The organism is Devosia salina (assembly GCF_019504385.1).
Lineage (GTDB): Bacteria > Pseudomonadota > Alphaproteobacteria > Rhizobiales > Devosiaceae > Devosia > Devosia salina.
Genome location: NZ_CP080590.1, coordinates 347672 through 404425, shown reverse-complemented (window position 1 = coordinate 404425; position 56754 = coordinate 347672). Strand labels below are relative to the sequence as shown.

Genomic DNA, 56754 nt, shown 5'->3' with positions numbered 1-56754 from the left:
AGGCCCATGCGCAGGCGGTCCTCGGGCACATGTGCCAGCCCCGCCAGACGGGCGCGGCCCGCACCGTCATCGCCTTCGAGCGAGAGGGGATTGCCATTGACCCGGATGGTGCCCGATTTCTGGTCGCGCATGCCGGCGATGGATTCGAGCAGTTCGGACTGGCCATTGCCGGCCACGCCGGCAATGCCGACGATCTCCCCGGCCCGGACCTGGAAGCTGACGGACTTGACCCGGGGCACGCCGAAATCGTCGGTGACCACCAGGTTTTCGACTTCGAGCAGCACATCGCCCGGCTTGGCCGGGCCCTTTTCGACCCGCAGCAGCACGCGACGGCCGACCATGAGTTCGGCCAGTTCTTCGGGATTGGTATCGGCGGTCTTGAGTGTCCTGACCATCTCGCCCTGGCGCATGACCGAGACTTCATCGGTGATGGCCATGATCTCGCGCAGCTTGTGGGTGATCAGGATGATGGTCTTGCCCTCGGCGCGCAGCTTGCCAAGGATGCGGAAGAGGTGGTCGGCCTCGGCCGGCGTCAGCACGCCGGTGGGCTCGTCGAGAATGAGGGTTTCGGCGCCGCGATAGAGCGCCTTCAAAATTTCCACGCGCTGCTGCTGGCCCACCGAGAGATTGCCGACAATGGCATCGGGATTGATATCGAGCCCGTAGTCGCGCGCGAGCTGCTTGAGGTGGTCGCGCGCCCGGTTCAGGGTCGGCGTCAGCAGCGCCGAGTCCTCGGCACCCAGGACCACGTTTTCAAGCACGGTGAAATTGTCCACCAGCATGAAGTGCTGGTGCACCATGCCGATGCCCAGCGCCAGCGCATGGCGGCTGTCGGTAATGTTCTGCGGCACGCCATCGACACGGATGGTGCCGCTGTCGGCCGTGTAGAAGCCGTAGAGGATCGACATCAGCGTCGACTTGCCGGCGCCGTTTTCGCCCACAATGCCATGCACCGTGCCGCGCTTGACGGCCAGGTGGATGTCCTTGTTGGCGTGAACCGGACCGAAATGTTTGTTGATGCCGACAAGCTCGATGGCGAGCGCAGAGGCAGCGGCCCCGGAGGACCGCTGCTCGTTTGTCGGGTTAAGACCTGTCATTGCAGCTCAACCCCTTGTTGCCGGCCCTAGAGGGCGTCGCAGGTCTTGTCGGTGCGATAATCGTGCACGGTGACGGCACCCGAGATGATGTCGGCCTTGGCCTTTTCGACGGCGGCCTTCATGTCGTCGGTGACGAGCGAAGCATTGTTCTCATCGAAGGCAGCGCCAACGCCATCTTCGGCCAGGCCGAGCACGATCACGCCGGGCTCCCAGGTGCCATCGGCAACGCCCTTCATGGCGTTGTAGGTGGCGACGTCAACGCGCTTGAGCATCGAGGTCAGGACCGAACCGGGGTGCAGGTGGTTCTGGTTGCTGTCCACGCCAATGCCGTACTTGCCGGCGTCGGCAGCAGCCTGAAGCACGCCAGCACCGGCGCCACCGGCGACCTGGAAGATGACGTCCACGCCCTGATCGAGCTGGGACTTGGCGACTTCGGTGGCCTTGACCGGGTCGTTGAAGGCATCAAAGCCGGTACCGACATAGGTTTCGAGCACTTCGATATCGGGGTTCACCGACTTGGCGCCCTGGGCATAGCCGCAGGCAAAGGCTTCGAGCAGGTCGAAGTTGAACGCCGGGACGACGCCGATCTTGCCGCTTTCCGACTTCATGGCGGCCAGGATACCGACCAGGTACGAGCCTTCGTGTTCCTTGAAGACCACGGACTGGACGTTGGGCAGGTCCACAACGGTGTCGATGATGGTGAACTTGGTATCGGGGAATTCAGGGGCGACGGCGCGCAGCGCGGTTTCCCAGGAGAAGCCCGGCAGCACGATCGGGTTGTTGCCGCGCGAGGCGAACTGGCGGATGGCCTGCTCGCGCATGGCATCGCCGGAAATTTCCAGATCCTGGTAGGCGCCGCCCTCGGCCTTGAACTTTTCGGCGCCGGTATAGGCTGCCTCGTTGAACGACTTGTCGAACTTGCCGCCGCCGTCATAGACCAGAGCGCCGTCGGCAAAGGCAGCGCCAGCCATGAGCGCGCTCAGTGCGACGCCGCCCGCGATGGCCTTGGTAAGGAAAGAAATTTTCATTGATTCAGTCTCCCTGTCTCGCACCAGCACCGGGACCAGAGCCCGAAGGTCAATCTGCGTGCGCTAGCAGGGGATAAAATCGTGCAATGGCGTCTCCCGCAAGAGGGCAGGCGCGAAATTTTTCCGGTTGGTCAAAATTTGCCTGTGGAGCGACCGGGACTTCGCCCTGCGCGGGCGTCGCCCCCGACCAGCCTAGACGCGGGCAAGGAGCGCGCGGAACATCTCGCCCAGGTCGATATCGGCATACATGGTGGCCAGAACCGCCAGGGCGGCAATGATGTAGAGGGCGATGCTGTCGCGGGACTGGGTGGACATGATGGGATTTGAAGCAAATTGCGTTGAACTGCTTCCTCTTTAGCGGATCAGCCGCGGCGGAATCATGGCCGAGTTGGGGCCGTTTCTGGCGTGGTTAAGCAATGCTGAATGCGGCGGGCTCAGGCGGGGCCAAGGGCTTCAATCTCGACGCCCATGGCGCTGGCGAAGCGCTCGAAGAAACCGTCGATGATCTTCTGTGCCGAATTGCCAACAATGGCCTTGCCCAGCTTCATGATCTGCCCCGAGGCACCGCCCTGGGCCGAAAAGGCCAGCAGGGTGTCCCCGTCCCGGTCGGCGAGGGTGATGTCGGCCTGTCCCTCGGCCAGTCCCATCAGCCCGCCCTTGCCCTTGCCGGAGAGGGTATAGCTTTGCGCCGGCACGACATTGGACAGCGCCAGCTCGCCTTTGAAGACCGGCTTGACCACGCCCAGATTGACGGTGATCGCCAGATCCAGCGTGGCCGGACCAGACCAGGCGATATGGCTGCAGCCGGGGATGGTGGCCTTGAGCATGTCGGGGTCGTTGAGCGCGGCCCAGACGTCGGCGCGGCTGGCGCGAATACGATAGCGTCCACCAAAATCCATCAGGCGCGGCACCCGAAAACAAACACAACAGACAAACGGGGGGCGGAGCATGCAGACATGGCGCGGGTCCAACTCTTTACGTGCGGCTTTTTCGCACCAATATGGACTAAATAGTTGTCCGGGCCTGCAGTTGCAATTGTCAGGCCGGGCGGCAGACGCAATCTAGGGCTGACCGGCTGTGATGCCGGATCGGCCCAGCCCAGAGGGAGCCCAGGATGACCGACCAAGCGACACAAAGTGCAACCGCGCCCGCCGTTTCGGCGCTTGCCGAAAAGCCGTTGCAGTACCTGGACAAGGCGGTCAACGCCATCCGCGACCTGGGCATCTGGCCCGAAAACCAGGGCGAGCCCCCCATTACCGGGCTCTTGCAGCAGATTACCGAGCTGGACGAGACCCGCGTCATCCTGATCGGCCGCACGCTGAGCCAGGCCAGCGCCTTCAACGAAGTGGTGCGCGAGCAGGTCGCCGCCATGAAGATCGGCGAGCGCTACGAGGACATCACCAAGGGCTTCGATTCCATCCGCGACGATGCCAAGGGCATGGTCGACCAGCTCGCGGACAACAGAATAGACCTCATGGAGCGCGTCTCGAATGTGTGGATGAAGGTCAGCCGCGGCGACATTGCCACGCGCTTCAACAAGATCCGCGACACCTATCTGGAGGTCACGTCGGACACCAAGGACCAGATCGACCGCGAGCACACCATTCTCGAGGCCTATCGCGATTTCCGCGGGGCGCTGAAACAATCCGAAGTGATGGCGCTCGAAGTGCTGCAGACGGCCGAGCAGCGCCTGGCCGAGAAGAAGAACATCCTGCAGAAGGCCGCCGACGAGCTGGCCGCCTATGCCGGGGACGTGCCCGCCGACCGGGCGCGGCTCGAAATGGCGCGTGACGAACGCCTTCGGGAAATGCAGAACGAGGAAAAGCGCTACCAGATCGCCAAGGACCTCTCGGACAATCTGACCATCTCCTACAATACCTCGGAAGTGGTGATGGCGCGGCTGATGCAGACCACCAATGCCAAGGAGCGGGTCTATCAGCAGTCGATCTCGTTCTTCTCGACCAATGAAACCGTGCTGACCGCGCTTTCGGCCTCGTTTACCGGCATGTTCGGCCTGCATGAATCGACCGAGACGCTGAACGCGATGAAGGAAGGCATGTCCAAAAGCCTCGAGACGCTTTCCGAGATCGGCGACAAGGTGCAGGAAGAGGCCATCAAGGCCGGCTATGGCCCGACGGTGCGCGCCGATGCGGTCAAGAAGCTGGTCGACAGCGTGGTCAACTTCCAGGAGAAGAGCCGCACCATCATCAACGAGATGCGCGTGGCTTCCACCAAGAATTCCGCCGAAATCCGCGATGCCGTGGAAGACGGCAAGCGGCGGCTGGCGACATTGGCAGCTGAGGGCAATGCCCTGCTGCTCGAAACCCGGAACTGAGGCCAACGGGATATTGGTGAAAGCACGGCATGAGTGACGCGTCGGCGAAGGCCGCTGCCCCTCTCGATGAAGTCATGCTGGCGATGGACGTGGTGGACACGCTCCGTCACCGGCAGGACCTGGTTACACGCGAGCTCGACGGCGCGGCGCGCGAGGCGCAGCTGATCGAAAGGCTGCGCTCGGTCTATCACCAGCAGGGTATTGAAGTACCCGACCATATCCTGAAGGAAGGCGTGTCGGCCCTGGCCGAGAGCCGCTTCACCTATGTGCCGCCGGGCCCCAGCCTGGGCCGGACGCTGGCGCGCCTCTATGTGGGCCGTCGGCAATGGGGGCGTCCGGTGCTGCTGGCGCTGGTGGCGCTGGCGGCCCTGGGCATCGGTTATTTCGGCGTCTGGCAGCCCTATCAGCGCGGCCAGGCCGAGCAGGCCCGGATCGAATTGAGCGAGGGCCTGCCGGCGCAGATGGATGCGCTCTACCAGACCATCTATGACGAGACAAAGGTGCAGCAGGCGGTGACCGACGCCGAGGCGCTGGTCAGCCGTGGCAAGGCCTTTGCCGCCGAGGGCAATCGCGCGGGGGCCGAGGACGCCGTGGCGCGCCTGACGGCGCTGCGCGACCAGTTGCGCCAGCAATATGCGCTGCGGGTGGTCAATCGCGAGGGCGTGCAATCGGGCTTCTGGACCTTCCCCGAGGTCAATACCGATGCCACGAACTATTATGTCGTGGTCGAGGCGATCGACCCCGATGGGGAGGCGCTGTCGCTGCCCATTCTCAACGAGGAGAATGGCGAGACCGAAACGGTGTCGATGTGGGGCGTGCGCGTGCCCGAGAGCGTCTACAATGCCGTGGCCGCCGACAAGCAGGACGATGGCATCATCCAGGCCAATCTGGTGGGCCGCAAGTCCGACGGTTTCCTTGATGTTCAATACGCCGTGCCGGTTCTGGGCGGCGCGGTGACGCGGTGGTAGGCCCATGAGCATTCGCGGCCCACAGGCCCTTGCCAGTCTTGAAGAAGCCATGCGCGACATCCGGCGCGAAGAGGACGAATTGTCCAAGCGCGTGGCCCGCACGGCCGAGCGGCTGAGCAAGACGCGGGAGCAGGAAGCCGAGCTCTTCCGGCAATTGGCGCGGCTGCGGCTCGACCCGGCCGTGCAGGCCGAGCTGGACGGACAGATTTCGGGCGCCGAGACGCGGGCGCGCGACATGCTCAAGGCCCATGCCAAGGATGTCAGCAAGGCCGAAAAGGCGATCAGCGCCCTTGATGCCAGCCGCGCGGCGCTGGCCGAGCGGCGGGCCGCTGCGCTTAAGGTGCTGGAAGAGCAGCAGGACAGGCTGACGGCGCTGACCGCCGAACAGGCAGCCAAGCTGGCGACCGATCCCGCCTTTGCCGCCCAGAAGGCCGAGACCGAGGAACTGGACCGCATTGCCGAACAGTCGATGCGCAAGACCGAGCAGGCCGAGGCCGACCGCGAGGACAAGGGCCGCCCCTATCGCGACGATCCGCTGTTCATGTATCTGTGGGACGCCGGTTATGGCACCGCCAGCTACAAGGCGGGCAATCTGACGCGCTATCTCGACGGGCTGGTGGCCGACCTGGTCGGCTTCGCTAAGGCGCGGCCCAATTATGCCATGCTCAACGAGATTCCCCTGCGGCTGCGCGAGCATGCCGAGCGGCAGGAGGCCAATGTGGCGGCTGCCGAAGCCCGGCTGGCCCAGATGGAAATCGCAGCGGTCGACGCGGCCGGGGGCAAGCCCATTCGCGAGGCCATTGCCAGGGCGCAGGCCGAAATCGAAAAGCTCGATGCCGAAATCACCACGATCGAGGATCAGCGCGACGCGGCGGCCGGCCAGTTGCAGGCGCTGGCCGAGGGACGCGACCCGGCCTTCGAGGGTGCGGCCAACGACCTGGCTGCGGCGCTGGGGCGCGAGGACATCCAGACCCTGCTCAGCGAAGCCCGCAAGACCCGCACCGCCCAGGACGACACGATCGTGGCGCAGATCGACGATGCGCGGGCGCGCATGCGCGAGGAAGAGGAAGAGAGCCGCGAGCAGAAGGAACGGCTGAAAACGCTGGCGGCCCGGCGGCGCGAGCTGGAAGACATCCAGTGGGAGTTCAAGAAACAGCGCTTCGACGATCCGGGCTCGAGCTTCCGCGAGGACAGGCTGGTGGGCGATTTGCTCAACGATTTCCTGCGCGGCGGCATTTCGGCGGCCAGCTATTGGGACCAGTGGCGCAAAAGCCAGAACTGGGCGCCGGGCAGCGAATGGGGCGCCGGCTACAAGCCCACGCGCCGCTCGGGCGGCAGCAATCCGTGGCCGCCCAGCGGCGGCGGCTTCCAGTGGCCCGAAGGCAGCTTTGGCGGCTCGGGGAGCAACAAGAGCAAGTCGAAAGGCGGCTTTGGCGGCGGGTTCGGCGGCGGCTGGGGCGGTGGCGGCTCGTCTGGCGGCGGGTTCTCGCGGCCCCGGACGGGATCATCGGGCACGCGCAAGACCGGCGGCTTCAAGACCGGTGGCGGGTTCTGAGGAGCCGGGCTGGCGTGGGTAGTGGAACGGCCGCTGCTGGCCAGCAATAGTACCACGCCTCTGTTGCTTGCCTGGCATCCGTGAACCAAGCAAATTTCTTGTTTACCCGCAGACGGGGGCGTATGCTTTCTTGGTATCCACAGGTCGGGCTGGAGGATTCAAGCATGTTGTTTCGACGCATATTGCAGTTGCTACAACGCCATCCTCCGGATGCAGGACGTCGCGATGACGGGATGGCCGACGCCGATTTGAACCGCGCATTCTCCTCGACACAAAACTGCGATGTGAAAGTGTCTGCGGCTCGTTCAGCCGATATTGATATGGTGCCGCCAAACCAACGGTGAGCGACAGCGGCACGTCCATGCGCAGAAGCTGTGTTTGGCAGCGGGCGGAGTGAGATATGTCTTCGACCAACCGACAGATGCGGCTGAGTGAACGACACGTTGCTTTGGTGCACCGGACCATTTCAGATCCGGGACCGCAATTGCTCGATGGCTTTCGACCGGCGACGGAGAGCGACTTTGCCGAGACCGTCGCGCACATCATGCGCGAGCGACCGGCAGGGCCGCTGTGGCTGTTTGGTTGCGGATCGCTGATCTGGATGCCGGAGACAGCATTCGAGGAGAAAGCAAAGGCTGTGGCGCATGGGTGGCGCAGGCGCTTCTGCCTCGGCTGGGACTATCGCTTCCGCGGCAATCGCGAACAGCCCGGCCTGATGATGGTGCTCGATCGCGGTGGGCAGTGCAGTGGCGTTGTCTATCGGCTCCCCGAGGTGGGGCTGGAGGCCGAATTGGACAAGCTCGTCAGGCGTGAGATGAGCATGGTTCCCACGGCCTTTCCAAGGCGCTGGATCAATGTGGTGACCGCGCAAGGACCGCTTGTGGCCCTGACTTTCGCGATGGACCGAACAAGTCGTCGGTATATCACCGGGCTGAGCGAAGACGAACTTGCCGATGTGCTGGCTACTGCCTGTGGATTTCGCGGCTCCATGGCCGAGTATCTGTTGCAGACAGTGTCCAAGCTCGAGGAGCTCGGCTTTCACGACAAAAGCCTGTGGCGGTTGCAGGAAAGGGTCGCTGCGAAGATTGAAGCCGCCCATGCCGGTGCATGGTCAGGAACACCCGAGCCGTGATGGCGGCTGCGTTCGTGTCAGCGCAGGCGCCCCGGTCGGACCGGTCGTGGCCCTCGGGACACGCCCGCGGACGGCTCCTGGTTTGCTCGTGCGGAATACGCTCAGTTCGCCGTCGGCGTTGCCATCAGTTCCCAGACATTGCCTTCGCTGTCCTCGAAATAGGCCGAATAGCCCCATTCGGACTGGGTGCCGGGGGTGATGATGGCGCCGCCGGCGACCAGCACGCGCTCGAGGATTTCATCGACCGCTTCGGGGCTTTCGGCGCGGTGGCTAAGCACGAAGCCGGGCGTGCCTTCGAGGCTTTCGGGCTTGCCGGCGGTCTGGGCGATCTGGTCGCGCGGGAACAGCACGAAGGAAAATTTCTCGTCAAAGAAGAAGGCGACGTGGTCCTCTCCGGCACCGATCTGGTCGTCGGCAATGTCGAACAGGGCCCGGTAGAAGGCGAAGGCGCGTTCCAGGTCGTCGACACCGATGGTGATGATGGAAATTTCGGGCTTCATGGCTCAGACCTTGTCGCCGCCGGTGGAGAACAGCGCCTCGAACTGCCCGTCCTCGATGCGGGCCGCGGCGATGACCGCCTGGGTGCGGCTATCGACATCGAGCTTTTGCAGGATGGCCGAGACATGGGCCTTCACCGTCGCCTCGGAGATGGACAGCTCATAGGCGATCTGCTTGTTCATCAGCCCGTCGCTGAGCATCATGAGCACCCGCACCTGTTGCGGGGTGAGGGTGGACAGCCGCTTCATGAGCGCGGTGTGATCGTCCTCGCCGCCCAGAGTCGTCCCGACGGGCACGAAGACTTCGCCGGAGAGCACGGTTTCTATGGCGCGGCGGATTTCGGTAGGTCCCACCGATTTGTGCAGGTAACCGGCAGCGCCCAGCTCGAAGGCGCGGCGGACGACGGTGGCGTCCTCGACGGCGGAGATGATCATCACCGGAATGTCGGGATATTGCGCGCGCAGCAGCAGGAGCCCGGAAAAACCACGCACGCCGGGCATGTTGAGATCGAGCAGGACGAGGTCGCAATCGCGGTCGGTTTCCAGCGCGGCGCTGAGGCTGTTGAGATCGCCCGCCTCTTCCACGCTCACCGTGGCGTCGCCGCCCGCAAGGGTCTGCCTGAGCGCAGCCCGGAACAGCGGATGATCGTCAACGATGATGATGCGGCGGCGCGTCATGGCTCTGAACCTGATTCCCTGGGTCGTAACAGGACCTGAATCGCACGGATTCCCGGCACTTGCCCTTGCATATTGCGACAATGCTTAACGGGTTCTTTACCATGTTTTCTCAAGAGTGAGCGTCATACCTTCGTGTTGAATCGCGAGGGGTCCGTCTGTTTTGACGAAGGACCTGTCATGCCCCGCGCCTACACCCACTCGGACTACACAGATCTGGCCCATGAGGGCGGTGCGGGCGAGTGGCAGGCCCTGCGCGGTGAACTGGTCGCCCTTCTCGACAAGGTTGAGAGCCATTACGGCCAGGCCGAGGCCGAACCTGCGGCGCCTGCCATGACGGGCCTGGCGCAGCGCGTCCGGCATCTGCGCGATCAGGTCGGCGTGCCCGAAACCAGTTCGCGCCGCCGCGAGGCGCTGCGGACGGTCAAGCGCGCCGTGGACCGGTTCACCGAACGCGACAGCCATCCGGCTGACGCCGACGAGACGGATGACCTGACGGCGGCCATTGCCGAAATCCGCAGCCGCCAGGGCGCCGCCCCGACACCGACGCCGATGCGCCGGCAGAACGATCTTCCCGAAATCCGCGAACTCGGTGCGCTTGTGGGGGGCATGAGCCAGCGGCTCGAGCGCCTCGAGGGCGAGTTGAAGACGCAAAGGTCGAGTGCCGGCCATGTGCGCGAAGTGGCCAGCCAGGTCGAGCAGTTGACACAGGTGGTGGAGCTGCTGGCCGGGGCCATTGGCGAGACCGGCCAGGTCAAGCGGCTTGAGGCCCAGATCGCCGCGCTCGGCGCCATGATCGAGGAGACGCCGCGGCACGACCTGTCGCTGCTCAATGCGCGGCTCGACGACGTTTCGACCACGGTTGGCAAGCTGGCCGAACTGCAGGCCCAGCAGATGGAGCGCGAAATTGTCCGCGACCAGCGCCGCAATGCCGAAAGCAAGGCCGATCCGGCGGCAGTGCTGGCCCCGGCAATGCAGTCGATCGAAGACAGCGTGCGCAATGTCTATGACCGGATCGACGCCATCGAGCGGTCGGTGGCGCTGTCGTCCGGCGACTTCGAGCGCCTGACCAGCGAGATGGCCGCCTTCACCCAGGCCATGCAGGACAAGGCCGGTTCGCCCGATGCCCTGGCCGGGCGCATCGAACAGGTGCTGGCGCGGCTGGACGAGGCCGGTGGCGGCAATGAAGAGGTGGCGGCGCTCAAGGCCGAGATGGCGGGCCTGCGCAATGCCGTGCTGCAGGGCATGGAGCCGCGCTTTTCGCGCATCGAGGGGCAGATCGAAGCGCTGAGCGAGCGCATCGTGCCGGTCGACACCTCCGCCGTCGAAAGCCAGCTCAAGACGCTGATGGCGCGGATGGACGATGCCGGCGCCCAGCTCGACGGACTTGCCCGGCTCTACAATTCCGAAGAGCGGCCGGACCTGGAATCGCTGGCCACCATGGTGGCCGAGCGCACCAGCGAGGCGGTCAGCCGCAAGGCGCCTGCCCCCGTCGCCATGTTCGGCCCGGATAGCCTCAAGAGCATCGAGGACCGACTGACCGGGCTCATCCGGTCCGCCGGCAAGACACCCGATTATGAACAATTGGCCGACCTGGTGGCCGCCCGCACCTCCGAGGCGATCAAGGTGCCCGCGGCAGGCGGGTTGAGCGAACAGAACATCGAAGCGCTGGAAAAGCGCATGACCGCCCTGCTCAACACGGCCGGCAAGGACACGGCGGAGCGGCTGACCCGGCTCGAAGCCGTGCTGGCCGGCAAGGCTGAGCCGAGCCCCGCAAAGGCGACTACCGCCAAGGCTGCCCCGCGCGCCGAAGCCATGCCCCCGGCCGAGCCGCCGGCAGAGGACCAGTTCGCCCAGGTTCTGGGCGCGCGCGAACCGGAGCGGGGCAAGCTCGATGCCATCCTTGCCAATCTGACCACGGACCGGCGGGACGCCATGCCTGCCAATCCGGCAGACGAGGCGCCGCTGATCGACCCCGGCTTCCGCGACACTGCCCCGGTCAAGTCCGCCCTGGCGGCCAAGACCAGCGCACCCGAGGCAATCAGAAAGCCGGCCGGGACGCCGCCCGCGCCCGAAGCGCCGCATTTTGACCCCGACACGGCCGAACGCCCGCCGCGTCCACGGTCCAGCTTTGCCGAGCTGGACGAGGACCCCTTTGCCCGCATCGCCCGTCCGGCCGCCGACAAACCGGCGGAAGCGCCGGCGCCGGCCTCGAGCACGAGCACGAGCACTTTCGTGGCTGCCGCCCGCCGCGCCCAGCGCGCCAAGCAGGACGAAGCGCAGAGCGCCGAAAGCAATTCGCTGATCGCTCGCGCCCTGGCCCGGGTGCGCTCGCGCAAGGAGGCTGCGCCCGAAGCGGTGGATACCAAGCCGGCGCCGGCCGAACGGGAGCCGCGGCGCCCGCGCAAGGCAGAAAAGACCGAGAAACCCGAGGCACCAGCCCGCGCAGCCGCCAGCGTTGCGCCTGTCGCTCCGCCCCTGCCGGAAGCCAAGGCCGAGGGTCCGAGCTTTCTGACGCGCAACCGGCGGCCGCTGCTGCTGGCAGCGACACTGGTCGCGGTCTCGATGCTGGCGCTCAACCTCGTGATGCAGCGCATGAATGCGCCGGCGCCGGCGGCCGTGAGCGCCACCCCGGCCGCTACGGATAATCCCGCGCCCTCGGACGACCAGTCGTCGGTGGTTCCGCCCCGGGTCATCGACATGGTCGATGTGACCGCGACCGGCTCGATCAATCCGGGCGAGCCGATGAGCTTTGGGCGCGCGACCGGCCTGGCTCCGTCGACGCCCATGCCGCCGACGCTGAAGGCCGAGAGCGGACGCATCGCGCTGGCTGTGCCCGAGGCCGAAGAGGCTCCGGTCGTAACCGGATCGATCGCGTCGCCCGCGCCCGCTGTCGCTGCCATTCCCGAAAGCTTTGACCTGCCGCCAGAGGCGGTTGGCCCGCTCGAGCTGCGCGAAGCGGCCGCCAAGGGCAATGCCCAGGCGCAATTCGAGGTGGCGGCCATCTTCGGGGAAGGCCGCGTCGTGACCAAGGACCTCGAGGAATCGGCGCGCTGGTATGAGCGGTCGGCGGCCCAGGGTTTCGTGCCCGCACAATATCGGCTGGGCAATCTCTACGAGGTCGGCTCCGGGGTCGAAAAGGACCTCGAACAGGCGCGGCTGTGGTACCAGCGCAGCGCCGAGGGCGGCAATCGCATGGCCATGCACAATCTGGCGGCCCTCTATGCCGGTGGCGAAATGGGCGAACAGCAGTTCGAACTGGCCGCCGAATGGTTCGCCAAGGCGGCCGAGCGCGGCATGACCGACAGCCAGTTCAATCTGGGCATGCTGCATGCGCGTGGCCTGGGCGTCGAACAGGATTTCGAGCAGTCGTTCAAGTGGTTCTCGCTGGCGGCGCGCAATGGCGACCAGGATGCGGCCAAGGCCCGTGACGACATTGCCAAGTCGCTCTCGGCCGAGGCTGTGGGCCGGATCAATGACGAGCTGGCAGGATGGACGCCGCAGGCGATCGACCTTGCTGCCAATTTCGCGCCCATCGGCACCTGGTCGAAGGATTTCGATCCCGGAACGGCCATCGCCAATACCGAGGTGATCGCCAAGGTGCAGCAGGCGCTGGCGCGGCTCGGCTTTGATGTGGGCACGCCCGATGGCGTGGCCGGCCCCAAGACCCGCGACGCCATCAAGGCCTTCGAGAGGGCCACCGGCATGAGCGAGATCGGGGCGATCAATCCGCGGTTGCTGGCGGTGCTGGGAAGTCAGCCGGTCTAGGGGCATCAAGCCATTTGACAGCGTCATGGCCCGGTCGTAAGCCCGGGCCATATTTTTTTCACCCGCCAGGGCGGGCCTTACCTCTTGTTGACGGACCATCCCTTAGGATGGGCCGCGAAACATCGTTACGGGACCTGAGGATCTTGCAGATCTATCTGCCGATCGCCGAGCTTTCCGTGAACCTCTTCTTTCTCGTGGGGATCGGAGGGGCGGTCGGATTTTTGTCGGGCCTGTTCGGCGTCGGCGGCGGCTTCCTGTTGACGCCGCTGCTGATCTTTTCGGGTGTGCCGACCGCCGTCGCGGTGGCCTCGGTCACCGGCCAGGTGGTGGCGGCCTCGACCTCGGGTGCGCTCAGCCATTATCGACGCGGCGGCGTCGATCTCCACCTGGCGATGTATCTGATCCTTTCGGGCATATTGGGCGCCTTTGGCGGCGTTGCGGCCTTCGACCTCCTCCGCGATGCGGGCCAGCTGGACCTCATCATCGCACTGGGCTTCCTGGTGCTGCTCGGCTTTGTCGGCGTGCTGATGCTGCAGGAGTCCGTGCGGGCGCTGCTCAAGCGCCGGCAGGGCATCGTGGTGCGCGAGCGCCTGCCCAACCAGCATAGCTGGATCCACGGCCTGCCGCTGCGCGTGCGCTTCAAGAAGAGCCGGCTCTATATCAGCGTGCTGCCGGTGCTGATCATCGGTCTGTTCATCGGTTTCGTTGGCTCGCTGCTGGGCATTGGCGGCGGCTTCATCATGGTGCCGGCGCTGGTCTATCTGCTGCGCGTGCCTGGCAATGTGGTCATCGGCACCTCGCTGGCGCAGGTGGTGGCGATGATGGCCGCCACCACCATCCTGCATGCGGTGCAGAGCCAGAGCGTCGACATTCTCCTGGCCTTCTGCCTGATGGTGGGCGGCACGGCGGGCGCCCAGTTCGGCGCGGCGGCCGGCAAGCATCTGCGCGGCGAACAGCTCCGGGGCCTGCTGGCCCTGCTGGTGCTGGCCGTGGCCATCCGGTTCGGCCTGTCGCTGGTGCTGACGCCGGACGACGTGTTCTCCATGGCGGCGGGGAGCGTAACGCGATGATGCGGCTTATCCTCGCCCTTTTCGCCCTCGTCTGCGCCGTGCTGCCCGCGGCGGCCGAGCGGCTGGTGTCGAGCGTCTCGACCGAAACGGTGGAGATCACCTCGAGCTTTGATGGCGAGCGGTTGACCTTTTTCGGCTCCATCGCACCTGATGCCGGCGCCGAGCAGCGCTATGTCGAAGGCCCCTTCCATGTGGTGGTGGTGGTGCTGGGCCCCACGCAGGACCGCGTCGCGCGCAAGAAGACCAATAATTTCGGTATCTGGCTCAATACCGAGCAGGTCGCATTCAAGGGCTTCCCGACCTATTTCCACGTGCTATCGAGCGCCCGGCTGCGTGACATCACCGATGTGAACACGCTGACGACCAATTATATCCTGCCCGAGTCTCATGCCATTTCACCCAATCCGGCGGGGTGGTGGCAGACCCTGACCTTCGGGCGCGAGCTCATCCGGCTGATGTCGGAACAGGCCCTGTTCGGCGTGCAGGAGGGGGGCGTGCGCTTTCTCTCGGACACCTTCTACCAGGCACAACTGACGCTGCCGAGCAATGCGCCGCCCGGCCCCTATATCGCCCAGACCTATGTGTTCAAGAATGGCGAGATCATTGCCCGCAAGTCCGACGGCTTTGCGGTGCGCAAGATCGGCTTCGAGCGCTTCCTGGCGCTGTCCTCCACCCAGTCGCCGTTTCTCTATGGCCTCGCCTGCGTGGTGCTGGCGCTGTTCACCGGCTGGCTGGGCGGGGTGCTGTTCCGGCGCTAGCCGCCCACCAGCCGCTTGACCGGCACCGGATAGGTGCGGTCGCGGCCCAGCATCACCACTTCCAGCGCCGGCCAGTGGAACAGGCCGAAAAAGGCGGGCGAAAGAATGTTGAGCGCGCCGGTCGAGCTGCCATAGGCGGGCAGGATCATCAGCCGGCCATCATGCACGAAACACGGCTTTCGCGTCGTGCGGCCATCCATGGCAAGGCGCGCCGCGGGATGCAGATGCCCGGCCACAAGGCCCGTCTGGCCCTTTTTCGGCTCGTGCGTCAGGACCAGGCCGTCCAGCTCCAGTTCGGGCAGGCAGGTGCCGCCAATGGCATGAGGCGCCGGATCGTGATTGCCGGAGAGCCAGAGGCAGTCCACGGCCTCGGTAATGGCGTCGAGCCGCATCCGGTCCGCGGGGGTGAGCCAGGTCGCGGCCTCGGGCCGGTGGAAACTGTCGCCTAGCGCAATGAGCCGCCGCGCGCCGGTGCGCCTGAGGTCGGTTTCGAGCCGGGTCAGCGTCATGGCGGTGTCATAGGGCGGCAGCATCTGGCCGCGGCGGGCAAAGCTCGCCATCTTCTCGAAATGCAGGTCGGCGACCAGCAGGGTTTGCCGGGCCCGCCAATAGAGGGCGCCGGTGGACAGAGGCTCGAAATTGTGGCCGGCGAAGCGCAGCACAGCGGTCTCCGTGATCTCCGCCCTTAATGTATTGTCTCTCAACGCCCGGCCGTCGCTTCCCTGAGCAATTCATCCGCTGCGTCAGCCATAGCTGATTCCCGGGCTTCCCCGAAAATGGGTTCCTTGCCGATATCGAGCATGACCGGCACGGCGAGCGGCGAAATCTGGCTGAGGGGTTTGTGGACAATATGGTGGCGAATGCGCGCCAGCATCTGCCCGAGCCGCTCGATATCGAGCAGGCCACGGGCGGCGTCGCGGCGGGTGGCTTCGATCAGGATGTGGTCGGGTTCGTGCTGGTAGAGCACGTCATAGATGATGTCCGAACTCATGGTGATCTGCCGGCCGGTCTTTTCCTTGCCCGGATGGCGGCGCTCGATCAGCCCGGCAATGATGGCGCAGTTGCGGAAGGTGCGCTTCATCAGCGCGCTCTCATCGAGCCAGGCTTCGAGGTCATCGCCCAGCATGTCCTCGGCAAACAGTTCATCGAGGCTGAGGCGCCCGGTGCGGATCAAGGCCGAGAGATCGCCCAGGCCCCAAATGGCCAAGGCATATTCGCTGGCGACGAAGCCCAGCGGGCGGGCGCGCATGCGTTCGAGCCTGCGGGTCAGCAGCATGCCCAGTGTCTGGTGCGCCAGCCGCCCCTCGAACGGGTAGCAGACAAGGAAGTTATTGGTGCCGCGCGGAAAGGTCTCCACAAGCAGGCTGTCGCGGCGCGGGAGCACCGAGAGGTCGCGCTGCAGGCGCAGCCAGTCTGCCACCTGGTCGGGCAGTTTCCGCCACTCCTCGGGACTGTCCATGATGCGGCGCACGCGCTCGGCGAGATAGGTCGAGAGCGGAAACTTGCCGCCCATATAGGAGGGGATCTTGGGGTCCTTGGAAAAGGCGCGGGACACGAAGGCCTCATTGTCCTTCATGCCCTCGAAGGCGACGATCTCGCCGCCGAACATGAAGGTATCGCCCAGCGACAGCGTGCCGAAGAAATATTCCTCCATCTCGCCCAGCACGCGCCCGCCCATGCCGATGGGGCCGGTGGTCCGGCCCTGCTTGAGGCCCCGCGCCCGCACCAGCCGTACGCGGACCATGGGCTCCTCGATGATGGTGCCGATATTGAGCCGGTATTGCTGGGCCACGGCTGGGTTGGCGATGCGCCATTTGCCGTCCGGTGTCTGCTTCAATCGGGCATAGCGCTCATAGGCGCGCAGCGCGTAGCCGCCGGTGGCGACGAAATCGAGCACCTTGTCGAATTTTTCGCGACTGAGCTCGCGATAGGGCCAGGCGCAAAGGATTTCGGCATGGAGCGCTTCGGCGTCGAAGGGTTCGGCACAGGCCATGCCGAGCACGTGCTGGGCCAGCACGTCATAGCCGCCCGGCAACGGGTCCTCGCTGTCCTGGTGGCCCTCGGCGACGGCTTCGACCGCCGCCTCGCATTCGAGCACTTCGAAGCGGTTGGAGGGGACCAGCAGCGCCTCGGAGGGATCGTCGAGCCGGTGATTGGCGCGGCCGATGCGCTGCAGCATGCGCGACGAGCCCTTGGGGGCGCCCACCTGCACGACGAGGTCGACATCGCCCCAGTCGATGCCGAGATCGAGCGTGGAGGTGCAGACCACCGCCTTCAGCTTGCCCGAGGCCATTGCCGCCTCGACCTTGCGCCGCTGCTCGACCGAGAGCGAGCCGTGATGCAGGGCAATGGGCAGCATCTCCTCGTTGATGTCCCAAAGCCCCTGGAACAGCATTTCCGCCTGCGAGCGGGTGTTGACAAAGAGCAGCGTGGTCTTGTGGCGCTGGATGGTCTCGTAAAGCTCGCGATGCGCATAGACCGCCGAATGGCCGGCCCAGGGCAGGCGCTCCTCGGTTTCAAGAATGGTCAGCTCCGGCCGCGCGCCGCCGGTCATGGTCAGCAGATCCGTGCGCCCTCCGGGATGGGGCTGGGCGATCCAGTCGCGCAACAGGTCGGGGCGGGCCACGGTGGCCGACAGCGCGGTGAGGCGCATGTCCGGCGCCAACCTTGCCAGTCGCGCCAGGCCCAGTGCCAGCAGGTCGCCGCGCTTGGAGGTGACCAGGGCATGCAGCTCGTCGAGCACGACGCGCCTGAGGGTCCCGAACATCAGTTCGGCCTGCGGATGGCTGATCAACAGCGCCAATTGCTCGGGCGTGGTCAGCAATGCATGGGGCGGCTTCACCCGCTGGCGCGCGCGTTTGGAGGCCGGCGTGTCGCCGGTGCGCGCCTCGACGCGGATGGGCAGGCCCATTTCGGCTATCGGGGTGGAGAGATTGCGCTCCACATCCACCGCCAAAGCTTTGAGTGGGGAGATATAGAGTGTGTGCAGGCCCTCGAAACCGCCCGCTGCCAGATCGGTCAGCGTCGGCAGGAACCCGGCCAGCGTCTTGCCGGCACCGGTCGGGGCAATCAGCAATTGGCTGGCACCGGCCTGATAGCTCGCCAGCACGTCGAGCTGATGCTGGCGGGGCGCCCAGCCGCGCGAGGCAAACCAGTCCGAGATGATGGGAGGAAGTCGCGGGGCCAAGGATCACCTGCTGCAAATCGCGACCAAGCCTATATGATCGCCCCCGACCATACCAAGGCAGGAGCCGGCTATGCCCCAAGTCATTCACCTGAACCCGGAAAACGTGATGGCGCGGCTCGTGCCGCATATCCTGGAAATGGAAAGCGCCGCCCATGGCCAGCGCATCGCCATCGGTATCGCGGGGGGACCTGGCACCGGCAAGTCGACGCTCGCCGCCGAGCTGGTCGCCATGCTCAATGCGGTCAAGCCCGGCAGCGCGGCGCTGGTGCCGATGGATGGCTTCCACATGAAGCATGCCAAGATCGAAGCCATGGGCGCGACCGATCGCAAGGGGGCGCCGCACACTTTCGAGGGCGCCGAATTCGTCGGCTTCCTCCACCACCTCAAGCATGCCAGCGAAGCGGTCAGCGGGCCCGGCTATAGCCGCAAGATCGAGGACACGGTGGACGACGCCTTCACCGTGCAGCCCGATGTGAAGGTGCTGGTGGTGGAAGGCAATTACCTGTTGCTCACCGAGGGGCCCTGGGCCGGCGTGCGCCCGCTGCTCGATTATGCCGCCTTCATCCATGTGCCGCGCGAATTGGTGCGCAAGCGGCTGATGAAACGGCATGGCGAAGAGGGTCTGTTCTCCGAGGAGCGCAACCGCGCCCATATCGAGCGCAATGACCTGCCCAATTACGATCTTGTCGAGCAGTCCCGCGAGCGGGCGGACGTGATCTTCGAGCTCGATGTGACGCGGTAGTTCCCAGTGACAGGCCATCGGGTCGCCTGATAGGTCTCTTGCCCCCTGACTTGAGTCCCTTCCCATGACCGCCCGTCCCCAGCATCCCTTCGACGTCCGCAGCAAGGATGTCTGGTCCATCGCCCTGCCCGCCTCCATCGCCTTCATCACCGAGCCCATGGTGGGGCTGGTCGATATCACCGTGGTGGGGCGTCTGGGTGATGCGGCCCTGCTGGGCGGGCTGGTGCTGGGCGCGCTTGTCTTCGACGTGCTGTTCTCGCTCGCCTATTTCCTGCGCATCGGCACGGCGGGGCTGGTGGCGCAGGCCGTCGGCGCCCGCGATCCGCGCCACGGGCTGCTGCATGTGGCCCGCGCCCTGATCCTGGGTCTCGGCATTGGCGGGCTGATGATCGCACTGGCCCTGCCGATCCTTTGGGCCGCTGAAGCGCTGCTGGCGCCGCAGCCGGGCGTTGCCGCGGCCCTGGCGGACTACTATTTCGTCCGCATCTGGTCGGCGCCCTTTTCACTGATCAACTACGCGCTTCTGGGCTGGTTCTATGGCCGGGCGGCGGCGCGCACCGGCATGCTGCTGCAACTGGTGCTGCATGGCATCAACATCGTGTGCAGCATCGGCCTGGTCTATGGGCTGGGCTGGGGCGTCGCCGGCGCGGCGGCCGGGACGCTATTGGGACAGATCGTGGCAGCGATATTGGGCCTTGTCATCCTCGTCCGGCATTATGGCGGCATAGCAAACCTGGTTTCCCGCATCGCACCGGGCGAACTGGGCGACGCCCACGCCATCCAGCGCATGTTCGGCCTCAGCCGCGACCTGATGATCCGCTCCATGGCATTGATGGGCGCCTATGCCTGGTTCGCCGCGCAGGGATCGCGCATGGGCGAAATATCGCTGGCCGCCAATGCAGTGCTGCTCAACCTGTTGATGGTGGTGGGGTTCTTCCTCGATGGCATTGCCCAGGCCGCCGAGCAATTGACCGGCAAGGCGGTGGGCGCCAATTGGCGGCCGGCCTATGAGCAGGCCTATCGTCTCTCGATGATCTGGGGACTGGTGATCGCTTTGGGGCTGGGCGCCTTCTGGTATGGCGCCGGGCCGTGGGTCATCGGCCTGATGACCACCAATGAGGCGGTACGGGCGGAGGCGCTGGCCTATCTGCCGATTGCCGCGCTTTGCGCGCTGACCTTCATGCCCGCCTTTGTCTATGACGGCATCCTGATCGGCACGACGCAGAACGTGGTGATGCGCAATGGCATGGTGGTGTCGCTGGTGGTGTTCCTGGCCGCGGCGGCGGTGCTGCAGCCGGCCTGGGGCAATTGGGGCCTCTGGGCCGCGCTCCATTGCTGGTTCCTGGCGCGCGGCGGCATTTATTGGTGGGCACTGGAGCGCAGGAAGGCCGGGTTATTCGGCCTTGCCTGAGGCCCAGTCGTCGGTCCTGGTACCGACCAGCTCGGAAATGTTCCGGCTACCCGCCGCGCGCACCCCGGCGACCAGGCCACGCTTGATGCGGTCGAGTAGGTCGAGGCCGCCAAAGACCAGCGCCGAATAGAGCTGGATGGCATTGGCACCCGCCTCGATCTTGGCCAGAGCCGATTGCGGCGAATGGATGCCCCCGACCCCGACCAGTGGCAGCGCTCCGACGCGCTGGCGCATCTGGGCGAGGCGCCGGGTGGAGAGGTTGAAGAGGGGCTTGCCGGAAAGCCCGCCGGTCTCATCGGCATTCTCGAGGCCTACCACCGGATCGCGCGAAATAGTGGTGTTGGAGACGATCAACCCGTCGAGATCGGTATCGAGGATGACCCGGGCGATGGCGTCCATGCCGGCTTCGTCGAGATCGGGAGCGATCTTCAAAAGCACCGGCACCCGGGTCCTGGCCTTGGCGCGGGCCGCCAGAACCTCGCCCAGCAGCCGCCGCAGCGCCTCGTCGGCCTGCAGGTTCCTCAGCGCCGGCGTATTGGGCGAGGAGATGTTGACGGTGAGGTAATCGGCCAGGTCGGCGAAGCGCTGGACGCCCATCACATAATCGGCGACGAAGTCGGCGCTGTCCTTGTTGGCGCCGATATTGACGCCCAGCGCCGCGGGCACGCGCAGGCCCTTGAGGCGCTCGAAGGCGGCCTCGTGCCCCTCATTGTTGAAGCCCATGCGGTTGATGACGCCTTCGGCCTCGGGCACGCGAAACAGGCGCGGCTTGGGATTGCCCGCTTGCGGGCGCGGCGTGACCGTCCCGATCTCGACCATGCCGAAGCCCATCAGCGCCAGCGGGCGCGGCACTTCGGCATTCTTGTCAAAACCTGCCGCCATGCCGACCGGGTTCTTGAGGTCGAGACCGCAGAGGCTGGTCGCCAGTTCGGGCGGATCGGGATGCTCCTGCTGCGGGGCGAGACCAAGGCGCAGCGCCGTGATGGTGGCGCCATGGGCGGTTTCGGGGTCCATGCGGAGGAGGGCGTCGCGCGTCAGGCCGGCGAGGCCGGCATTGCGCAGCAGTGGCGAAAGCGCGGAAAAGATCATCGCACGGCCTCCGGCAGCGCGCATTGGCCCTCGGCATCGACACTGATCGGCTCCTCCCAGGCGATGGCTGTCAGTGGCAGCGGACCGCCATAGAGATGGGGGAAGGGTTGCCCGCCGCGGGACAGTTCCCAGACCAGGCCCTCGCCCAGATCGGCGGTGCGGACCGCCAGCAGCACGAGGTCGGACTGGCCGTGGAAATGCAGGCGCAGGGTCTCGGCCAATTGCGCGGCGGTGGAAAAATGCATGTAGCCGTCCGCCGCGTCGATGGGCATGCCGTCATAGTGGCCGGCCAGCCGGGCCGGGGCGAAGCTGGCGCTGGTGGTAATCTTGTAGATGAGTTCTGGCGTGTCGGACATGAGCGCGGCCCCCGGACATATGGCTGGCAGCCGGGGTAATGCGGAAAGGGCCGCTTTACAAGGCGAATGCGGCAGGATAGGTTAGGATTGTTTTCCGCTATAAGACATCATTCCTTCTCAGGCACAGCCATGCTCTCACATCGGGCCATTTGGGATGGCATAGACGCGCTGGCGCGCCGCCAGGGCGTGTCCGTCTCGGCGCTGGCCAAGCTCGCGGGGCTGGACGCGACGGCCTTCAATGTTTCCAAGCGGGTGAGCAAGGACGGGCGCGAGCGCTGGCCCTCGACCGAGAGCATCTCCAAGATTCTCGAGGCGACGGGCGAAAGCTTTGACAGCTTCCTCTCCGGCACCGGCGCCTTCCTCGCCATGCCGGGCGGCTTTGCCGAACCGTCGCTGCGCAATATTCCCCTATTGGGTCTTGCCCAGGCCGGTCATGGCGGCTTTTTCGACAGCGCCGGGCATCCGGTCGGCCATGGCTGGGACGAGGTGGCGCTGCCCACGCCGGACGATAGCGGCATCTACGCGCTGGAAATCTCGGGCGACAGCATGGAGCCGCTCTATCGCGAGGGCGACCGCATCGTCGTCTCGCCCACCGAGCAGGTGCGCCGCGGCGACCGCGTGGTGGTCAAGACCCAGGATGGCGAGGTCATGGCCAAGATCCTGGCGCGGCAAAGCGCCAGGCAGATCGAGCTGCATTCGATCAACCCGGCCTATGAACCGCGCATCTTCGACATCACCGATATCGAATGGATGGCGCGGATCATCTGGGCCAGCCAGTAGGGCAGGATCAGAACTTCTTGTCGATGCCGGCCTGCTTCATTACGGCATTTGCCGTGTGGCGCGACAGGTAGCTCTTGTCCACGGTGAAACTGCGCTGCGTGGCAGGGCTGTCCCATATTTCGTGATCGCCCTTCCCAGCCCGCCGGTAAACGCAACCCGCCTCACGCAGGGCGGTGACGATCTCGGCGTAGAAGCCGCGAACCACTATTCGGCCGCCGACAGGTCGATCGGCGACAGGACATGGAAGTCGATGGTTCCGCGACCGGCGGTCGCAACGCCATTTTCGTCGAGCAGTTCGGGCGCGACGTCGAGGACACGCGCGTAGAGGGCATCAAGGGATGGCGCTTCGGTGACAAGGCCGGGAATGTCGTCGCTCGTGGCGACCCAGACGCCAGCTTCGGCATCCCACTGCGCGGTCACCAAATAGCTTCCGGTCATGGAGGCACTCCTTCCGGGCGTCAGAATAGCCGACGTCCGGAAGAAGCGAAACAGTTCGTCGCCGCTTCAGGCCGCCAGGAGCTTGCCCGCCAGCGCGTCGGCGATCAGGTGCCGGGTTTCGCCCACGCCATAGAGCGCGATGAAGGAGCCGAAGCGCGGCCCCTGGTCGTCGCCCAGCAGCACCTGATAGATGGCCTTGAACCAGTCGCGCAGGGGCTCGAACTTGTGCGCCTTGCCGATCTCATAGACCAGGTTCTGCAGGGCCTCGGCATCGGTCGAGCCGGCATAGGCTTCGAGCTGGGCATGCAGGTCCGCGAGCGCTGCGCGTTCCTGATCGGTGGGGGCGCGATAGACCTTGGTGGGCTTCACCTTGTCGTTGAAATAGCGCACCGCATAGCCGGCCAGCTTGTCGAGCTCGGGATGGGTGGCGGCGCTGGCGCCGGGAATATAGCGCGAGATGAAGCCCCACATGACCTTGGTGTCCTGGGCATTGGCCGTGGCCACCAGGTTGAGCAGCAGCGCAAAGCTCAGCGGCACTTCCGGATTGGGCACATCGCCATAATGGACGTGGAAGGCGGGGTTTTCCAGGCGCGCGGCGGCATCCTGCGTCTGGAAGGCAGCGACATGGCTGTAATAGTCGTCGACCGTGCGCGGGATGACGTCGAAATGCAGGCGCTTGGCGACACGGGGCTTGCCGAACATGTAGAGCCCCAGGCTCTCGGTCGAGGCATAGGTCAGCCATTCGTCGATGGTCAGGCCATTGCCCTTGGACTTGGAAATCTTCTGGCCTTCGGCGTCCAAGAACAGCTCATAGACATAGTGCTCGGGCGGGGTGCCGCCCAGGATCGAGCAGATCTTGTCATAGATCGCCTGATTGGTCTGGTGGTCCTTGCCGAACATCTCGAAATCGACGCCGAGCGCGGCCCAGCGCATGCCGAAATCGGGCTTCCACTGCAGCTTCACATTGCCGCCGGTGACCGGCACGGTGGTGTCGCGCCCATCCTCGTCCTCGAAGGTGACGGTGCCGTCCTTGGCATTGACTTCCTTCATGGGCACATAGAGCACGCGCCCGGAAATCGGCGAGATGGGCAGGAAGGGCGAATAGGTCGCCTGCCGCTCGGCGCCGAGGGTGGGCAGCATCACCTTCATGATGTCGTCATAGCGCTCGGCCGCGCGCAGCAGCACGGTGTCGAACTTGCCCGAGCGGTAATAATAAGTGGCACTGGCGAATTCGTAGTCGAAGCCGAACGTGTCGAGGAACCGGCGGAGCATGGCGTTGTTGTGGTGGCCAAAGCTCTCATATTCATTGGTCCAGGGATCGGGCACCGAGGTCAGCGGCTTTTGCAGATGCGGCTCCATCGCCTCCTTGGAGGGGACGGTGTCCGGAATCTTGCGCATGCCGTCGAGATCATCGGAAAAGCAGATGAGCCGGGTCGGGATCTGGTCGCGCGTGAGCAGCCGGAAAGCCGTGCGCACCATGGTGGTGCGGGCCACTTCGCCAAAGGTGCCGATATGGGGCAGGCCCGAGGGGCCATAGCCGGTCTCGAACAGGGCCTCGCCCTTGCCCGACTTTTCCAGCCGTTTGACCAGCTTGCGCGCTTCCTCGAAGGGCCAGGCGCGCGCAGTCTGCGCGGGCTCGAAGAAATCGGGGTCAAGGGCGGGCAAGGTGGCGGGCGACACGGGGTGGCAGCCTTTCGGGAACAGCGAAAAAGGACGAAGCCCGGTCAATGCACCGGAACCGGGCGGACGTCAATGTCGCAGGTGGTTGCGGCGCGCCCGCGCAAGGCCTAGTTCTTGAAGGAACAGCATAACCGGGAACCAGACGATGACCACCGCCCATGATGCCCTGATCCACCTGATGATCGTGGCCGCCTCGTCCGACAGTGCCATGACGGAAAAGGAACTGAGCCGCATTACGGCGCTGATCGACCGCCTGCCCGTCTTTGAGGGCTTCGACAAGTCCCGGCTCGAGGCCGTTGCCAATGACTGCGCCGATATCCTCAATGGCCCCAATGGCCTGGACCGCGTCATCGAGGAGGCCGTCGCCGCCCTGCCCGCCAAATTGCAGGATACGGCCTATGCGCTGGCCGTCGAGGTGACGGCGGTCGACCTGCATCTCGAGCAGGAAGAGCTGCGCTATCTCGAAATGCTGCGCGACCATCTGAGCCTGGATCGCCTCACCACCGCGGCCATCGAAGTGGCGGCGCGGGCGCGGCACCGGCGGTTGCCGAGCTAGGCCTGCCGGTCCAGCTTCCCCAACAGCGCCAGCACATCCTTGACGGGCGCGATCGGCCGGTTGCGCCCCAGCTTGCCCACCAGGGCCAGCACCGCATAGCCGTGAATGAGCGACCAGACCTGGGTCTCGACCACGCCCGGATCGCTGCCGGGCGGCACGAAGGGCGCACAGGCGGTCGCCAGCACGCCATAGGCACGCGCCCCCGCCACGCCCAGTTCCTCTGACTTGCCTGCGAGTGGCCAAACCTGGCGGAACATCAGGTCGAACAGGTCCGGCTGGGCCTTGGCGAAGTCGAAATAGGCCAGACAAATGGCTTCCAGGCGCGCCCGGGGCTCATCGGGTCCGCGTGCGGCTTCCTCCTCCATGGCATCGGCGAACATGGTGAAGCCGCGCGCCGCTATGGCGTCGAGCAGGCCCGCGACACCGTCAAAATGATGCGCCGGTGCGGCATGGGAAACGCCGGCAAGGGCGGCGCATTTGCGCAGGCTGAGGCCGGCAATGCCATCGCGGGCCAGCAGCGCAAGGCCGGCGCCGATCAAGGCCTCCCGCAGGTTGCCATGGTGGTGAGAGGTGCGTTCGGCTGACGAGTCCAGGGTCATGAAGCGCATTATCCGAGCAATCTTGACAGTGTCAAGGAAAGCTGATCTTTACACTGTCAAGTTGATGGAGGACGGCTATGCCGACAGTGATCATTGTTTTGCGGACCGCGCTTTTGTGGATTCTGTGTCTGGGTGTGGCCCTGGTATCCTGGCGCTTCATGGTGGGCGGCGTCGAGGCCACAATGGAGTTTGTCGCCTATCACGCTCACATGCGGCCGATTGCCTTTTACAGCCATGTCATCCTGGCCCCGATTGCCCTGGCGCTGGTGCCCTTCCAACTCTGGGAGGGACTGCGCCAGCGCCGGCCGCACATTCACAGGCTGATGGGCCGGCTCTACGGCCTCGCCATTCTCATTGCGGGACTGGGCGGGCTGTGGCTCGCCATCACCACCATGGCGGGTCCGGTCGCGGGCTTCGGTTTCGGCACCCTGGCGGTGCTGTGGCTGGCCGTGACGGGCTGGGGTATCAGCCTGGCCATGCGCGGCGACCGGGTGGCGCATCGCCGCTGGATGATCCGCTCGATTGCCCTGACGCTGGCGGCCGTGACGCTGCGCATCCAGATCCCGGTGAGCATGATGCTCGATATCCCGTTCGACACGGCCTATCCGGTCATTGCCTGGCTCTGCTGGGTGCCCAATCTCGTGGTCGCGGAGATGATAGTGCGCTGGCCGCGCCGGCCACTGGTCCGGCTACGCGCGGCAGCTCAATAGAATCCAACTGGAAACCAGCGCAGGTACAATTCGTCCAGCGCGCCATTTTCCTTCAACCGCACCAGCGCCCAGTCAATGGCATGACGAACCGGGTCATGCCCGGCCGGCACGGCAATGGTCAGGCCCTGCCCGAACAGGTGCGGGCGGAAATAGGCTTCGCCGGCAAAACCGCAGCAATCGGGGTTTTCGTTGAGCCAGAATGACGCGCGCATGGCATCGCCGAACCAGGCCGCCACGGCGCCCGATTGCACCGCATTGAGCCCTTCGATCTCGCTGGCAAAGCCGACCCGCTCCACATCGGGCAAATAGCGCTCGAGAAACGCCTCATGGGCGCTGCCGCTGCGCACCGCGACGCGCTCGCCCGCCAGGGCTTCAGGACGAAACCCATCAAGGGCGTCGGCGCGGGTCACAAAGCGGCCGGGCAGCGCCAGATAGGTGGAGGAATAGTCGAACAGTTCCCCGTTCTCGTCGGTCATGGCCAGCCCGGCGATGAGTGCGTCGCCCTGGCTGTCGGAAAGGGCATTGGCGGCCTGGTCCCAGGGCCAGGCCTGGATGGTGCAGGCGACATTGACCTCGGCACAGATGCGCCGGGCCAGGTCGATATTGAAGCCAACCAGCTCGCCGGATTGGTCGCGATAGTTGAACGGGGGAAAATCGGTCGTGGTCAGGAAGCGGATCGCCGGGATGGGCGTAAGGCTGGGCAGCATTTCGCGCGCATCGGGATCGGCGTGATAGGGGAGAGACTGAGCGAGCGCGGGAGGGGCGAGGGCGAGGATGCCTGCCACTAGGCCAGCCAGAACGCCCGCCCATACCCCCACTCTTGGTCCTTCTCCCCTCAAATCTCTCCGCCGGAGAGATTTGCCCTTCTGGGCGGGTCGAAGCCCACAAGGGGGAGGGAGACGATGAACACCAGCGCAGTGCCCCTGCGCCTCCCTCCCCTTGATGGGGAGGGAATGAGGGTGGGGTGAAGCGGCAAGCACCATGGCTACACCTGGTCCAGCCCATACATCAGGTCGGCGATCAGGTCATCGGCATCCTCGAGCCCGACGGACAGGCGCAGCAGGCCCGGGGTGACACCGGTTTCGAGGCGCACTTCTTCGGTCAGGCGCTGATGCGTGGTGGTGCGCGGATGGGTGATGAGCGACTTGGCGTCGCCCAGATTGTTGGAAATCAGGATCACCGCCAGCGAATCCGCCAATGTGAACGCCGCCTCCTGCCCGCCCTTGACGTCCAGCGCCAGCAGGGTCGAGCCGCGCTTCATCTGCCGCTTGGCCAGCTCATATTGCGGGTGGCTTTCAAGGTGCGGGTAAATCACCCGGTTGACCTTGGGATGGGTGGCGAGCGCCCTGGCAATCTTTTCGGCGCTGTTGGTCATCTGCTCGACGCGCAGCGCGAAGGTTTCCAGCCCCTTGGTCAGCACCCAGGCGTTGAAGGGCGACAGCGTCGCACCGGTATGGCGCAGGAAGGTGTGCACGTCGCCCTCGATGATCGCCTTCGAGCCCAGCACGATGCCGCCCATCACGCGACCCTGGCCGTCAATATGCTTGGTGGCCGAATAGGTGACGATGTCGGCGCCCAGTTCGAGCGGCTTCTGGTAGAGCGCGGTGGCAAAGACATTGTCGACGATGAGCTTGGCGCCATGGGCATGGGCGATCTCGGCCACGGCGGCAATATCGACCAGTTCCAGCGTGGGATTGGTCGGCGTCTCGATGAACACCACCTTGGTATTGGGCTGCATGGCGGCGGCGAAATTGGCCGGGTCGCGGCCATCGACCAGGGTCGAGGCGACGCCAAAGCGCGGGGCAAAATCCTCCACCACATAGCGGCAGCCGCCGAACAGCGCCTGCGAAGCCACGATGTGATCCCCGGCCCGCACCTGGCTCATCACCGCATTGGTGACCGCCGACATGCCGGTGGCAAAGCAGCGGGCCGCCTCGGCGCCTTCGATCAGCGCCATGCGGTCCTGGAACATGTCGTAATTGGGGTTGGCGAAGCGCGAGTAATTGTGCCCGCCCGTCACCTTGCCCTGGAACAGCAGTTCGGCATGTTCGGAGCTGGGATAGGCGTAGCCGGAATTGAGGAACAGGGCCTCGCTGGTTTCGTGGAACTCGGTCCGCTTGCCCCCGCCATGCACCATCTGGGTCGCCGCCGAGAGCTTCCTGGGGTCAGCGAGGGGATTGTTCTTCCTGGACATCGTCTACGCCTTCAAACAAGAAAACCGGCACGCTTGGGCGGCCGGTTCCAAAACGGTCTTTAGCTATTTGTTTAAAGTGGCTGCAAGCGACCGGCCAAATCACCACTGGATTGTGATGTAAGGCCAATTGGCTGTTGGCGTCAATTGCCGGGGTTGCTAGGGAAGATCAGTCGCGGGGATGGAAGTGTTGCAACATGGCTGAAACCTGGCCGCAGGGCGTCTTTCCGGCGCGATTGATCGAAAAGCTGCATGAGACAGGCGCGATTATCGCCTTGCGCCCGTTCGATGCCGATCAGGTGCAGCCGGCCAGCCTCGATCTCAGGCTGGGCAAGACCGCCTTTCGCGTGCGCTCGAGTTTCCTGCCCGGGCCCAGCCATTCGGTGGCCGAGCGCATCGAGGCGCTGAAGCTGCACGAGATCGACCTCACCAAGGGCGCCGTGCTAGAGCGCGGCTGCGTCTATCTCGTGCCGCTCGAGGAGAGCCTCACCCTGCCGCCCGAAGTCAGCGCCTCGGCCAATCCGAAAAGCTCGACGGGCCGGCTCGACGTGTTCACCCGCGTCATTGGCGACCGGGCCCGCGGCTTCGACCAATTGCCCGCAGGCTATGCGGGGCCGCTCTATCTCGAAATCAGCCCGCGCACCTTCCCCGTGCTGGTGCGCACCGGCTCGCGCCTCAGCCAGATGCGGTTCCGCTGTGGCGATACGCGCCTGTCGGTGGCCCAGCACCAGGCGCTGCACGCCTCGGACACGCTGGTCATCGGCGGCGACCAGCCGGTGGGTGAAGGCGTGGCGCTGTCCATCGACCTTCTGGGCGAGGGTCGCGACGGGCTCGTCGGCTTCCGTTCCAAACGGCATACCGCGGTCATCGACGTCGACAAGAAGGCGGCGCTCGACGTGCTGGACTTCTGGGAGCCGCTCTATAATCGCGGCAAGAGCGAACTGATCCTCGATCCGGACGAATTCTATATCCTGGTGAGCCTCGAGGCGGTGCATGTGCCGCCCACCCATGCCGCCGAAATGGTGCCCTTCGATCCGCTGGTGGGCGAGTTCCGCGTGCATTATGCCGGCTTTTTCGATCCCGGTTTCGGCCATTCGGCCGCCGGGGGCACGGGCAGCCGCGCCGTGCTGGAAGTGCGGAGCCGCGAAGTGCCCTTCCTATTGGGCCATGGGCAGATCATCGGCCGGCTGGTCTATGAGGAACTGGCCGAAAAGCCCGACCGGCTCTACGGCACGGAACTGGGGTCAAACTACCAGGCGCAGACGCTCAAGCTCTCCAAGCACTTCAAGCCCTTCCAAGGCTGAAGCCGACGAACCGAGGGGAGGCTCGCCGGCTTCGAGTTGGCCGGCGGGAGGACACGCCGGCAGGGGGACCTGGCTCAAAGAACGGGCGTCAGGCCGCGTTGGCGCTGGCGCCCGGGGCGGTCTTGGCCCCGGTCATGAAGGCCACGGCGTCGGACATGGTATAGTCCTTGGGGTCGATGACGCAGAGGCGCCGCCCCAGCCGGTGCACATGGATGCGGTTGGCCACCTCAAACACATGCGGCATGTTGTGGCTGATCAGGATGATCGGAATGCCGCGTGCCCGCACGTCCTGGATGAGGTCGAGCACGCGGCGGGATTCCTTGACGCCGAGCGCCGCGGTCGGTTCATCGAGAATAATGACCTTGGAGCCGAAGGCCGCCGCCCGGGCCACGGCGACGCCCTGGCGCTGGCCGCCGGACAGCGTTTCCACCGCCTGGTTGATGTTCTGAATGGTCATCAGGCCCAGTTCGGAGAGCTTTTCGCGGGCGATGCGCTCCATGGCCGGGCGGTCGAGCTGGCGCAGCACCGTGCCCATGAAGCCGGTCTTGCGGATTTCGCGGCCCATGAACATGTTGTCGGCAATCGAGAGCGCCGGCGACATGGCGAGGGTCTGGTAAACCGTTTCGACCCCGGCATGGCGGGCATCGATGGGCGAGGCGAAATGCACCTGCTGCCCCTCGAGGAAGATCTCGCCGCTATCGGGCTGGATGGCACCGGACAGCGCCTTGATCAGCGAGGACTTGCCCGCGCCATTGTCGCCGATGACGGCCAGGATTTCTCCGGGCATCAGGTCGAAGTCGCAATTGTCGAGGGCGGTGACGCGGCCATAGCGCTTGTTGAGGGCGCGGGCGGAAAGAATGGGTTGCATCAGGCAGAAACCTTTCTGATCCACTGGTCCACGGCGACGGCACCGATGATGAGTGCGCCGATGAGGAGATAGGTCCATTGGGCGTCGGCCCCGAGCAGGCGCAGGCCGAGCGAGAAGACACCGACGATGAGCGCGCCGAAGAACATGCCCAGGATCGAGCCGCGGCCGCCAAACAGCGAGATGCCGCCGATCACCACCGCAGTGATGGATTCGATATTGGCGGACTGGCCGGAGGTGGGCGAGACCGAGCCGATGCGGCCGATAAGCACCCAGCCGGCAAAGGCGCAGATGAGACCGGACAGCGCATAGACCGAAATCAGCACCTTGCGCGAATTGACGCCGGAGAGCTCGGCCGCCTCGGGATCGTCGCCCACTGCATAGACGTGCCGGCCCCAGGCGGTGTGCCGCAGCACATAGGCCAGGAACAGCACCAGCAGGATGAAGAAGATGACGCCATAGGTGAACACCGCCCCGCCCACCGAGAAGGACTGGCCGAAGAACTGCAGCAGCGGCGCGCTGGCCTCGATCTCCTGGGCGCGGATGGTTTCGTTGCCCGAATAGAGGAAATTGGTGGCGAGCGCGATCTGCCACATTCCCAGGGTGACGATGAAGGGCGGTAGCTTGATGCGGGCGATCAGCCAGCCGTTGACGAAGCCGATAAAGGTGCCCACGGCCAGCCCGCAGGCCACGGCCAGCACGGGCGGCAGGCCCAGGCGGAAGGTGAACTGGCCCATGATCACCGAGCTCAGCACCATGATGGCGCCGACCGAAAGGTCAATGCCGGCGGTGAGGATGACCAGCGACTGTGCTGCCCCGACAATGCCGACAATGGCCACCTGCTGCAGGATCAGCGTCAGCGCGAAGGACGAGAAGAACTTGGTGCCGAGCAGCGCCCCGAAGACCAGGGTCGACAGGACCAGCACGATGAGCGGCACCAGCGCGGGATTGGAATGCAGGGCATGCTGCACGCGCGAGAGCAGGGTGTGCTGATAGGAAAAGCTGGCCACGGCATCGCTGCCGGGCACGAGGCCGCTCTCGGCCCCCGACTGGTTGGACATGGGTTTCCTCCCCGGTTCCCATTGGCCTAGCAGGGGCGGTCTCAACCGGCCCCTGCCAGATCATATCGCAAAGTTTGGCTTAGCCCCAGCAGAGGGCGGCGCCCTCGGTGCTGTCGATGGATTCAACGCCATCGACCGGCTCGTCGGTCACCAGCTTCACGCCGGTATCGAAGAAGTCCTTGCCCGGCGTCGGCTTGGGCTTGGCGCCGGTATCGGCCCATGCCTTGATGGCCTCGACCCCGAGCGCCGCCATCTGCAGCGGATATTGCTGCGAGGTGGCGCCGATGACGCCGTCCTTGACGTTAGCCACGCCCGGGCAGCCACCATCCACCGAAACGATCAGCACGTCGTTCTCACGACCGAAGGACTTGAGCGCCTCATAGGCACCGGCCGCGGAGGGTTCATTGATGGTGTAGACCACATTGATCATCGGGTCCTTGGCAAGAAGGTTTTCCATGGCCTTGCGGCCGCCTTCCTCGTTGCCGGCAGTGATGTCGTGGCCGACAATGCGCGGATCGGTTTCATCGCCCCATTTGTTCGGATCGCCCAGGTCGATGCCGAAGCCCTGGAGGAAGCCCTGGTCGCGCAGCACGTCGACGCTGGGCTGGCTGACCGCGAGGTCGAGCAGGGCGATCTTGGCATTGGCCACGCCATCGGCACCGAGCTTGCCGGCAGCCCATTTGCCGATCAGTTCACCGGCGATGAAATTGTCCGTCGCGAAGGTCGCGTCGGCGGCATCGATCGGGGTCAGGGGCGTATCGAGCGCAATTACGACGAGGCCCGCATCGCGCGCCTTCTGCACCGACTGCACGATGGCCGAGGTGTCCGAAGCGGTGATCAGGATGCCGCTGGCGCCGTCGGCAATGCAGGTCTCGATGGCCGCAACCTGGGTCTCGTGGTCGCCGTCGATCTTGCCGGCGAAGGACTTGAGCGTCACGCCCAGCTCGGCGGCCTTGGCCTCGGCGCCTTCCTTCATCTTGACGAAGAAGGGGTTGGTGTCGGTCTTGGTGATCAGGCACGCGCTGACGGCGTCCTGGGCCATGGCGGTGGTCGACATGGCGGCGAGGCACAGGGCTGTGCCGATAAGCAGCTTTTTCAAGTTTCTCTCTCCCTTTGCGGCCGGCTTCAACGAGGCTCCTCCGCCTCGCCCGACCCCGGCCTTGCTCGATTGACGCCATTATCGTGGCGGCATTCCGCCGGCCCGTCAATATATAAATCTAATTTATTTATTTATTATGCCCCGACCATCTTCCGCTTCGCAAAAGCTGTCTCTATGGTGCCCGCCATGGGAGAGCCGATCATCAGAACCGTCAGCCGCGGCGTGAACCAGAGTGGGGTTCGCGACCACAATGAGCGCCTGCTGCTGACACTGCTGCAGCGCCATGGTCCCATGGCGGGGAGCGAGTTGGCACGGCTGGCCAATCTGTCGCCGCAGACGGTCTCGATCATTCTGCGCGAGATGGAGGCCGAGGGCCTGCTGGCGCGCGGCACTCCGGTCAAGGGCAAGGTGGGCAAGCCCTCCGTGCCCATGAGTCTGGCCGAGGGCGGCGTCCTCTCATTCGGCTGCAAGATCGGGCGGCGCAGCGCTGTCCTGCTGCTCACCGATTTTCGCGGCACGGTGCGGCACCAGCTGCAGATGACCTATCAATATCCCCTGCCCGAGCCAATCTTCGCCTTTCTCAAACAGGGCATGGCGGACATTCTCGCCCGCTGCACGGCGCCGGAGCGGGAACGCATCTGCGGCATCGGCGTGGGCACGCCCTTCGAATTGTGGAAATGGAGCGAGCTGGTCGGGGCACCGGCCGATCAATTCGCCTCCTGGCGGGAGATCGACATTGCCGCAGAGGTGGGCAAGTTCACCGCCCTGCCCGTCTCGGTGGTCAACGATGCCACTGCCGGCTGCCAGGCCGAACATATCTATGGGCGCGGCAAGGAATTCCGCGACTATGCCTATTTCTTCATTGGCGCCTTTGTGGGGGGCGGCATCGTCCTCAACCATTCGGTCTATCAGGGCCATCACGGCAATGCCGGGGCGCTGGGATCGCTCCGCAGCTTTGGGCCGCAGGGCGAAAGCCAGCAATTGATCGACACCGCCTCGATCCATCTGCTCGAGGCGCGGCTGGCCGAAAACGGCCACGACCCCGCCGCGCTCTGGGAGCAGCCGCAGGACTGGGAGCGGTTCTCGCGGTTCGTCGAACCCTGGATCGGCCGCACCGCGCAGGAATTGGCCCGTGCCAGCCTCTCGGTCTGTGCGGTCATCGATTTCGAGGCCATCCTGATCGATGGAGCCTTCCCCGCCGCGGTCAAGCACGAGCTGGTCGAGCGCACGCGGCGCTATCTGGTCAACCAGGATATGCGCGGGCTCATCGCGCCACAGGTCGAGGCGGCCACCGTGGGTTTCAACGCGCGCGCCATCGGCGCGGCCACGACGCCGCTCTTCGAGCGCTATTTCATGAATAGCGGGCTATTGCTGCAGTAGGGGTCAGCGCAGCCGCTGGCCGTTTTCGTCGAAGACCAGAAGCGTTGCCGGATCGAACTTGGCCGCATAGCGGTCGCCGGCCTTGAGGGTCCGGTTGTTGTCGGTGGCGATGGTGATCAGCTCGGCGCCCTTGTCGCGCGCATAGGCATAGGTCTCGCCGCCCAGATGCTCGATGATCTCCACGGTCACGTCGAGGGCCGCACTGCCCGCGCTGGTGAAATGCTCCGGCCGGATACCGACGGTGACAGCAGCGCCATTGGCCAGCGCCACCGGGGCGGGAATAACCTGGCCGGGGAAATCGGCAAGACGAATGCCGCCGGCCTCGGCGATGCCCTCAAGAAAATTCATCTTGGGCGAGCCGATGAAGCCGGCCACGAAGATATTGTCCGGATCATCATAGAGTTCGAGCGGCGATCCCACCTGCTCGATGCGCCCGTCGCGCAGCACCACGATCTTGTCGGCCAGGGTCATGGCCTCCACCTGGTCATGGGTGACATAGATGATGGTGGTGTTGAGTTCCTTGTGGAGCCGCGCCAGTTCGATGCGCATATGCACGCGCAACTCGGCGTCGAGATTGGACAGCGGCTCATCGAAGAGAAACACGTCCGGGTGCCGCACGATGGCGCGGCCGATGGCGACGCGCTGGCGCTGCCCGCCCGAAAGCTGGCCGGGGCGGCGTTCGAGCAGCGGTTCCAGTTCGAGGATGCGCGCCGCCTCGGCCACGCGCTGCTCGATCTCGGCCTTGGGCCGGCCGGCGAATTTGAGCGCGAAGCCCATGTTCTCGCGCACGCTCATATGCGGATAGAGCGCATAGGTCTGGAACACCATGGCGATGCCGCGCCGGGAGGGATCGACCTCGTTCATGCGGCTGTCGCCGATATAAAGATCGCCGCCGGTGATCTGTTCGAGCCCGGCGATCATGCGCAGCAGGGTGGATTTGCCGCAGCCCGAGGGCCCGACAAAGACCACGAATTCCTTGTCGGCGATGTCGAGGTCCACGCCCTTGATCACTTCGACCGAGCCGAAGGACTTCTTCACATTGGCCAGCTTCAATCCAGACATGGGCAGGTTCCTCAGCTTGCGGACAGGGTTGCGACGGCGCGGCCCAGCCGCTCATTGGTCACGGTGACGGTGATCGGGCCCTGGCCGGTGGATTTGAGCCAGAAGCCGGTCGAGCCGGCGCGCAGCGGGACCAGGCCCGGGCCCAGCCGCTCGGCAGCGCCTGAGACTTCGATGGAGACAGGTTCGGGGAAGAAGGGCAGTTTCTTGCCCGACTGATCCAGCGCCCGCACCATGACGCGGGTGGTGTCGCCTGCCGCGCCGATCTCGGTCGCGTCGGGCACGACTTCGAGCGTCGTCGCAACTGGGTCGGAGATGAAGTTCACCGTCTTGACCGCCTGGCCATCGAGATAGCCGGTGATGGTGGCGTCTTCCCAGCTCATCCCCCACAGGCCCAGTTCTTCGTCGGTCAGGTGCTCGCGCTTGATGATGACCGGCGCGTGGGGAAGATGGGGGAAGGCCTCGCGGTCGGGCGTGAAGCGCTTGGGCTTGTTCTTGCCATAGGTCAGCTCGACCGCATCGCAATTGGTCAGGATGATCAGCGGCAGCACGCCGCCGATATTGCGCTCGCCGCGGGCCCAGAAGGTCACCGGCTTGAGGATCACCTCGTCGGCGGGATCGCACTGGCTGATATAGGCATAGGCTGCGAATTTTGGCTCGCGGAACATGTCCATGACGCCATGGTGGCAGAGGCGGTCGCCCGAGCCGAAATCCTTGTGCGTGTTGTAGTCGAAGGCGCACCAGCCGATGCAGCCCGCGATCTGCGGGTCGCCATAAGCCGCGTTCATCACCTCGAGATGGCGCGTGACATGTTCGGCCTGGCGCTGCTCCTGGTCCCAGCTCTTGGTCGGGTACATGTGCCCGCCATATTCGGTGATCATGTAAGGCACGACGCGATCGAGGCCGGTTACCTCCTGCTGCGGCCGCAGCGGGGTGCGCGGGCGGTTGCCGCCCCATTCCTCGTTGCCGAGGATGAAGTCGTTCATCGTATAGACGTCTTCGAGCAATTCGCTCTCGGTGATGTAGCGCACGCCACCGGTCGAGCGGGTCGAGTCCAGCTCATGCGCCAGCCTGTTGGTGCGCAGGTAGAAGTCGTGGTCGTCCTGACTTTCGTTGATGCGCACGCCCCAGATGACGATGGAGGGGTGGTTCCAGTCGCGGGTGATCATGCGCCGGACGTTCTCGACGCTCTCGTCCTTCCAGCTTTCGCCGCCGATATGCTGCCAGCCGGGGATTTCCTCGAAGACCAGCAGTCCCAGCTCGTCGCAGCGGTCGAGGAAATAATGGCTCTGCGGATAGTGCGAGGTGCGCACCATGTTGAGCTTGAGTTCGCGCTTCAATATTTCCGCGTCGCGCTCCTGCGCCGACTTGCCCAGCGCATAGCCGATATAGGGGAAGGACTGGTGCCGGTTTAGGCCCCGGAGCTTCAGCGCCTTGCCGTTGAGCTTGAACCCTTCGGTGGTGAATTCGGCGGTGCGGAAGCCGAAACGGAATTTTGCCTCGTCCTGCCCATGGGTCGTGTCGATGGTGACCGCGAGCGTATAGAGCGCGGGATTGTCGATGTCCCAGAGGCTGATACCGGCAAGGCCATCGAAGCCGATCTCGACGCTGGCGCCATTGATCGCCGCATCGGTCGAGGCGATCGCCTTGCCATCCGCATCAAGCAGCGTCGCGATCAGCCTGCCCGAGAGCGGCAGGTCCTGCGGATTGCTCAATTCGATGCGGACCCGTACCGATTTCTTTTCGGCCAGCGCATCGGGCGTCTCCACCTTGGCATTGCCGACAAAGATCGGCGCCGTCACCCGGAGCCAGGCTTCGCGATAGATGCCGGCATAGGTGAGATAGTCGATCTGCCCGCCAAAGGGCGGAATCTCGGGGTTTTCGCTGCCGTCGATGGTGACGGTCAGCACATTCTCGCCGTCCTTGAGCTTGCCGGTCAGCCGCGCCTCGAAGGGCGTGTAGCCGTCCTTGTGCGCCGCGATTTCCTGGCCGTTGAGGCTGACCTTGGCATTGGCCATGGCGCCATCGAAGACGACGGCAACCTCTTTCCCCTGCCACGCCGGTTCGGCGGCAAAGCGTTTCTCATAGGTGAAGACGCGCTGATACACCTTCTCGTCAAAATAGGAGAAGGGCAGCTCCACCGCATTGTGCGGCAGGCGGACGCTGTCCTTGCCCTCGAACAGCCAGGAAGAATTGAAATCGATCAGGGGACGCATGGAAGTCTCTATTTGACGGCGCCCAGCATGCCTTCGACGAAGCGGCGCTGGAGCAGGAAGAAGATGACGAGGGTGGGCAGGGTGGCGAAGATCGCGCCGACCATGACCACGCCGAAATCGGGGGTATAGGCAGAGGTGAGCCCGGCGACCACCAGGGTCAGGGTCTTCATCTCATTGGTCTGCAGCACGATCAGCGGCCAGAGATAATTGTTCCAGTTGGCCATGAACACGATGATGGTGGCCGCCGCATAGGTCGAGCGCATCACCGGCATGTAGACGAACAGGAAAATCTGCCATTCCTTGAGCCCGTCGATGCGCGCGGCGTCGCGCAGCTCGTGCGGGAAGGCCTTGGTGGCCTGGCGGAAATAGAAGACGATGAAGATCGAGGCCACCGTGGGCAGGATGATCGCCTGGTAGGTGTTAATGATCTTGAGGTTCGCCATCATGATGAACAGCGGCACCATGAGTGCGGCGAAGGGGATGGAGAGCATCAACAGCAGGCCGCCGAAGATGCGCTCGCGGAAGCGGGAGCGGAACATCTCGAAGCCATAGCCGGCCAGCGAGGAGACCAGCAGCGTCAGCGCCGTGCCGACCCCGGCGATGAAGAACGAGTTGAACAGGATCCTCGGCATGTCCACCGAGGTGAAAAAGGTGACGATATTGCTCCAGAGGGCGCCGCCGGGCGTGGCCTTACCCTTGATCACGTCGGCGGAGGTATTGGTGGCACCGACCGCCATCCAGAAGAAGGGGAAGACCGAGATGAAGGCGGCCAAGAGCAGCAGCAGATAGGTGGCCGCGCGGCCGATCAGGGCGAGAGGATTGCTCATGCGCGGCGATCCCTTGCGGCCAGGAACTGGATGAAGGTGAGGATACCCACGAGCACGACGATGACGTAGGAAACCGTCGAGGCATAGCCGAAGCTGGGCATGAACTTGAAGCTCAGATTGTAGATGTAGAGCGACAGCGTCAGCGTCGAATCCGAGGGCGCGCCGCCATTGGTGATCAGGTTCGGCTCGTCGAACAGCTGCAGGGTGCCGATGGTGGAGATGACGGTGGTGAACAGGATCACCGGCTTCAGCATGGGCACGGTGATGTGCCAGAAGCGGGCCCATGCCGGGACGCCGTCGATCCGTGCCGCTTCGTAGATCGAGCGGTCGATATTCTGCATGGCGGCGAGGTAAAAGATCATGTTGTAGCCGGTCCAGCGCCAGGTGATGGCGCTGATGATCACCACCTTGGCCCAGAAGGGATCGGCCAGCCACGGGATGGGGTCCTGGATCACATGGATGGCCATGAGCATCTGGTTCATGATGCCGTCCTGGGCAAACATGGACTTGAAGACCACCGAATAGGCCACCAGCGAGGTGACGCAGGGCAGGAAGATGGCGGTGCGGAACCAGGAACGACCCCAGAGATTGCTGTCATTGAGCGCATTGGCGAACAGCAGGGCCAGGATCAGCATGATCGGCACCTGGATGGCCAGGAAGGTCAGCGTATTGGTCAGCGCCCGGATGAAGACCGGATCCTGGGTCAGGCGCAGGATATTGGCGAAGCCGCCAAAGCTGAAATTCATGCCGCGCCCAACCTGGAAGCTCATCCAGAGCGACCACAGGATGGGATAGATCATGAAGACGCCGAGCAGGACCAGCGCCGGCATGACAAAGAGCCAGCCATTCCATTGTTCAGTGCGTGCCAGACCGGATTGCGCCACGCCAACCCCCATTGCCGGAGCCAAAAATCACCGATGACCCCCGCGTGGTACGCGGGGGCCTCGGGGAGGCCGGAGGCGGCGAACCGCCCCCGGTGTTGCGATCTTACTGGATCTGCTGGCTCACCTGGGCCTCGATGGCCGCGGCGATCTCGTCGACATTGCCACCGCTGGTCAGGGCCGGGATCTGCGCCACGACGGCCGCGTCGGCCTCGTTGGTGAAGATGCCGTAGTTGACCGCCGGGATCTGACCGAGCCAGTCGGAGAAGTTCTGCCAGACCGGAGCGCCGCCGAAGAAGTCGTCGCTGGCCGAATAGGCCTCGCCTTCACGGGCGGCAAGCAGCGAGCCAAGGGCGCCCTGGTTGACCAGGATTTGCTGGTAGAACTCGGTGTCCTGGCCCCAGACGGAGGACAGGAAGTCGACGGCCGTGTCCTTCTCGGGAGCCGAGGAGAGCACATACCAGCTCGAACCGCCCAGGTTGGAGGCATTGGTTGCACCTTCGACGCCATCGAGCGCCGGGATCGGGGCAATGCCCCACTGGCCGGACTGATCGGCATTGGCCTTGATGGTCCCCACCATCCACACGCCGGTCACGGTGCCCAGGGTGTCGCCCGAGGTGAACGAGCCGGTATATTCGGTCCAGCCGGCGACGGGCTTGGTGATGCCCGAGGCGACCAGGTCCTGATAGGTCTTGAGCGATGCCTTGAACACATCGTTATTGGCGATGTTCACGCTGCCATCGGCATTGAAATACCAGGAGCCGGCGGACTGCATCATGATGCGGAAGATGCCGGCATCATTGGGGTCGATCGGGAACAGGATCTGCCCGGTCTTGTCCTTGATGTCCTTGCCGATCTCGATCAGGCGGTTCCAGGTGATGCCTTCGAGGTCAGCGGCGCTGTAGCCAGCCTCTTCGAGAATGTCGGAGCGGTAGAAGAAGCCGGTGACGCCGGAATCGAAGGGCAGCGAATAGCCCATGCCATTGAGCGAGGCGAGCTCGACCTTGTAGGGCGCAAAGCCCGAGAGATCGATCTTGTCGCTCAGCGGCTCGAAGGCGCCGGGGAAGGACTGCAGGTATTTCTGGGCACCGTAGTCCTCGATCAGCACGATGTCGGGCAGGCCGTCCGTGGTGCCCGAGGCGAGCTGCGCCTGCAGCTTGGTCTCGAGGTCGGCCTTGGCGAAGTCGACGATATTGACGGTCACGTCGGGATGCTCGGCGGCATAACGCTCGGCGGCGAGCTTCATGGTGGCGCCATTGAAGTTCGGGTCCCAGCACCAGACGGTGATCTCAGCGGCGGACGCGGCCGTCACGCTGAACATGGAAATCCCGGCCAAAGCGATGGCGAGCGAGCGCTTCAGGCTCGTGGAAAAGCTGGTCATTGATAATCCTCCCAATTGGGTGTTTCCTCATCACCCTGAAGGCAAGACTAATATGACTTTTGGACCGAGGCAAGAATTTCAGTAAATTTTTACCTCGGAAAATTTACTGCGCGCTTTCGCCCGTCAAAGCGCGGGTACTCGCCCGCCAGACAATGCGCGATGCCAGGCTGATCTGCTTGGCCAGTTCACGCCCGCCAACCCGCTCGAGCAGCAGTTCCACCGCCGCCTCGCCGATCTCCTCGGCCGGCAGGTGCACGGTGGTCAAAGGCGGGTTGAGGAACTGGGCAACCGAGATGTCGTTGAAGCTGGCCACCCCGATATCGCCGGGGATGGACAGGCCCGCCTCGTGCAGGGCGCGATAGGTACCGATGGCCATGGAATCGTTGAAGGTGACGATGGCGTCGAGCGGCCGCCGTTCGGCGAGGATGTCCCGGGTCAGGCGGTAGCCGCCCTCTTCGGTATTGTCGCCGCTGCGGAACAGGCGGTCGTCAAACCAGCCCGCCGCGGTCATCCACTGCACGAAGGCCTGGGCGCGCCGGTCGCCCCAGCCGATATAGGCAATGCGCCGATAGCCGCGCTGGGCCAGCGCCGCCAGCAGCTTTTCCATGGCGGCGCGCAGGTCGGCGGAAACCGAGTCGATCTGGTCGTCATGGGGCACGTGGTCGGCAAATACGATCTGCCGCGAATTGCGCTGCAGCCATTCGGTTTCGTCCTCGTCATGGCGGCCGATAGCGATGGTGCCGGACGCTTCCTGGAGGAGCTTGGCATCGGGGCGGGCGTCGGTGTGGTAAACTTTTACCGTTTCGATCTTGAGGGCAGCGCAGCGGCGCTCGATGCCCAGGCGCAGGGCGACGTAATAGGGATCGACCAGTTCGCGCTCGGGCGCCAGGAAATGCACCAGCGCCAGCTTGTTCAGCCCCTGCTGGTTGGCCCGGTTGCGGTTGCGCGGCGTGGCATAATTGAGCGCTTCGGCCGTCTCGATGATGGCCTGGCGCTTGCGGTTGGAAATCGAGAGCGTTGAATCGTAATTGAGGACGCGCGAGACGGTTGCGCTCGATACCCCGACTGCCGCAGCAATTTCTTTGATCGTAACCATGGCCGGCACGCTACTGCCGGGCCCGCGTCGGGGTCAATCAAAATGCCCGATGGCGCTTCAGGCCCTGAGCCCCGGCTCGAGCCTGTCGGCCCAGTCGATGGAACCAGGACGACCGAGCAGAAAGCCTTGCGCCTCGGTGCAGCCTTCCTTGCGCAGCACGTCGAGTTGCTCACGCGTTTCCACGCCCTCGGCCAGTACCGGGACGGAGAGGCTCCGTCCCAGCGCCAGGATGGCGCGCACGATGGCCTTGGATTGCTCATTGCTCTCCACCTCGCTCATGAAGGAGCGGTCGAGCTTGATCTTGTCGAAGGGGAAGCTGCGCAGCGTGTCGAGCGAGGAATAGCCGGTGCAGAAATCGTCGATGGCGATCGAGACACCCATGGCCTTGATCTGGCGCAGGATGTGCAGGGCGCGCTGCTTGTCGCCGATAATGGAGGTTTCGGTCACTTCCAGCTCAAGGCGTGCCGGCGCCAGGCCCGACATGAACAGCACGTTGCGGACCGTTTCGACCAGTTCCACCTGGGAGAGCTGGATGCCCGAAACGTTGACGGCGATCTTGTAGGGTTCAGGCCAGGATGCGGCTTCGAGACACGCCATCTTGAGCACCCAGATGCCGATGGCGTTGATGGCCCCGCATTCCTCGGCCACAGGAATGAATTCGGAAGGCGGGACCTCGCCATGGCCCGGACGGTTCCAGCGCAGCAGCACCTCGTAGCCGGTGATATCGCCTGTCGCGACCGACTTCTGCACCTGATAGGCGAGATAGAAGCCATTCTGCTCCAGCGCCGTCCACAGGTCGCGCACCATGTCGCGCCGCTGGCGGGCCTGCTCATCCATGTCGTGTTCATAGTAGCAGATGCGGCGGTCGAACTCGATCTTGGCGCGATACATGGCCAGGTCGGCATTGCTCATCAACTTGGACAGGTCCCGTCCATCATCGGGCCAGACAGCGACCCCGATGCTGCCGCCGGGCGTCACTTTGAGCGCCTCGGTTTCGATGCGTTGCGTCAGGGCCGCCTCGAGCCGCTGCAGGAACTCGCGCAGCCCATCCATGGTCGTGAAGATCTTGATCGCCGCGAACTCGTCGCCCCCCAGCCGGGCAATGACTTCCCCTTCTCCGAGCAGGCTGTTGAAGCAGCCTGAAAGAGTCTTGAGCACCATGTCGCCGGCGGCATGGCCGTGGCTATCATTGATCTCCTTGAAGTGGTCGAGGTCGATGGCGATGATGGCGATCTTGTCCCCCGCCTCCTCGGCCCGGGCCAGTGCCCAGTCGAAGGATTCCCGGAAGCGCGCCCGGTTCGGCAGGCCCGTCAGGCCATCGTGGCGGGCCAGATGGGCGATGGCGCGCTGCGAGCGATGCCGTTCGGTGATGTCGTCGATCGTGGTCACCCAGGAGCCGTCGCCGATGGGGCTGTGGCTGACCTGCAGGACCCGGTCCTCGGCGAAGCTATGGACGATCTCGCCGCCCCCTGCGATCAGCGGCGCATGGCTCGCCATCACCTGATCGATGCGCGCTTCGAGATCTTCCGGCGGATGCTCGCTGCCCAGAACACTCAAGTGGCAGGTGCGGCGAAAGCTGATGCCCGCCAGGTTCATCGCCGGGTCGATGCCAAGCAGGGACGGAAAGCGCTGGTTGTAGAGTTGCAGACGCCCCTCGGCGTCGTAGAGGCCCAGCCCTTGCGCCATATGGGTCATGGCCAGTTCGAGCTTGCCGGTGACCTCGCTGATCCGGGCTGCGTCCCGCAATTGCCGCTCGTTTTCACGTTCGGTGCGGCGCCGGTCGGCCTCGTCGAGCACCGTGCTGCCCAGGGCCAGCGCCAATAGCAGCATCGAAATGAAGGCGAGGGCCACCGAGAGCCAGAACCCATCCAGCCCGCCATCGGCCGAGAGCGGGAAACACAGCGAAAAGTCGGCGGCGGCCATGGCGGTGAAATGCATGGCACAGATGGCCAGCGTCAGAAGCAGGGCCGCCGAAAGCAGCCGCCGCGTGCTGCCATCCATGCCGATGGTGAAGGCGAGGCCCGCAAAAGCCATGCCGGACAGGATGGAGGTGGCGACCAGACCCGGGTTCCAGCCCAGGCTGCCGCCCATCACCAGCGCCGCGATGCCGGCATAGTGCATGGTCGAAATGGCCACGCCGACCACGGCGCCGCCCAGAAACCGGTCCAGGGCGCTGGTCGCACGAATGGCCAGCGCGATGCCGACGCCGCACAGCACGATGGCAATCAACAGCGACAGCGCGGTCAGCCAGAGATCGTAGCCAAGGGTAAAGCCGGGGCGGAAGGCCAGCACCGCCACGAAATGGGTCGCCCAGATGCCGAAGCCAACGGCCAGCGCAGCCACCGCCGTCCATACCGAGCGCATGCGGCCATGAGCGCGGCGGGCGTGGCGCAGCAGGCCAATGCAGGCATAGGAGGAAATCATGCAGATCGTCGCTGCCAGGACGATGTGGGCCGGCTCGTGTGCCGTGAACAGGAACTGAATGACCGGCAAGGACGCGCCTATGGAATTATCCCAATGGACGACCATCCGTGCAGACAATGCCTTACGGAACCGTCACCAATCCCGGCCAGGCGCGAAAATGTGATCAAAAACTGGGCAATGCCGGAGATCGTCTATAGCATTGCGTGCAATCGAGACCGGGACCGGACATGACCACCAGCCTCTATCCTTCCGACTTCTACGCCGACCGGCGGGCCCATACGCTGCATGCGGCCCGCGCCATCCTGGCCGCTCTGCCGACGGGATTGGCGCGTCGCCGCCTGGCCGATATCGGTTGCGGAACCGGCACTTTCCTCGCCGCGGCGCTGGAGACCGGCACCGTCGAGGCATTCGGCATGGAGGGCGACTGGGTCAGGCCGGACATGCTGGACGATCCCCGCATTGTCTTTTCGGCGCGCGACCTCGAACAGGGATTTTCGGGTCCTGCCGTCGACCTGGTGCTGTCGCTGGAAGTGGCCGAACACCTTTCGCCGGAACGCGCCGCCAGCTTTGTGAATGATCTGGTGGCCATGGCCCCAGCCGTGCTGTTCAGCGCCGCCATTCCCGGACAGGGTGGGGTCGGGCATCTCAACGAACAATGGCAGAGCTATTGGGCAGACATTTTCGCCGGTCACGGCTATCACGCCCATGACGTGGTGCGGCCGGTCATCTGGGCCGATGAGGCGGTGCCGGCCTGGTATCGGCAGAACGCCGTCCTCTACCTGCAGGGCGATCTGGGCGAGAGGCTGGGGCTCGCCGCCACGGCGCCCGAGCTCCTCGACAGGGTGCATCCGGCCTTCTGGGCGCGCGCCAATCGCGAACTGAGATATGCCAATGCGCTGCCCGAATCCGAGGTGCTGCGCCAGCAGGCGCAGCAACAGCAGCAATAGGCGTTCAGGATGCGTTCATTAAGCGACTCCTGGCTAGCTTCGGGCCGCCCAGAGCAGTCCACGCTTCAGGATGGTGCGCACCTGCGGAATCTCCAGCTCGTCCGCTGTATGCCCGAGTGATGAATAGAACACCCGTCCCTGGTCGTGATATGTCGTAAAGACGACAGGCATGACAACATTCTTGCGCCAGGGATGATGTTCCCCCGAAAAGGTTGTGGTCGCGAGAACTTCGACTGCAGGGTCGTAATTGAGATAATATTGTTCCGATGTATGCTCGAAACTCCCGATCCCCGCCATGATCGGGTGATCGGGCCGGGTAATATCCACCTTATAGGTCATGATATTGCCCGGATGCTGCACCCAGTAGACGCTGGCAGCGTAGCGGAACGGCACGCTGGCGCGGAACGTCGTCGCTAACCCCATGTGATAACTCGCTAATCCGGTGCCGGCGCGGATCGCGGCGATGAGATTGGCCATCTTTTCGGGCGCCAGCGTGCCATCGGTGATGACAGGCACGACGAGGTCGTTGCTGCCCACATCCTCGGCGCCGAGGGCGTCGTAATCGGGGGTCACGGTGACCGAAAAACCTTCTTCTTCCAACAGGTTACGCACCACATGCGCGCCGCGCTCGGGCGTATGCAATTCCATGCCGCCCCAGACGACGAGGGCTTTCTTGGTCATAGTCCCAGTCCCACTGCTTGTGTGCGGTGCACGCCTTTGGGCACGAAGCAGAATGCATTGTCATCGCCCAGCAACTTGGCCGCCAGATGCACGACCGAAAGCCACATCTCGGTCCCCTGCAGGCCCGGTATCTGCCCGTCCGCAAAGGGAAAACCCTCGCCATCGACCCAGCGCTCCCCGGCGCGGGCGATGATGGCGCGGGCGATGTTTTCGGCCTCGGCGCGACGATGGTCGGTCTGGCCGAGGCACAGCAGCAGCGGGTGGATGGTATCGAGCAAATTGCAGGCCGTGTAGGTCGGTCCGGAGAAGCCACCATAATTGCGGTAATTGAGCAGCACGCTGTCGATGGCCGCCTCGGGCCGTGGCACGGCAATGCCGAATTGGGCATAGGTGCCGCGGGTCAGCCGATAGAAGCCATTGACCGGTTGCAGCAGGCCCTGCTCCGCGGTCGGCGAACCCCACAGACCCGACGCGCGATCCTGCTTGAGCGCCAGCCAGCCGAACAGCGTTTCGCGTGACGTCGCGCTCGAGAAGTAGCGGGCATTGAAATAGAGCGCGGTGCCGATGGTATCGACATCAGCTCCTGCGCCCCAGGCGCGCTCGCGCCAGGTCAGGCTTTCGAGCCATTGGCAGAGCTCCGGCCCGGCCAGTTCCACCGCCGAAACCGGATGGAGTGGGCGGGCGCCCAGCACTTCGAGCGCATAGCCGACGGCAAGGACATTGTAGAGCGCCAGCCCGTCCCGGCGCAGCGCAACGCCAGGTTTGGGCTTCTGGTAGGGATCGGGGAAGAGCCCGGTTTCCGGGTCCTGGATCGCCTGCAAGCGGGCGGTGGTCGCCGGGACATCAAGCCCTTCGGGCAGCTCACCAAAGCCCGCCGCGATCTCGATGGCGTCGCAGAGATGACGAATGCTCATGCGGGCCGCGCCGTGGTTCTCGCGCGAGAGATAGTCGCCCTCGACCATGTTGTGCCTGAGGATATCCTGGAACTGCCCCCTCGCCCGTTCGCCCAGCGCCTGCAATTGCGCCCTTGTCTCGTCGCGCCGTCCCCGCCCGCGATAGCGCAGCACCCTTGCCGGCACGCCGCCGACAATGGCCATGGGCGGCACGTCCTTGCTGACCACGGCGCCTGCCGCAATCACTGCACCACGACCTATCGTGACGCCATCAACCACCACGGCATTGGCGCCGATCCACACATCGTCCTCGATGGTAATGCCCAGCGTCTCGTGCTTTTGCCTGTAGATCGGGACATCGGGGTCGTCATAGCCATGGTTGAAGCCGACCAATGACACGTGGCTGGCAATGCGTACGCCATCCCCGCAACTGACGTTGCCCGAAATCATGGCGTAGGGATTGACCGTGCAATGGGCGCCGAAGACGGCCTCTCCGCGCACCAGCGCATGTCCGGCGATCCAGCTTTGCTCGCCCAGTTCCAGCCGGGTCGTGAAGATCGCGGCGTCGGCGGCGACATAGGCGGTGGGATGAAAGCTCGCACCGGCCCGTGCGGCAAGGTCGGCCTGCCGCGCCCGGTGTTCGGCGCTTTCGATATCCTCGGGGCGACGATCCCAGGTCAGGAACTGCAGGCGTCGCTTGTGCCAAGCCTCGTCTTCGCGGTTCTTGTCGAGCATCACGCCAATCTCTCCAGCAGTGCCGGTTCGATTTCATAGAGCATGGGTTCGCCGCGCACGAAGCGCTCCACCTCCTCCACGACCATCAGCCCCAGCCGCGCCCGCTCGGTACCGATGGCCCCCGCCACATGGGGCGTGAGGAATACATTCGGCAGGGTGAAGAGCGGCGAGGTAGCAGGGGGAATCTCCGGGTCGGTGACATCGATCACGGCATGAATACGGCCCGTCTGCAACTCGGCCACCAGTGCCGCTTCATCGACCAGCGCGCCCCGCGCCGTGTTGATGAAGGTGGCGCCATCCTGCATGAGCTTCAGCTGCCGGGCGCCGATCATGTGCCGCGTCGAGGGCAGCGAGGGCGCATGCACCGAGACCACATCCGAGCGCGCCATCAGGGCGTCGAGTTCCACCAGTTCCACCTGCCGGGCGATCGGGTCGTCGGCCGCAACGAAGGGGTCGGAGAGCAGGACGTCGAGATCGAAGCCGGCCAGCATGGCCGCGACCTTGCGGCCGATGCGCGAGGCACCGACGAGGCCCACCGTGCGGCGGAAATTGCCGATCGGCATGTCCATCAGCTCATGGCTGGAGCGGCGCGTCGGATCGGCGCGATAGAGGTCGCGCAGCTCGAACATGCGCTTGTTGGCGAACAGGATCGCGGCCAGCGTGAACTCGGCCACCGGCACGGCATTGGCCTCGGCCGCATGGGTGACGCGGATGCCCGTGGCATAGGCCGAATAGTCGACGGTGAACTTCACCGTCCCGGCCGCATGGGCGATGAGCTTGAGATTGGGCGCTGCACGCAGCACATCGGGGGAGAGCATGGGGCAGCCCCAGCCGGTCACGAGCACTTCGGTCTGAGACAGGACCGCGCGCGCTTCGGGCGTCGAAAAGCTGGTCAGCGGCTCGGCGGACACGACTTCGCAGACGGCGCCCAACCGCTGCAGCGCCTCGTCATCGAAGACGTGCCTGGTCTTGTGCGGATCGAAGGCGAAACTCAGTCTTGGCCGCATCAGAAACGCTCCGGCACGAGGATGGCGCTGACATCAATGCCCTCACGGGCAAAGAGGCTTTCGAGCGCTGCAATGTCGGGCGCTTCGGGCGGGTTGGCGAGTGCCGCGTCGGCCCCGGCGTCCGCGGGTAGAGCCATGGCCGCGGTGACCAGCACGGTGGTGCCGGCCGGGATGTCGCCCCGCAATTGCGGCACGATGGTCTTGGAGGCGATGAGATTGGTGTTAGGCAGGGCCCTATGGGCACGGCCTTCACGCTGCCCGCCCAAATCGAGGATGGCGCTGAGATCGGTTTTCGACCGGGCCACCGCCCTGCCCCTTTCGTCGATATAGGTATCGGCATTGAGATCGGCGCGCTCGATGGCGAAGCCGCCTTCGGTGCCATGCAGCGCGCGCGGCGTGTTGATCCGGTGCACCCGGATGTGCCAGGGATTGGCCGGCAGCAGCCAGGTTTCCACCGTCACGTCACTCCACGGCTTCCAAACCGCATGGAGAGCCGTGCCCGCGATCTGCGCCTCTTCGTTGGTCTCGCGCACGCGGTAGTGGCGGCCGTCATCGCTGAGGGCCAGCGCGCCGTCGAAGGCGCCCTGGTGATAGGCGCGTTCGTCCGCCTCCACCGAGAAGCCATAGCGGCTCGAATAGACGAACTTGGCGTATTTCTCGGTGCCGTGCCGCATCTGCCAGTTCTGCTGGCCGGAGGATAGGGCCACCACATTGCCCTTCGTATGGAAGGCGACCATGCCCGGATGCTTCATCGACACGGGCTCGGCATCGAACTCGGCCGCTTCTTCCTCGGCCATCCAGAAAGGATGGTCGGCGGGCAGGGCCAGTGGCAGGAAGGCCTTCAGCGCCCAATAGGGCGAGCCGGCGGAATTGTAGCTCTCGGACATGAAGAGGTTGGGATAGCCATAGCCGATGGAGAGCACGCCATTGCCATGGGCAATGGGCTTGTCGGCCCACCAGCGGAGGTGGCGCATGAAGTGGCCCTTGATCTTGCCCCAGGGCAGGGCTTCGAGATCGGCAAAGGCCAGAGCGCCCCAGAAACCACCACAGGCAAAGCGGTAGGTGAGCGAGCGCCCGAAAACCAGCGTGCCGCCGTCCTCGTCGAACCAGTGCTGGATGTCCTGGGCAAAGAGTTTTGCCCTCTCCTTGTAGGCGGCCACGCGCTTGTCGTCGCCCCGCGCCAGCCTGGCATAGATCAGGCCATAGAAATGCATGGCGAAGGGAATGTAGTGGTCGATGCGGCGCACATTGCCGTCGCGATACCAGCCCTCACCGAGATAGAAGCCGTCCAGCTCCTCAAGATACTTTTCGGTCAGCGAGCGATCAAACTCGACCCCGCATTCCTCGAGCCCGAGATCAACCAGGATGCGGAAGAACTTCCAGTTATTGTCGGCATAGTCGAATTGCCGCGCATGCTTCAAATAGGCCGCCAAGTTGTCCTTGGCCTTTTGCGGCAGTGGCTCCCAGACCAGGTGCGGCAGCATGCGCATGGTGAACCCGATCGCCGCCAGCTCGACCATGCGCTGGTCGGTGGAATTGACCTGGCCCCAGTATTCGGGGTGATCCGGATCGGTGCCATTGGCAAGGCCCTGCCTGTAGAGCTCCCAGTGCGCAAAATCACCGCCGCCGGCGGCCAGTGGGGTCAGTCCCCAGAGCGGACGGGCAAAGCCCTCGAGATCGGCCGCAGCGCGATCAAAGTGCGCCCCCGCGCCGTCAAGCCGCACCCGCGCACCACCCTCCGAAAAGTAGGGCAACAGCGGATCGAAGAGATCGCGCAGACCCCTTTCGACATCGGTGCGGGTCTTGAGCGGATTGCCAAAGAGCGGATTGGCGGCGGCCGGATTATAGGTCATTACGCAATAGCCTTTGTCGGCGCCTCATAGGCGCCTTTGAGATCGAGTGTTTCGGCAAAGTGGCAGGCGGCGAGTTGCGCCGTGCCATGAACGGGTCGCAGTTCCGGCTTTTCGGCACGGCAGCGGTCGGCCGCATATTTGCAGCGGGTGTGGAAGGGGCAGCCCTTGGGCCGGTTGCCGAGATAGGGGATCTCGCCCTTGAGTTCCTTGTTCCGCCCCTTGCGTCGGGTCGGGTCGGCAATGGGCAGAGCCTCGAGCAGCATCTCGGTATAGGGATGGCGCGGCCGCTCGAACAGCATTTCGGTGGGCGCGTTCTCGACCACGTGGCCGAGATACATCACCACCACCCGGTCGGCTATGTAGTTCACCACCCCCAGGTCGTGGCTGATGAAGATGTAGGTGAGGCCGAACTCTTCCTTGAGGTCGTCGAGGAGGTTCAGCACCTGCGCCTGGATCGAGACGTCGAGCGCCGAGACGGCCTCATCGGCGATCACCAGTTTCGGGTTGAGCACCAGCGCCCGGGCAATGCCGATGCGCTGCCGCTGGCCGCCGGAAAAGGCATGCGGATAGCGCCCGGCCGCATCGGGCGAGATGCCGACCTTGGCCAGCGTCTCATAGACGCGTGCTTCCAGCTCCCGGCCCCGCAGCAGTTTGTGCACCCGCAGCGGCTCGGCGACGATGTCAAAGATCCGCATGTTGGGATTGAGCGAGCTCATCGGGTCCTGGAAGATCATGCGGATATCGCGGCGATAGGGCTTGATCTCGCGCTTCGAAAGCGTGGTGAGATCAACATGTCCGCCCTCGTCCGGATTGTAGAAGACGTGACCGGAAGACACCGGCTGCGCCTTGATGATGCAGCGTCCCAGCGTGGTCTTGCCGCAGCCGCTTTCCCCGACAATGGCCAGGGTCTCGCCCTTTTCGACCGTCAGGTTGATATCGTTGAGCGCTACCAGTTCGCGGCCCTGACGGAAGAGGCCGCCGCCAAGGTGGAAGACCTTGCTTAGATTTTCGACGGTGAGCAGGGCGGTCATGCCATCACCTCTTGCTTGACTTGGGTGAGCAGGTGGCAGCGCGCGACGTGGCCGTCGCTGACCAGGGTGCGTTCGGGCCTTGTGCCGGCGCAGGGACCGAAGGCATGTGGGCAACGCGAGGTGAAAGCACAGCCCGTCGGCCGGTCCTTGGGTGACGGCACTGTGCCCTTGATGGGCGAAAGGCGCGTGCGGTCCGCCTTGCGCTGCAGCCGCGGCACCGAATTCATCAGCGCCTGGGTATAGGGATGCTTGGGCGCCCGGAAGACTTCGTAGACATCCCCCTGCTCCACCACGTCGCCCAGATACATGACTGCAATGTCGTCGGCGATCTCGGCCACGACGCCCAGGTCGTGGGTGATGAACAGCATGGCCATGCCGAAATCGTCCTGCAATTGCCGCAGCAGGTCGAGGATCTGCGCCTGCGTGGTGACGTCGAGCGCCGTCGTTGGCTCGTCGGCGATCAGCAGTTTTGGCGTGCAGGCCAGCGCCATGGCGATCATGGCGCGCTGGCGCAAACCACCCGACAGCTCGAAGGGATAGGCATTGGCGCGGTCGCGGGCACCAGGAATGCCGACCTGGTCGAGTAGCGCCACCGTGCGTTCGCGCGCCTGGCGGGGCGAGAGCCCTTCATGGAGCACAATGATCTCGTCGATCTGGTTGCCGATGGTATGCACCGGCGAGAGCGAGGACATCGGCTCCTGAAAGATCATCGAGATTTCCGCGCCGCGGATGGTGCGCATCGCGAGACTGTCGGACTTGAGGTCCGCAATATCGACTGCACCCTTGCCGGTATCGAAGAGGATTTGCCCGGTGGGGATCCTGGCGTTCCTGTCGAGCAGCCGCAGCACGGCGCGGGCGGCGACGGACTTGCCGCAGCCGCTTTCACCCACCAGTGCCAGCGTCTTGCCGGGGGTAAGGGTCAGATCGACCTGCCGCACCGCCTCGATATCGGCCTCGTCGGGCGAGGAGAAGGTGATGGACATGTCCTTGATGGTGAGAAGCGGATTAGCGGCCATGGGGGTCTGCGGCATCACGAAGGCCGTCTCCGAAGAAGTTGAGGGCAAGGATGACCACGACGACGCAGAGGCCGGGGGCCAGCAGCCAGGGCGCGGTCGCCAACGTGCGGATGTTCTGCGCGTCCTGCAGCAGAGTGCCCCAAGAAACAATCGGCGCCTGGAGGCCTAGGCCGAGGAAGCTCAGCGCCGTTTCGGCGAGGATCATGCCGGGAATGGCCAGCGTCGCCGCCGCGATGATGTGGCTGGTGAAACTGGGAACCATGTGCCTTGTGACGATGCGCCAGTCGCTGGCGCCATCGAGCTGCGCCGCCGTCACGAAATCCTCGGTCCGCAGCGACAGGAACCGTCCCCGCACCACACGGGCCAGTTCGGTCCAGCCGATCAGCGAAAGGATGATGGTGATGGCGAAATAGGTCTGGAGCGCGCTCCAGTCCTTGGGCATGGCCGCCGCCAGGCCAAGCCAGAGCGGAATGGTGGGCATGGACCGGATGAACTCGACGGTGCGCATCACCGCGCCATCGAACCAGCCGCCATAGAACCCGGCAAAACCACCGATGACGATGCCGAAGAAGAGGCTGAGGGTCACCCCCGCCAGGCCGATAGAGAGCGAAATGCGGGTGCCGTGGATCAGCCGGCTCAGCATGTCGCGGCCGAGCCGATCGGCGCCCAGGATGTAGAAGGGGTCGCGGGGATTTTCCACGCCCATGAGCTTGACCGACATCGGAATGAATCCGGCCAGCAGATAGGGCTCGCTCTCGACGAAGAAGCGCACTGGCAGGCGGACGGTGTCGTCGAGCACGAAGGTGCGCCGCAGGGCGACCGGGTCGATCTCGGTCTTGTAGCCATAGACATAGGGCCCGAATTCCCAGCCACCATCCTCGTTCTGCGCGATGAGGTGCAGGCCCTGTGGGGGTGCATAGGTGTAGCGGGCGCTGTAGTGGGAAGGATCCACCGGGGCCAGGAACTCGGCCAGGATGGCGATGAGATAGAACAGGCCGACGATCCAGAGGCTGACCAGGGCCAGCTTGTGCTGCCGGAAGCGGCGCCACATCAGGCCGAACTGGCTTTCGCGGACAGTGCGGCGGGGCGCAATGGCGGGAGCGAGATTTTCCATGCTTTCGACAGCCATTTACTTGGCCCCGTAGCGAATGCGGGGATCGATGAGGGCGAGAAGAATGTCCGAGATCAGCGTGCCGATGACGGTAAGGACGCTGAGCAGAAGGATAATGGCGCCTGCCAGATACATGTCCTGGGTGGTCAGCGAGCGCAGCAGCATGGGCCCGGCGGTAGGCAGGTTCATCACCACCGAGACGATGACCGAGCCCGAGACCAGGGCCGGCAGCAGCCAGCCAATGGTGGAGATCAGCGGGTTGAGCGCCAGGCGCACGGGATATTTGAGGATCACCTTCCACTCCGGCAGGCCCTTGGCGCGCGCGGTGACCACATAGGGCTTTTTCAGCTCGTCGAGCAGGTTGGCCCGCAGGATGCGGATCAGCTCGGCCGTGCCGGCCGTCGCCAGCACCAGCACCGGTATCCAGGCATGAGCGAGGAAGTCCCAGAGGCGCGGCAGGCTCCAGCGCGCGGTTTCGAATTCAGGCGAGAACAGCCCTCCCAGCGTCACGCCGAACCAGATATAGGCCAAGTACATGAGGATGAGGGCGAAAAGGAAATTGGGCAGCGCCAGGCCGATAAAGCCGGCGACCGTGGCGAGGTAATCGCCCAGGGAATATTTACGCACCGCGGCATAGACGCCGATGGGCAGTGCGATCAGCCACATGACGATGACCGCCAGGCCCTCGACCATGATGGAATTGCCCAGGCGACCCCAGATCAGCTCCCAGACCGGCCGCTTCCATTCGAAGCTCTGGCCGAAATTGCCCTGCACGATGCCGGTGACCCATTTCCAATATTGGACATAGAAGGGTTCGCCCAGGCCGTATTGCTGGCGCAGGTTTTCGATGACGCGCGGGTCGACCTGGTCACCGGTGGCCGAAAGCGAGGCGATGTAGCTGGTCAGGTAGTCACCGGGCGGCAGCTGGATAATGGCGAAGGCCACGATCGAGATGGCGACCAGTGTGAGAAGCATGGCGATGACGCGCCGAATGATGAAGCCGACCATGATGCGCCTTTCGAAGAGTTCGGGGCTCTCCCCGCGGCCGGGAATACCGCGGGGAGATGGAGCGGGGGGAGGTAGGCCCGCTATGTCCTGGAGCGGACGCGCTTCAGGCGCACTCTACTCGAAGTACCAGACGACGGGATCCATGGGGGCCGGGGTCGGGAAGAGCCAGGCGTTGAACATGGATTCGGGCGCGTTCTTGAGGTTGTTCCGGATGATCGAATAGGAGTTCGGCATCAGGCTGACCCCGATCACCGGGAACTGTTCCTTGGTGATCGCCAGCACCTGGCGGAACAGGTCCGCCCGCTCTTCCGGGTCGCCCGAGGCCCGGACCTGGTTGTAGAGATCCATCTGCTGCTTGGCCCAATCGAGCGGCTCCTCGGCGATTTCGGGGCGCGTGCCGTTGAACCACTGCGCCCAGCGATAGGCCCAGACCGATTCATCGGAGAACGGGAAGTAGTAGCGGGGCTCCTGCAGGGCCTCGATGCCACCGTCGCCGGCCCAGACCTGGGCGTCGAACTCGCCGGACGGACGCTTTTCGTAGAACAGCGTGCGATCGATATTGTTGAGCTCGATCTCGATCCCGGCGGCCGCCAGCTGGAGCTGCATGATCTCGAGCATGTCGATCCATTCGGGGCGCAGCGCGGAGATCACATCCACCGTGATCTTGGCCGGGTTGCCATCGCTCATGAGGTAGATGCCGTCGCCATTCTTTTCGGTGAGGCCTGCGGCCGCGAAATGCTCGGCGGCCCCATCGGGGTCGAACTCGGTATATTGCTTGGCCAGTTCTTCGTCATAGAAGGCGGATTCGGGGCGCGGCGCGACCTGGAAGGGTTCGCCCTGGCCGGTAAAGACCACGTCGATGATCTCCTGCCGGTCGATTGCCTCGGAGATGCCGATGCGGAAGTCCCTGTTCTGATAGAGCTCGCGCTTGACCGGGTCGAGATGGTTGAGGTTGAGCTGCAGCACCAGGGTGTTGGACGCCGACGGAATGACTTCGCCCAGATGATAGTCGCCAGCTTCCTGCCCGTCATAGAACAGCGGCTTGTTGGTGGTGGTGGCGATGTGGCGCTCCTGGAAGTCGATCTCGCCATTGAGCGCGGCAAGCGTCAGTTCCTCGACGCCGCCCTGGCTGACGCGCATGTCGAGATTGTCGATATAGGGCAACTGGTTCCCCTCGGCATCGACCTTCCAGTAATAGGGGTTGCGCTTCCAGGTGACGCGCTGGGCATTGGCCGTCAGCGGCTGGTCGATGACCCAGCCATAAATGGTGGGGAGGTCCGGATTGGCGAAGCGGATGGTTTCCCAGCCCCAGGCGCAGCGGTCCTGCAGATAGAGCGCCCAGTTCGCAAAGCCCGCGGCTTCTGCATCGGCAGCGGCGTTCTCATTGTATTTGGGGTGGAACTGGCTGCAATATTTCTTCTGCAGCGAGGTGATGTGAATGCCATCGACACCGGCAATGGTGCCCATGAACATGCCGTTCGGCTTGCCGAAGATGAACTTGAAATTGTAGTCGTCGATGACCTCGATGGTCACCGGATTGTTCTTGTTGTCGATCCAGCTGCCGGCGGGATAATCCGGGTCCTGGTACATCTCGACGGCGAAGGCGATGTCCTCGGTGGTGAAGGGTGTGCCGTCGGACCACTTCACGCCTTCGCGCAGCTTGAAAGTGTATTCGGTGGCGTCGTCATTGACTTCCCAGCTTTCCGCCAGGTTGGGGATCACATTGTTCCACTGGTGGTCGTAGCGAACGAGCCCCTCATAGGCCACGGTCTTGACGATCAGGCCGTTGTCGCCGCCGCCATTCATGCCCATGCGCCAGGTGCCGCCATAGGTACCGATGCTGTCGCCGGCGACCACCAGCGGATTGGCCGGCAGGCGCTCTTCGAGTGGCGGCAGATCGCCACTTTGTACCAGCGCATCGAGCGCAGGCGCCTGGCCCGCCGCCAGGGCTGGCCCGGCCGCGGCCAGCATGGCCGAAAGGGCCACTGCACTGGCCAAACCAAACAATTGGTCTTTCCTCATCCTTAGTCCTCCCTTGTCCGGGGCACCCAGGCCACCGGCTTTCAGTTTCAGTCCCCGGGCTCCTCTGCACCGGAGACCTCGATGGGTTTGCCCTCATGGGCAGCACTCATCCGCTCAGTTGAGCGGCGAGATTTCGAGCGCGATGCGGCCCTCCCGGCGTCTCTGCCGGGGAGTGAACACCACGCGTATGAGATCGACCGGCGGCTGGTATTGCTTCTCGACGCCGGGATGGTGA

50 protein-coding genes, 1 pseudogene and 1 riboswitch (2 of these 52 only partly in view) are annotated in these 56754 nt (G+C 64.6%); of the genes and pseudogenes, 15 read left to right on the top strand and 36 right to left on the bottom strand.

All coding sequences use genetic code 11. The features are described from left to right. The 4 genes and pseudogenes from K1X15_RS01930 to K1X15_RS01920 form a co-directional block, all read right to left on the bottom strand. A pseudogene (locus tag K1X15_RS01930) lies at positions 1 to 1097 on the bottom strand (ABC transporter ATP-binding protein) (its annotated part extends 454 nt beyond the left edge of the window); the annotation flags it as partial. A gap of 26 nt (positions 1098 to 1123) precedes the next feature. Next, on the bottom strand, positions 1124 to 2125 hold the full coding sequence (locus tag K1X15_RS01925) for a BMP family lipoprotein (RefSeq protein WP_220305820.1): 1002 nt from the start codon (positions 2123 to 2125) through the stop codon (positions 1124 to 1126). A 192-nt stretch (positions 2126 to 2317) separates the two neighbouring features. Continuing rightward, a complete protein-coding gene (locus K1X15_RS21380; RefSeq protein WP_276315288.1) occupies positions 2318 to 2440 on the bottom strand; it encodes a hypothetical protein in 123 nt (40 codons plus the stop codon). A 119-nt stretch (positions 2441 to 2559) separates the two neighbouring features. After that, positions 2560 to 3024 carry an SRPBCC family protein gene (locus tag K1X15_RS01920; protein ID WP_220305819.1) on the bottom strand — a complete coding sequence of 155 codons (465 nt, stop codon included), beginning with the start codon at positions 3022 to 3024 and terminating at the stop codon, positions 2560 to 2562. Between the two features lie 215 nt (positions 3025 to 3239). On the opposite strand from K1X15_RS01920, the gene K1X15_RS01915 reads away from it, so the two are divergent. The 4 genes from K1X15_RS01915 (at position 3240) to K1X15_RS01900 (ending at position 8115) form a co-directional block, all read left to right on the top strand. After that, entirely contained in the window at positions 3240 to 4460 is a 1221-nt protein-coding gene (locus K1X15_RS01915) for a cell surface protein (protein WP_220305818.1), read from the top strand. A gap of 29 nt (positions 4461 to 4489) precedes the next feature. Next, on the top strand, positions 4490 to 5428 hold the full coding sequence (locus tag K1X15_RS01910) for a DUF6384 family protein (RefSeq protein ID WP_220305817.1): 939 nt from the start codon (positions 4490 to 4492) through the stop codon (positions 5426 to 5428). 4 nt (positions 5429 to 5432) lie between these two features. Further along, positions 5433 to 6983: a coiled-coil domain-containing protein gene (locus tag K1X15_RS01905; RefSeq protein ID WP_220305816.1), complete on the top strand. Its 1551-nt coding sequence runs from the start codon at positions 5433 to 5435 to the stop codon at positions 6981 to 6983. A gap of 400 nt (positions 6984 to 7383) precedes the next feature. Next, positions 7384 to 8115 carry a gamma-glutamylcyclotransferase gene (locus tag K1X15_RS01900; RefSeq protein WP_220305815.1) on the top strand — a complete coding sequence of 244 codons (732 nt, stop codon included), beginning with the start codon at positions 7384 to 7386 and terminating at the stop codon, positions 8113 to 8115. A gap of 101 nt (positions 8116 to 8216) precedes the next feature. Here K1X15_RS01900 and K1X15_RS01895 read toward each other — a convergent pair whose 3' ends face one another. After that, positions 8217 to 8615, bottom strand: coding sequence for a VOC family protein (locus K1X15_RS01895; protein ID WP_220305814.1), 399 nt, complete (start codon positions 8613 to 8615; stop codon positions 8217 to 8219). A gap of 3 nt (positions 8616 to 8618) precedes the next feature. After that, a complete protein-coding gene (locus K1X15_RS01890) occupies positions 8619 to 9290 on the bottom strand; it encodes a response regulator (protein WP_220305813.1) in 672 nt (223 codons plus the stop codon). A 177-nt stretch (positions 9291 to 9467) separates the two neighbouring features. Here K1X15_RS01890 and K1X15_RS01885 point away from each other — a divergent pair, with 177 nt between their 5' ends. From K1X15_RS01885 to K1X15_RS01875, 3 genes are all read left to right on the top strand, one after another. Continuing rightward, positions 9468 to 13055 carry a peptidoglycan-binding protein gene (locus K1X15_RS01885; RefSeq protein WP_220305812.1) on the top strand — a complete coding sequence of 1196 codons (3588 nt, stop codon included), beginning with the start codon at positions 9468 to 9470 and terminating at the stop codon, positions 13053 to 13055. A 143-nt stretch (positions 13056 to 13198) separates the two neighbouring features. Further along, positions 13199 to 14125 (top strand): sulfite exporter TauE/SafE family protein, encoded by a 927-nt coding sequence (locus tag K1X15_RS01880; protein ID WP_220305811.1) that lies wholly within the window; start codon positions 13199 to 13201, stop codon positions 14123 to 14125. Beyond that, the gene (locus K1X15_RS01875) at positions 14122 to 14883 is read left to right on the top strand and encodes a TIGR02186 family protein (RefSeq protein ID WP_220305810.1); all 762 of its coding nucleotides are present in this window, start codon (positions 14122 to 14124) and stop codon (positions 14881 to 14883) included. Before K1X15_RS01880 ends, K1X15_RS01875 begins: the two co-directional genes overlap by 4 nt. Here K1X15_RS01875 and pdeM read toward each other — a convergent pair. Continuing rightward, positions 14880 to 15545: a ligase-associated DNA damage response endonuclease PdeM gene (gene pdeM / locus K1X15_RS01870; RefSeq protein ID WP_220305809.1), complete on the bottom strand. Its 666-nt coding sequence runs from the start codon at positions 15543 to 15545 to the stop codon at positions 14880 to 14882. The genes K1X15_RS01875 and pdeM overlap by 4 nt on opposite strands. Before the next feature lie 38 nt (positions 15546 to 15583). Then, entirely contained in the window at positions 15584 to 18070 is a 2487-nt protein-coding gene (locus K1X15_RS01865; RefSeq protein WP_220305808.1) for a ligase-associated DNA damage response DEXH box helicase, read from the bottom strand. A 70-nt stretch (positions 18071 to 18140) separates the two neighbouring features. On the opposite strand from K1X15_RS01865, the gene K1X15_RS01860 reads away from it, so the two are divergent. Both K1X15_RS01860 and K1X15_RS01855 read left to right on the top strand, forming a co-directional pair. Further along, entirely contained in the window at positions 18141 to 18812 is a 672-nt protein-coding gene (locus K1X15_RS01860) for a nucleoside/nucleotide kinase family protein (protein WP_220305807.1), read from the top strand. A gap of 64 nt (positions 18813 to 18876) precedes the next feature. Then, positions 18877 to 20223 (top strand): MATE family efflux transporter, encoded by a 1347-nt coding sequence (locus K1X15_RS01855; RefSeq protein ID WP_220305806.1) that lies wholly within the window; start codon positions 18877 to 18879, stop codon positions 20221 to 20223. On the opposite strand, the gene K1X15_RS01850 is transcribed toward K1X15_RS01855, so the two are convergent. Both K1X15_RS01850 and K1X15_RS01845 read right to left on the bottom strand, forming a co-directional pair. Further along, positions 20206 to 21312 (bottom strand): quinone-dependent dihydroorotate dehydrogenase, encoded by a 1107-nt coding sequence (locus K1X15_RS01850; RefSeq protein WP_220305805.1) that lies wholly within the window; start codon positions 21310 to 21312, stop codon positions 20206 to 20208. The genes K1X15_RS01855 and K1X15_RS01850 overlap by 18 nt on opposite strands. After that, the gene (locus tag K1X15_RS01845; protein ID WP_220305804.1) at positions 21309 to 21668 is read right to left on the bottom strand and encodes a DUF952 domain-containing protein; all 360 of its coding nucleotides are present in this window, start codon (positions 21666 to 21668) and stop codon (positions 21309 to 21311) included. The genes K1X15_RS01850 and K1X15_RS01845 overlap by 4 nt, the downstream gene beginning before the upstream one ends. A 129-nt stretch (positions 21669 to 21797) precedes the next feature. Here K1X15_RS01845 and K1X15_RS01840 point away from each other — a divergent pair, with 129 nt between their 5' ends. Then, on the top strand, positions 21798 to 22448 hold the full coding sequence (locus K1X15_RS01840) for a S24 family peptidase (protein ID WP_220305803.1): 651 nt from the start codon (positions 21798 to 21800) through the stop codon (positions 22446 to 22448). A gap of 7 nt (positions 22449 to 22455) precedes the next feature. Here K1X15_RS01840 and K1X15_RS01835 read toward each other — a convergent pair whose 3' ends face one another. The 3 genes from K1X15_RS01835 to K1X15_RS01825 form a co-directional block, all read right to left on the bottom strand. Further along, positions 22456 to 22653 (bottom strand): type II toxin-antitoxin system HicA family toxin, encoded by a 198-nt coding sequence (locus K1X15_RS01835; RefSeq protein WP_240549628.1) that lies wholly within the window; start codon positions 22651 to 22653, stop codon positions 22456 to 22458. Then, the gene (locus K1X15_RS01830) at positions 22653 to 22886 is read right to left on the bottom strand and encodes a DUF1902 domain-containing protein (RefSeq protein WP_220305802.1); all 234 of its coding nucleotides are present in this window, start codon (positions 22884 to 22886) and stop codon (positions 22653 to 22655) included. Before K1X15_RS01830 ends, K1X15_RS01835 begins: the two co-directional genes overlap by 1 nt. 66 nt (positions 22887 to 22952) lie before the next feature. Continuing rightward, positions 22953 to 24566, bottom strand: coding sequence for a lysine--tRNA ligase (locus tag K1X15_RS01825; RefSeq protein WP_220305801.1), 1614 nt, complete (start codon positions 24564 to 24566; stop codon positions 22953 to 22955). Positions 24567 to 24711: 145 nt separating this feature from the next. On the opposite strand from K1X15_RS01825, the gene K1X15_RS01820 reads away from it, so the two are divergent. Beyond that, positions 24712 to 25122 carry a tellurite resistance TerB family protein gene (locus K1X15_RS01820; protein WP_220305800.1) on the top strand — a complete coding sequence of 137 codons (411 nt, stop codon included), beginning with the start codon at positions 24712 to 24714 and terminating at the stop codon, positions 25120 to 25122. Here K1X15_RS01820 and K1X15_RS01815 read toward each other — a convergent pair. Then, positions 25119 to 25721 (bottom strand): TetR/AcrR family transcriptional regulator, encoded by a 603-nt coding sequence (locus K1X15_RS01815; protein ID WP_220305799.1) that lies wholly within the window; start codon positions 25719 to 25721, stop codon positions 25119 to 25121. The genes K1X15_RS01820 and K1X15_RS01815 overlap by 4 nt on opposite strands. Positions 25722 to 25798: 77 nt before the next feature. On the opposite strand from K1X15_RS01815, the gene K1X15_RS01810 reads away from it, so the two are divergent. After that, a complete protein-coding gene (locus K1X15_RS01810) occupies positions 25799 to 26431 on the top strand; it encodes a DUF2306 domain-containing protein (RefSeq protein WP_240549627.1) in 633 nt (210 codons plus the stop codon). Here the strand turns inward: K1X15_RS01810 and K1X15_RS01805 are convergent. Both K1X15_RS01805 and metZ read right to left on the bottom strand, forming a co-directional pair. Further along, on the bottom strand, positions 26425 to 27216 hold the full coding sequence (locus K1X15_RS01805) for a transporter substrate-binding domain-containing protein (protein ID WP_220305798.1): 792 nt from the start codon (positions 27214 to 27216) through the stop codon (positions 26425 to 26427). The genes K1X15_RS01810 and K1X15_RS01805 overlap by 7 nt on opposite strands. 200 nt (positions 27217 to 27416) lie before the next feature. Then, positions 27417 to 28625, bottom strand: coding sequence for an O-succinylhomoserine sulfhydrylase (gene metZ / locus K1X15_RS01800; protein WP_220305797.1), 1209 nt, complete (start codon positions 28623 to 28625; stop codon positions 27417 to 27419). 40 nt (positions 28626 to 28665) lie between these two features. Continuing rightward, positions 28666 to 28741, bottom strand: a riboswitch (SAM riboswitch). Between the two features lie 78 nt (positions 28742 to 28819). Here metZ and K1X15_RS01795 point away from each other — a divergent pair. Beyond that, positions 28820 to 29926, top strand: a complete 1107-nt coding sequence (locus K1X15_RS01795; protein ID WP_220305796.1) for a 2'-deoxycytidine 5'-triphosphate deaminase — start codon at positions 28820 to 28822, stop codon at positions 29924 to 29926. Positions 29927 to 30014: 88 nt separating this feature from the next. Here the strand turns inward: K1X15_RS01795 and K1X15_RS01790 are convergent, their stop codons facing one another. The 3 genes from K1X15_RS01790 to K1X15_RS01780 all read right to left on the bottom strand — a co-directional run bounded on the left by K1X15_RS01790 (position 30015) and on the right by K1X15_RS01780 (position 32909). Next, a complete protein-coding gene (locus K1X15_RS01790) occupies positions 30015 to 30794 on the bottom strand; it encodes an ATP-binding cassette domain-containing protein (RefSeq protein ID WP_240549626.1) in 780 nt (259 codons plus the stop codon). Next, positions 30794 to 31852, bottom strand: coding sequence for an ABC transporter permease (locus K1X15_RS01785; RefSeq protein ID WP_220305794.1), 1059 nt, complete (start codon positions 31850 to 31852; stop codon positions 30794 to 30796). The genes K1X15_RS01790 and K1X15_RS01785 overlap by 1 nt, the downstream gene beginning before the upstream one ends. A 79-nt stretch (positions 31853 to 31931) precedes the next feature. Beyond that, positions 31932 to 32909, bottom strand: coding sequence for a sugar ABC transporter substrate-binding protein (locus K1X15_RS01780; RefSeq protein WP_220307393.1), 978 nt, complete (start codon positions 32907 to 32909; stop codon positions 31932 to 31934). Positions 32910 to 33137: 228 nt separating this feature from the next. On the opposite strand from K1X15_RS01780, the gene K1X15_RS01775 reads away from it, so the two are divergent. After that, a complete protein-coding gene (locus K1X15_RS01775; RefSeq protein WP_220305793.1) occupies positions 33138 to 34331 on the top strand; it encodes an ROK family transcriptional regulator in 1194 nt (397 codons plus the stop codon). Positions 34332 to 34334: 3 nt separating this feature from the next. On the opposite strand, the gene K1X15_RS01770 is transcribed toward K1X15_RS01775, so the two are convergent. From K1X15_RS01770 to K1X15_RS01740, 7 genes are all read right to left on the bottom strand, one after another. Continuing rightward, the gene (locus tag K1X15_RS01770) at positions 34335 to 35393 is read right to left on the bottom strand and encodes an ABC transporter ATP-binding protein (RefSeq protein WP_220305792.1); all 1059 of its coding nucleotides are present in this window, start codon (positions 35391 to 35393) and stop codon (positions 34335 to 34337) included. A gap of 11 nt (positions 35394 to 35404) precedes the next feature. Beyond that, a complete protein-coding gene (locus tag K1X15_RS01765) occupies positions 35405 to 37606 on the bottom strand; it encodes a glycoside hydrolase family 2 protein (protein WP_220305791.1) in 2202 nt (733 codons plus the stop codon). A gap of 8 nt (positions 37607 to 37614) precedes the next feature. After that, on the bottom strand, positions 37615 to 38433 hold the full coding sequence (locus K1X15_RS01760) for a carbohydrate ABC transporter permease (RefSeq protein WP_220305790.1): 819 nt from the start codon (positions 38431 to 38433) through the stop codon (positions 37615 to 37617). After that, positions 38430 to 39263 carry a carbohydrate ABC transporter permease gene (locus K1X15_RS01755; RefSeq protein WP_420828372.1) on the bottom strand — a complete coding sequence of 278 codons (834 nt, stop codon included), beginning with the start codon at positions 39261 to 39263 and terminating at the stop codon, positions 38430 to 38432. The genes K1X15_RS01760 and K1X15_RS01755 overlap by 4 nt, the downstream gene beginning before the upstream one ends. 157 nt (positions 39264 to 39420) lie before the next feature. Further along, on the bottom strand, positions 39421 to 40695 hold the full coding sequence (locus K1X15_RS01750; protein ID WP_220305788.1) for an ABC transporter substrate-binding protein: 1275 nt from the start codon (positions 40693 to 40695) through the stop codon (positions 39421 to 39423). A 103-nt stretch (positions 40696 to 40798) separates the two neighbouring features. After that, positions 40799 to 41791 (bottom strand): LacI family DNA-binding transcriptional regulator, encoded by a 993-nt coding sequence (locus tag K1X15_RS01745; RefSeq protein ID WP_220305787.1) that lies wholly within the window; start codon positions 41789 to 41791, stop codon positions 40799 to 40801. Positions 41792 to 41848: 57 nt separating this feature from the next. After that, positions 41849 to 44284 (bottom strand): EAL domain-containing protein, encoded by a 2436-nt coding sequence (locus tag K1X15_RS01740; RefSeq protein ID WP_220305786.1) that lies wholly within the window; start codon positions 44282 to 44284, stop codon positions 41849 to 41851. Between the two features lie 158 nt (positions 44285 to 44442). Between K1X15_RS01740 and K1X15_RS01735 the strand changes: the two genes are divergently transcribed. Next, the gene (locus K1X15_RS01735) at positions 44443 to 45162 is read left to right on the top strand and encodes a class I SAM-dependent methyltransferase (RefSeq protein ID WP_220305785.1); all 720 of its coding nucleotides are present in this window, start codon (positions 44443 to 44445) and stop codon (positions 45160 to 45162) included. Positions 45163 to 45195: 33 nt separating this feature from the next. Here K1X15_RS01735 and K1X15_RS01730 read toward each other — a convergent pair whose 3' ends face one another. The 10 genes from K1X15_RS01730 to K1X15_RS01685 all read right to left on the bottom strand — a co-directional run. Next, positions 45196 to 45843: a ThuA domain-containing protein gene (locus K1X15_RS01730; protein WP_220305784.1), complete on the bottom strand. Its 648-nt coding sequence runs from the start codon at positions 45841 to 45843 to the stop codon at positions 45196 to 45198. Then, entirely contained in the window at positions 45840 to 47471 is a 1632-nt protein-coding gene (locus K1X15_RS01725) for an acyltransferase (RefSeq protein WP_220305783.1), read from the bottom strand. Before K1X15_RS01725 ends, K1X15_RS01730 begins: the two co-directional genes overlap by 4 nt. Continuing rightward, the gene (locus K1X15_RS01720) at positions 47471 to 48481 is read right to left on the bottom strand and encodes a hydroxyacid dehydrogenase (protein WP_420828371.1); all 1011 of its coding nucleotides are present in this window, start codon (positions 48479 to 48481) and stop codon (positions 47471 to 47473) included. The genes K1X15_RS01725 and K1X15_RS01720 overlap by 1 nt, the downstream gene beginning before the upstream one ends. Then, positions 48478 to 50331: a DUF2264 domain-containing protein gene (locus K1X15_RS01715; protein ID WP_220305781.1), complete on the bottom strand. Its 1854-nt coding sequence runs from the start codon at positions 50329 to 50331 to the stop codon at positions 48478 to 48480. The genes K1X15_RS01720 and K1X15_RS01715 overlap by 4 nt, the downstream gene beginning before the upstream one ends. Continuing rightward, a complete protein-coding gene (locus tag K1X15_RS01710) occupies positions 50331 to 51362 on the bottom strand; it encodes an ABC transporter ATP-binding protein (protein WP_220305780.1) in 1032 nt (343 codons plus the stop codon). The genes K1X15_RS01715 and K1X15_RS01710 overlap by 1 nt, the downstream gene beginning before the upstream one ends. Then, positions 51359 to 52393 (bottom strand): ABC transporter ATP-binding protein, encoded by a 1035-nt coding sequence (locus K1X15_RS01705; protein ID WP_240549625.1) that lies wholly within the window; start codon positions 52391 to 52393, stop codon positions 51359 to 51361. The genes K1X15_RS01710 and K1X15_RS01705 overlap by 4 nt, the downstream gene beginning before the upstream one ends. After that, complete coding sequence (locus tag K1X15_RS01700) at positions 52368 to 53507, bottom strand: ABC transporter permease (protein ID WP_220305779.1); 1140 nt, start codon at positions 53505 to 53507, stop codon at positions 52368 to 52370. The genes K1X15_RS01705 and K1X15_RS01700 overlap by 26 nt, the downstream gene beginning before the upstream one ends. After that, positions 53508 to 54497, bottom strand: coding sequence for an ABC transporter permease (locus tag K1X15_RS01695; RefSeq protein WP_220305778.1), 990 nt, complete (start codon positions 54495 to 54497; stop codon positions 53508 to 53510). Positions 54498 to 54611: 114 nt separating this feature from the next. Further along, positions 54612 to 56504: an ABC transporter substrate-binding protein gene (locus tag K1X15_RS01690; RefSeq protein ID WP_220305777.1), complete on the bottom strand. Its 1893-nt coding sequence runs from the start codon at positions 56502 to 56504 to the stop codon at positions 54612 to 54614. 129 nt (positions 56505 to 56633) lie between these two features. Beyond that, positions 56634 to 56754: the 3' portion of a heparinase II/III domain-containing protein gene (locus tag K1X15_RS01685; RefSeq protein WP_220305776.1), read on the bottom strand. The gene runs 1706 nt beyond the window's last position; only the last 121 of its 1827 coding nucleotides appear in the window; its start codon lies off the right edge, out of view — the gene reads right to left on this strand; the stop codon is at positions 56634 to 56636.

Excerpts from the sequence above, each read along its gene's own strand:
- metZ (WP_220305797.1), bottom strand. The coding sequence starts at position 28,625 with ATGTCCAGGAAGAACAATCCCCTCGCTGACCCCAGGAAGCTCTCGGCG.
- K1X15_RS01725 (WP_220305783.1), bottom strand. The coding sequence starts at position 47,471 with ATGCTCGACAAGAACCGCGAAGACGAGGCTTGGCACAAGCGACGCCTG.
- K1X15_RS01775 (WP_220305793.1), top strand. The coding sequence starts at position 33,138 with ATGGGAGAGCCGATCATCAGAACCGTCAGCCGCGGCGTGAACCAGAGT.
- K1X15_RS01815 (WP_220305799.1), bottom strand. The coding sequence starts at position 25,721 with ATGACCCTGGACTCGTCAGCCGAACGCACCTCTCACCACCATGGCAAC.
- K1X15_RS01905 (WP_220305816.1), top strand. The coding sequence starts at position 5,433 with ATGAGCATTCGCGGCCCACAGGCCCTTGCCAGTCTTGAAGAAGCCATG.
- K1X15_RS01745 (WP_220305787.1), bottom strand. The coding sequence starts at position 41,791 with ATGGTTACGATCAAAGAAATTGCTGCGGCAGTCGGGGTATCGAGCGCA.
- K1X15_RS01755 (WP_420828372.1), bottom strand. The coding sequence starts at position 39,263 with ATGCCGGCGCTGGTCCTGCTCGGCGTCTTCATGATCTATCCCATCCTG.
- K1X15_RS01705 (WP_240549625.1), bottom strand. The coding sequence starts at position 52,393 with ATGCCGCAGACCCCCATGGCCGCTAATCCGCTTCTCACCATCAAGGAC.
- K1X15_RS01795 (WP_220305796.1), top strand. The coding sequence starts at position 28,820 with ATGGCTGAAACCTGGCCGCAGGGCGTCTTTCCGGCGCGATTGATCGAA.
- K1X15_RS01925 (WP_220305820.1), bottom strand. The coding sequence starts at position 2,125 with ATGAAAATTTCTTTCCTTACCAAGGCCATCGCGGGCGGCGTCGCACTG.
- K1X15_RS01765 (WP_220305791.1), bottom strand. The coding sequence starts at position 37,606 with ATGCGTCCCCTGATCGATTTCAATTCTTCCTGGCTGTTCGAGGGCAAG.
- K1X15_RS01860 (WP_220305807.1), top strand. The coding sequence starts at position 18,141 with ATGCCCCAAGTCATTCACCTGAACCCGGAAAACGTGATGGCGCGGCTC.
- K1X15_RS01710 (WP_220305780.1), bottom strand. The coding sequence starts at position 51,362 with ATGACCGCCCTGCTCACCGTCGAAAATCTAAGCAAGGTCTTCCACCTT.
- K1X15_RS01760 (WP_220305790.1), bottom strand. The coding sequence starts at position 38,433 with ATGAGCAATCCTCTCGCCCTGATCGGCCGCGCGGCCACCTATCTGCTG.
- K1X15_RS01750 (WP_220305788.1), bottom strand. The coding sequence starts at position 40,695 with ATGACCAGCTTTTCCACGAGCCTGAAGCGCTCGCTCGCCATCGCTTTG.
- K1X15_RS01845 (WP_220305804.1), bottom strand. The coding sequence starts at position 21,668 with ATGTCCGACACGCCAGAACTCATCTACAAGATTACCACCAGCGCCAGC.
- K1X15_RS01915 (WP_220305818.1), top strand. The coding sequence starts at position 3,240 with ATGACCGACCAAGCGACACAAAGTGCAACCGCGCCCGCCGTTTCGGCG.
- K1X15_RS01900 (WP_220305815.1), top strand. The coding sequence starts at position 7,384 with ATGTCTTCGACCAACCGACAGATGCGGCTGAGTGAACGACACGTTGCT.
- K1X15_RS01855 (WP_220305806.1), top strand. The coding sequence starts at position 18,877 with ATGACCGCCCGTCCCCAGCATCCCTTCGACGTCCGCAGCAAGGATGTC.
- K1X15_RS01715 (WP_220305781.1), bottom strand. The coding sequence starts at position 50,331 with ATGACCTATAATCCGGCCGCCGCCAATCCGCTCTTTGGCAATCCGCTC.
- K1X15_RS01920 (WP_220305819.1), bottom strand. The coding sequence starts at position 3,024 with ATGGATTTTGGTGGACGCTATCGTATTCGCGCCAGCCGCGCCGACGTC.
- K1X15_RS01840 (WP_220305803.1), top strand. The coding sequence starts at position 21,798 with ATGCTCTCACATCGGGCCATTTGGGATGGCATAGACGCGCTGGCGCGC.
- K1X15_RS01735 (WP_220305785.1), top strand. The coding sequence starts at position 44,443 with ATGACCACCAGCCTCTATCCTTCCGACTTCTACGCCGACCGGCGGGCC.
- K1X15_RS01875 (WP_220305810.1), top strand. The coding sequence starts at position 14,122 with ATGATGCGGCTTATCCTCGCCCTTTTCGCCCTCGTCTGCGCCGTGCTG.
- K1X15_RS01885 (WP_220305812.1), top strand. The coding sequence starts at position 9,468 with ATGCCCCGCGCCTACACCCACTCGGACTACACAGATCTGGCCCATGAG.
- K1X15_RS01910 (WP_220305817.1), top strand. The coding sequence starts at position 4,490 with ATGAGTGACGCGTCGGCGAAGGCCGCTGCCCCTCTCGATGAAGTCATG.
- K1X15_RS01820 (WP_220305800.1), top strand. The coding sequence starts at position 24,712 with ATGACCACCGCCCATGATGCCCTGATCCACCTGATGATCGTGGCCGCC.
- K1X15_RS01770 (WP_220305792.1), bottom strand. The coding sequence starts at position 35,393 with ATGTCTGGATTGAAGCTGGCCAATGTGAAGAAGTCCTTCGGCTCGGTC.
- K1X15_RS01830 (WP_220305802.1), bottom strand. The coding sequence starts at position 22,886 with ATGACCGGAAGCTATTTGGTGACCGCGCAGTGGGATGCCGAAGCTGGC.
- K1X15_RS01700 (WP_220305779.1), bottom strand. The coding sequence starts at position 53,507 with ATGGCTGTCGAAAGCATGGAAAATCTCGCTCCCGCCATTGCGCCCCGC.
- K1X15_RS01890 (WP_220305813.1), bottom strand. The coding sequence starts at position 9,290 with ATGACGCGCCGCCGCATCATCATCGTTGACGATCATCCGCTGTTCCGG.
- K1X15_RS01810 (WP_240549627.1), top strand. The coding sequence starts at position 25,799 with ATGCCGACAGTGATCATTGTTTTGCGGACCGCGCTTTTGTGGATTCTG.
- K1X15_RS01730 (WP_220305784.1), bottom strand. The coding sequence starts at position 45,843 with ATGACCAAGAAAGCCCTCGTCGTCTGGGGCGGCATGGAATTGCATACG.
- K1X15_RS01895 (WP_220305814.1), bottom strand. The coding sequence starts at position 8,615 with ATGAAGCCCGAAATTTCCATCATCACCATCGGTGTCGACGACCTGGAA.
- K1X15_RS01785 (WP_220305794.1), bottom strand. The coding sequence starts at position 31,852 with ATGTCCAACCAGTCGGGGGCCGAGAGCGGCCTCGTGCCCGGCAGCGAT.
- K1X15_RS21380 (WP_276315288.1), bottom strand. The coding sequence starts at position 2,440 with ATGTCCACCCAGTCCCGCGACAGCATCGCCCTCTACATCATTGCCGCC.
- K1X15_RS01780 (WP_220307393.1), bottom strand. The coding sequence starts at position 32,909 with ATGTCGACCACCGCCATGGCCCAGGACGCCGTCAGCGCGTGCCTGATC.
- K1X15_RS01695 (WP_220305778.1), bottom strand. The coding sequence starts at position 54,497 with ATGGTCGGCTTCATCATTCGGCGCGTCATCGCCATGCTTCTCACACTG.
- K1X15_RS01850 (WP_220305805.1), bottom strand. The coding sequence starts at position 21,312 with ATGATCTTTTCCGCGCTTTCGCCACTGCTGCGCAATGCCGGCCTCGCC.
- K1X15_RS01790 (WP_240549626.1), bottom strand. The coding sequence starts at position 30,794 with ATGCAACCCATTCTTTCCGCCCGCGCCCTCAACAAGCGCTATGGCCGC.